This window comes from Ignisphaera sp. (assembly GCA_038831005.1).
Classification (GTDB): domain Archaea; phylum Thermoproteota; class Thermoprotei_A; order Sulfolobales; family Ignisphaeraceae; genus Ignisphaera.
The window spans coordinates 1-57,671 of record JAWBKZ010000002.1 but is presented as its reverse complement, the minus strand read 5'-3'; the positions used below and the strand labels follow the sequence as shown (position 1 = coordinate 57,671).

Sequence of the window (57,671 nt, the reverse complement as noted above, 5' to 3'; positions counted from 1 at the left end):
GGATTCTTTGTACCATCTGTCACTATAACTACTTCTGGGTAAGACACCATTGGATGCTCTATTATATATCCTGCAAATGTTACCCCAGGCTTCCTTAAGGCAAGCTTTGTTAACAGATTTGGTAATGTATATTTATCCTGATCTTGTATAACTATCCTTATCTCTCTTTCTGTATACTTCTTCAATATGAAGTTCACAGCCATAGCGCTACACACTACACTATTGCTTCAATATATTTTGATCTATAAATTCTTATGCTACACATCATTTTTGTTAAAAATATCATCAAGTTCTTCTAATGCTTGAAGCCAGGGTATTGTCAATTCGTTTTTCTCATTTAGGTAACCAAGGCTCTGAAGAGCTTCAATGATTTCTACATGGCTAGTATTATATATAGCTACAGCAGCTATAAGCAACTTCTTTAGACTACTCGAGTATGGCATAGACTCAATTTTCTGCTGAACTTCAGCAACCTTTTTTGCTACAGTTATTACGGTATCTAGATCTGTATCAGCGTATATTAGTGAACCATTTACTTCTGCATCAATATCGAATTCTTTCTTAAGTACGTAGGCAAGAACATCAAGAGGTATCATTCTCTTTGTGTATCTAACTATAATTTCTGAAGAAATACCTCTTTTAGGATCGTGTTTAGGAGATCCATACATCGATAGAAAGTCTCTGATTTTTGTAATAGCTGATATAACATTAGGCTCCAATCCTATCACCTTAATGATTAGTTTATTAGATCTCATCTCGATTTGCAGATCAGCTTCTAGAGATAACTCTTCATCTATTTTCTCAAGAATTTCAAGACATTTTGATACGTTATTACAGCTATAGGAGAAGGATCTCTCTATATAGCTACCACTAGGCTTTGGCATTTCTCTTACCTTTGACCTTCATGTAGTCTAGAGATATTTTTCTAATCTCGGTATTACCACATACACTACATTTAAGTTTATCTCCATCCTTGTAGAGCTCGTTACCACACCTAGAGCAGAAGGCCAGAATGACCCCTAGTCTGGGTTCTTTAGCGGTAACGAGTATAGGTATATAGCTGTTTAGAACCTTGACCCTTATCAAATCTCCTGGTCTTACGTAGTTGTAAAGACTGTCACCTTTAGCATCTGTTACTTGAGATATATGGAGTACTCCCGTGAAACTGTGTTTGAATGGTTTAGCTATATCGTAACCAATTATCTTAATGAAAGCCATATCGTCTCTCATAGCATCTACATACCCTATGACAGTTTCACCAGTCTTAGGTATTTTCAATTCTTTAATTGGCTTTATTTGCACACGTCTGTTCGCATTATCGTAAACAGGTTCGCCTACCATAGATGCTCTAACGATTCCATTTTCATCTACATACACACCCTTATGAGCTAAATACTCCTCTTCTTTACACAGAGGTTCGCCAGGTAAAGCAATCCTTTTGCTCATACATATATTCCTCTATATCTCGATATAGCGTACATAGATACCTTAAACCTGTGGATGCGTTTTCTATGTTTCGGGTATACAGCTCCTATGGACATGAACCTCACTAACATATTCCTAATTGTGTATCCTTCATTTTGCACAGTTCTGTAGATGAGTATATGAGATTCGGGGTTATATTTATGTATAGTGTATACAGCTTTAGGCTTAAACTCTAGAGCTTTTTTGAGAAAAACTATATCTAGTCCTTTTTTATATACACCAAATGGGGGGTTCATAACAACGGTATCTATGTTCTTAATATCGAGGAAATTCACATCAGCATTAACAAAATGAATATTGTTAAAACCCTCACTTACGAGAAAAACCTTAGCTACATTTAACGCCTTAACATCTATATCTACACATATAACATCCTTAGCACCAAGAAGCAGCGCCCCATAACTAAGCCTACCTGTACCACAACCTAAATCAACAACAGATTTACCCACTATACCTTCATACATATGAGCCATCCAGAGAAGTTCTGAAGCTACAGAACTATCACATAGATACTGCTCAAGAGCTATAGATGGCGATATTAAGTATGGTACTTTACTAAGCAGGATCTCTAGCTCTTTCCTGCTTCTCACCATGGATATACATACCTATCCTTCATGTCATCGATAACCATTAAAGCCTCACCTGGAGTTATAACAGGTACATCTACGTCATAAAAATCAAACGCTAGATAAGGACATGAAGCAACGACTATAACATCATAATTGCTCCCTATGTTAGTGATAACATTTCTATCCAATTTTAATACTTTCGCTACATCTACGTATAGACCTTTATTCCTCAACCTCTCCAACAGAGCATCAACAAGATCTTCTCTAGATTGTCCATAGAAGCCTGTAACAATAAGCCACCTCCTACCTTCTGAAGCTTTTGCTGTTTTCCAAAGTCTGATCCTCATAATTCTATCCACTTCTTTAACCGGCGACCACAATCTGTATGTATAGGGATCTACACACATTACATCGATTGTTGGATCTCTGGACCTTACCATTAGGTATTGAGAAATGCAATTAAACATTCCTCCAGCAATAACTACAAGGTTGGCGCAACCGCTAACATTGGTGGACATACATCCTAGAGAAATGCCTTTGAATATAATATCACAATCTTTATGATTTAGTTTTCTCGCTAAGGATGTATGTTGAGCTGTTGTTGTTATACAGATCTTTTTGTTTTTAGAACATATATCCTTAATCATTTTCCCTATTTTCTCGAAATCAGCAGATACATATTCTACAGGAACAAATAATGTATTGATAGAGGGTCTATATAAAGGGTATTCTGTGTGACCGAAATGTAGTATAAGCTCTGCACCTACCTCTCTTGCTGTATATTCATCTACAAGACATGGACCATGACTAGGATTTAACGAAAGTATAATATCTATCTCTCCAGCTAGATCTCTTATACTTTTTGCTATATAGTTATAACATCTATAAAATCCTTCAGGAAGCTGGATAAGTATCCTTTGGACTTTATTTTCTTTTACTACTTTCACTACTCTATCTATATCGAAGTCAAAATCTTTGCAGAAATCCATGATTCCTACTTCTTTAGGTACACTATATCTATGTGGCATTTTACCGGAAGTTTTGTTGAAGCTCTTCTTAAAGCTTCTTTAATGTGTTCTACATGTTGTTTAAGCCCATAGATCTCTATAACTACAGTTTCAGGTTCTACATAAGCCGCAGTACCGATGGGTTTGCCAAATGCTCTCCTCATACCTTCTTGTAAACGGTCTGCTCCTGCAAAAGCCATCATTTTGTGTTCTCTAAGTACCTGGTGTGGATATATTTTTATCACAAGCATATAGTTTGTATCTCCAACGTTTGTGCTTAGGTACTTGTGGGTCATGACTCTAGCTGCCTCTAGAGCGTTATGCCTTATAAAGCCTCTTTCAAGTGATATGAGAACGCCTTTAACTTCTGCATCTATTTTAGTATTACCCATAACGAATTTCGTTATCTTAGGCATAGGGATTCCATGTATATACTCCTTTCTTGTGTATGGAGGTCTATCTTGATGTGTATAACATCGGGCTGGCTTTAAGGGCATATCTTTACACCATTAAGTTCAGTACTGTTGTTGTTTTCTTCTAACTTAAGCTTTCTAGCGATCCTCCTTATAAATGTTATTAAAAGTCCTGCTTCTTGATTTGATGCAATAGATTTTCTCACAAGTCTTTTGAAAGTTAATGCAAATAACTGTCTGTGTCTTTCATCTCTTGCAGTAGCATAAGCTAATTCATCTATGTATCGTTCTAAGATCTCTAACTGTCTTTCATCAACTTTATCGACATAGTTAAGAAGGCTTGTTTTATTTAATGTCTTATATAATCTGTAGAGAACTATTCCAATGGCATGACTAAGGTTTAGAACAGGATACTCAGGGTTTGCAGCTATATGAACAAGGAGATGACATTTCGATATCTCTTCTCTTGTGAGACCAACACTTTCTCTACCAAATACTATGGCTATACTTCTGTAGCTAGGGACTGTGGATATGAAGTCCTCTAATTCTATTGCTTTTCTAAGAATATCACTGGAATCCGTATTGATAACAGCCGATGTACATGCGGCTAACCCAACATCTCTAAGAGCATCATCTAGAGAGCTATAGATCTTCATTTTACCGCTATCGATGAATACAACACCATTTGCAGCATATCTTCGAACCTCTTCTGACCAAGGATTGATTAAGGGGTTCACTAGGGCAAGTTCATCTACATCAAAATTTCTGCATAGTCTAGCAATAAACCCTAGATTTGCTTCACCCTCTATACCAACAACAACAACCTTGACTATTACTGACGACATTCTACCACCATACTGCATAGAGTTTCATAGAAAAAGCTTTGACATTGATGTAACTCAATATATTCACATATTTGTATATGTTCTAGTACTTCTTCTAGATTCTGAAGAGATGAAAATAGGAATACTATTCGACATCTATCTCTACACATTCTTAGAGAATTGTTGAAGAATTCCCTCCATATTTCTGTACCATTCTTACCTCCATTCCATGCAATAGCTTCAGGAATATCATCACATACCGGGAGATAGGGAGGATTGAAATACACTATATCGATAGAGTTGCTACGTATACAGGAAGCACTATCACATTGCACTACATCGATGTACATATCCATTCCATTGATTTTTGTGGAAAGCCATGAACTGTAAATAGCATAGGGATCAATATCTATTGCTATTACGTATTTCGTGGGATTGCTGTATATAGACATACATAAACGTATCGATATATATCCTGTTCCACTTCCAATTTCAAGGAGAACCAGATTTCTACGCAATTCATTGTTGTTTAGAACTTCATAGAGTGTTGAAGCTAGAATATAACTATCATGCGAAGGTTTGTACACTCTCTCTGTAACCATTAACACTACTTCGTCTATTCTTTCTTCTCTAAACATGTTCTCTTCAATAAAGTAGCCAATATATCTATATCCTCTGGCGCAAGTTGAAACACTCTCTTCCTCCATATCTTCTCGCTCAATTCCGTGCTACATATATTGTTCTTCTTCAGACACCTTTTTAAAGATTTCAATAGATTCTTTCTTTTAAAACTAAACAAGCACTTCACTAAAGATTCTGCATAGCTGTACTCCTTGTACGTTCTTTTACGTTTCAGTAGAACTATAGCTGAAAAAACCTCTGGTGGTGGAACAAATAGATTAGGTGGTAGTATCTCTATCAACTCTACATCAAATAGGTATTGGGTAAATAGCGATATTTTGCCATAATTTTTCGTACCTGGTTGAGCTATCAATCTATCAGCAACATCTTTTTGAACGGTTACTAAAGCGTATCGTACATCGATTTTGCCTATTACCGTTAATAGATCTGATGTTATATGGTATGGAAGATTTCCAACAACCATGTCTATAGATCTGATCGACTGGAGAAGGAGTCTCGCATCGCTAATAACTATATCCACATTAATAAAGGACTCCTGCACCTCCCTTAATATAGGAGCAAATCTTTTGTCAAGTTCTATACCGATTATGTAAAGATTTGATGCTCTTGCTAGAGATGCTGTTAATGTCCCGAATCCTGAACCTATTTCTGTAACTACATTGTTTCGTGCATCATTTACACTAGCAACAGTATCAAAGATCTTTCTATATGATTTAGGATCTACAAGCATAACTTGACTAAGTTTCTTCTTAAGTTTGATGCCGTAGTATTTCAAAGTATGTTTAATCCATTTAATTAACTCGTTTTTTGAAAGACTTAGAGGATCCATTACCATGGTTCAACATAGTCTACTCTTTCATATAGTAGTTGCAAATAGTTCAGGAAGACATGATCAGGTAATGGAGGAAAAGGTTCAACAAATAGATAATATTTTTCACTACGTCGAATTTCTAGAATAATTCTCTCTACAATAATTTTCGCTGGATCACTTATCTTTACCCGCTTCTTTAGGTCTTCAAGATTCTCAAAACTTTTCTTTCTTCTTTCCTCAAGAATTGATGTAAGGGTCTTCTTTCCTATACCGGGTAGAAGCTCCAGACTATGTAACCTTATGTTTATGGCCTCCGCAATATTGAAGAATTCGACAAATACCTTCTCTTTCTCCAGGACTATATCTTGAACAACTTTGTTTAAATTCGCACGAGCGACAGAGGTAAGATCTTCATAAGCAAGTCTATCAAAAACTTTGATCTCGTATCCTCTAGGATATAGAGATATGGGAATTCGCTCACCTATTGCTAGGTTTCTACCTCTGGGTGGAACAATCTCAACTAGTGTGAAATACTTTGAGCCTATGCCTTGAGCTACTGGTGTAGATCTATGAAAGGTGTGTTTATCGTAAGGATTGCCCATAGGCATGTAGTCTAATACAATAGCATATTCGTCAGCTATACCAGACCTTCTAAATTTCCCTTTGAATCTCATACTATATTCCCTAAGAAGAGATCCATGTATGTAAAGATTATGAATAGAAAATTAGCTACAATATTCCTTAACTAGATCGAGAATCTTATTTAGTTCTGTTTCCTCAGGAGTTACTGTTTCAAAAGCTAAAAGCATTCTGAGCTCATCTAATGTAGTAGGACGTATGTTGAGTATAAGCGCTATAGTTACATCCTTAAGCTTCATGAGCTGAAGTTTCTCAACCAATTCTTCAGCTTTACCTGGACCACATTTAGACACTATCTGTAGGTACTCTAGTGCTGATCTAGCAGGTTCTGCCACAACATCTACTGTATACAGTTTCGATAAATATTCTTCGAGAATCTTCTTAGCAATAGGGTTCGGGATATCTCGGTAATTTAGTATTCGGTATGACAAAGTACCACCAATCAAAGGTAGGTTGTATGCTACTTAAGTTGAGATAAAAGTGATAACATTTGTTCTCTTTGCAGTTCTCTGATCCTCTCAAGTTCCTTAAGCTTAATCAACGTCTCTTTGATTCTCTCATTTACATCAAAAGCCGGTTTCAAATGTTCAGGTAATAAGAATAACCTTTTAGTTTTTGTACCAATCCTAAGCTCGACTTCAAGAGCTCTACCTCTGAATCCTACAATAGTACCAACCCTACCTATGTATCTCCTATGTGGCATACCACCATGGATAGCTGGATCAACATCTATATAGACTTTGTCACCAACTCTGTATTCTATCAAGATCTTACTGAGTGAAGGTACAGCACCTTTCTCTCTAACGCTTTTCTTCATGATCTTTCTAGTTCTGTGCCTTAATCCCTGTGGAGCTTTTACCAAATTATTCCCCTCTTCACCAGTAGATACCGATCTAATGATGTAGTATAAGATAAAGCTTAAATGTACTCATGAACATAAAGAACATCAAGCATCACACACTCTGTTCTACAACCCAAAACTTCTGAGAAACTTGGAGTAGATCTACCATTGTCTCCAGTTACAAGTTCCTTCACGTAAAGGCCACCATCACACTCGATTAATGCCTCAAAGAGGTGTGGAGCTAGATGTACTGACTTTACACGATAAACTTTTCTTCTTCTAACAACATCTTTCCTACGTCTTAGAACCCTTGTGGGTGTTCTCTGCTCGATAACTCTATCTTTGAAAAACGAGTCAAGAAAGCGCATGTTTTCTTCGGAAGTAGGTATCTCTGTGTACACTATCGCTCTATAGATTTTCCTAGAAGACTTAGCACTACTCTTCATTCTCGATACAAATTCTCTGTTAACCCTCATCATTAATCTGAAGCTAAGCCAAGGTGTATAACTGTTTAGTATTCTCTCCACTTCCTCAATTGATACATCCCTATTGATGGTCTTGAACTCTATCACTATAGGTCTTCCGCTACCGAGGGTTCTCACATCAACATCTTCACGACCTGCGATATGTATGGCGTAGTCATTGGCTCTCAATATGTTTTTTGTGTAGATAACAACATCTTCAATAGATAGGTCGTACTTTCTTCCTTCCCCTCTATCTATCCACCTGTTCTGTGAGATCATTCTACCAAACTTCCAGTAACGACCATATACAAGTAATGACGAATAGCTTATCTCTACACTACCGCTCTCTATATTGACTATAAATGTTGCTCCCGGATCCTCAAAATCTATTCTTGTTCCTACTAACGACCTTACCTTTTTGCCTATTTCTCTCTTCAGTTCTCTTTTGATGTGTTCCCAATATTTTAGGTCGAATTCTTTAGCTATCTCGCTCTCTCTATCCGAAGCTTCGTCAATCGAGGATACACCTACAATAAAGGAAGGAACGTTTAGTGACACAATAGCTGAAGCTATTTTTTCGGAGAAGGTGTTTATCCATTCCTCAATTTTATTACCACATATATAGCAATACCGTAGACCATCTTCATGACTACCTAGGTTCAGATTTTTCAGCACATCAGCTTTTTGAGTATTTAGGATTATATTTCTAGCAGTATCTAGATCTATTTCATTTTCCTGCAGTCTCCTATGTAGATCAAGCACTATGAGTAATTTTAGGGCTTTCCCTCTATCTAGGTTAGAGAGTTCTTTACCTAGGTAACCGAAAAGCCTTCCTAAACACCTATCGCATAGAGGGTATTTCTTAAGAATTTCGATAGCTTTATCCAGGATATTCATATCTTTATTCAACCCGTATCCTCAATACCCTCTATCTGGAGTTTCGATAAATCTATACCCATCTTCTTAAAGATCCCTGTTCTCCTTTTCATGTTCTTAATCATGCTGTTCACCATTTCATAGTACTTCAGCAACTCTTTAACATCTTCAACTGTTGTACCAGATCCTCTAGCTATACGAATAATTCTTGATTTATCTATTATCTTGGGATTCTTGAGCTCTTCGTAAGTCATAGAATCCATTATCGCAAGCCACTTCTCCATCTTTTCTTCACTTATCTTGAGCTGTTTATCATCTATGGGAAGCATCGAGAACCCTGGTATAAGTTGTAAAACTTTGGACAAAGGACCCAACTTTCTTACGGTCTTTATCTGAAGATAAACATCTACTAGCGTGAGTTTCCCTAAAGCTATAGCTTTTGATACTCTCTGCTCAATCTCCTTATGCTCCTCAACAGATTTCAGCTTATCTATAAGTGTAGGTAGATCGCCTAAACCAAGAATCCTACCAACAAATCTCCTAGGCTCAAAAACCTCGAGCTCTGGTGTCTTCTCTCCAGTTCCTACGAACTTTATTACCGCTTTAGTTGCTGCTACTGCAGATAGAGCTCCACCACCTTTTGCTGTACCATCTAGTTTTGTAACAATTATGGATCCTATTGGTGTAGCTTGATGAAAACGCAGAGCAAGATCGTATGCTTTTTGTCCTATTGTTGCATCAATTACTAAAGCTATTTCGTCTGGATTTATGGTTTTTGCTATTTCCTGCATTTCTCTCAAAAGATGCTCTTCTTCACCGTATCCATGTCTACCTGCGGTGTCCACGATTATTATGTTGCTACCGCTCGACATACAGATATCTCTACACTTAACTACAATGTGTATAGGGTTGTTGCTGGTTTGATCTCCACAAAAATGAACATCAATTGTCTTACTTAGTTGTAGAAGCTGATCATAAGCAGCAGGTCTATATACATCAGCACATATTAGGCATGGCTTGTATCCATATCTTTTATAGAAGTAGGCTAGTTTAGCTGCTGTAGTGGTTTTGCCTGAGCCTTGAACTCCAACCATCATCAGTATATAGGGGGTCTTTACCGGGAAAACGCTAGGTTTTGTGTCTCCTCCAAAAAGGGATGAAAGTTCATCATAAACTATCTTGATGAACCATTCTTGCTTAGAGACGTAGGCTGGGGGAGTCTCTCTTAATGCTCTCTCCTTTATCCTGTTGGTGAGCTCTATAACGAGTTTAACATTTACATCGGCTCTCAGTAATGTTTTTTGAAGCTCTTTAACAAAGTTTTCTACAGCTACATGGTAAGGTTCTCTACCCTTTAAAAAATTTATAACAAGATTCTTAATTGATTCTAGAAACGACATAGAGAATGCTACCTAATCCTATATATAAACCTTCTACCGAGTACAGACCAGTATTCTACCTCTACGCCTGGTCCTAACTTAGATCTTACTTCATCATCTGTTGGTAGATCTACTTCGAAGGTCTCATAGTTTTCTAGATCCATTAACTGTACCTTATCGCCTAGTACAGCTATAACCTGACCATACCTTTTATCGATTATGGGTATCTCAACTCTCTGGTCAGCAGGACCTACCAATGTTTTTCTAGAACCGGTGAACAAACCTATGGCCACTAAATGTACTTTAGCACTACCATGTTTACCTGTTTTAGCTCTGGAGACCTCTACAACTCTGCAGGGCTCACCATCTATAACTACGTAACTACCATTCTTAAGATCCCCTAGCTCACCATATTCTATAGACATTCTATCACCTACTATATTCTGTTGAATAAAGGGGAATAAAAATTGTAATTATATCTATTCTGAAAAACTATTGCAATGTAAAACACTTAAAAGTTCTAGACAGCAAGAGTAGACTAAACACATCATGTTTGTTGATGGTGTAGAACAATGATGTTCTGTCCTAAATGTGGATCTATAATGAATCTAGATACAAGGAAACGTATATGGAGATGCAGCAAATGTGGTTACGAACTTGTACAAGGAGGTGCTAGTAAACAACATACATATTCGAGAGTAATAAAGCATGTCGAGAAGGAGAAAACAGTTGTTGTAGAAAATGAAAAATCTTCTGCACCACCAACAGCTGTATTAATAAAGAATGAAGTTAGATGCCCTAAATGTGAATACAACGAAATTTATGCATGGCAGATCCAGACAAGAGCTGCTGATGAACCGCCAACAACTTTCTATAAATGTGCTAAATGTGGATACACTTGGAGAGAATACTGAGTTACCGCTAAACGTATTCTTCATCTCTTAAGAGTATACCTAAGTCAAAGACATTTTTAACCACAAGTGCTAGAACCTTGCCTTCAGATAAGAGTTTACCTAAGTCAGAAGGATCTATCACTAGCTTACCTATACCTATAACACTCATATCTTCGGAATCTAGTACAGCAACATACATATCTTTTTCAACAGGATAAAGAAATCTTTCAACAGATAAAGCTAGAAGATCTCTACCATATAGAAAAGCCTTAACACCATGCTGTTTAGCTACAATGCTACAGCCAATACTAAACCCCTTTTCTCTAACCATATTGAATAGATGTGTTGAAGGTATAAATACCGAATTCTTCTCGATCCAGCCAATTATGATCCCCACAGCTACAACATTAATGTTTATTAGATCTATAGATACAATTGTAGATACACTCTTTGGAATTAAGCAAACACGTTCCCTGTGCCTATTTTTACTAAACAGCTTCACACCATAATCAGACAAAATGGTATTGAGACACTCTTTACCAAAACATTTCTCAATATATCTAGAGACAATAGAGCTCAAAACATTCACCAATAACATTAACCAAACTTTATCCTTAGCCCAGAACAGCTGAGTCACTGCTTACAAGAATTTTTCTTGCTATACCGTAAGATAGAGCTATTCTTCTACCGAGACCTGAATCCAAAGATATTACTACATGTCCTTGAAAAACACCGAGAACCTTTACAATAGCTCCTCTATATATACCCATACTAATTAATCTACTCTTTAAATGCAGATCCACATATACCTCAATAACTTTTACACAGGAACCTGGTGTTACCTTGTCTAGCGATACTATAGCCAAGTTCTACACCCTTTACCCAAGACACAGCCATACCACATTTCCTCTAGCTATGACCATCTAATGCATATTTGATACTTGCTTTATAAGTTTAGATGTGTCTAAAATATAGTAAATTAATTGATTTTAAGCTATACGATCAATAATGGTATTGTGCCGAGATCTAGATATATATTTACTACAATTAGTACATGTGGCTAGAGGTATGGATAATGTAGACGGTTAGCTGACTATCTAGTTGCCTGCACATGGTATTCGATATATTCTTCCAATATCTTTAGAATCTCCTCTATATTCTTAGTATTTGAGATATGTTTTGCTAGTATATGAGCTCCAAGAGCTTCTGAAAGCCATTTAGTTAAATAACCTCTCGCTATATGTTCTACAACGATTTCTGGTGATACAAATCCATATTTTACCGCTATATAGAGCTTCTCGACACTATCAATCATAAGAGGTAATGGCAATCCTTTCTCGTCTGTAAACAGATAAGCCGCATCTCTACTAACGATTTTATGTCCAAGTTTCTCGCCTTCAAGTACAAGTTTAGCTTTTTCTGAAATCACATACCTACCATTCTTTTCAACAATATACCCCATCTCAACTAACTCTTTAATATACTTACGTAATGTTGAGGGAGAAAGTCCACTCATAGTCAATAGATCATTAAACGAGAGTTCGGTACCAACATTACTTAAAAGTTTTAACAGCCTTTTACTGCTCATACCCATCGTTACACACTCTCTAGATATAGTATAATACATGTATAGATACAAAATAAGTTTTGTAGTAGAACATTTTAACCAGTTATAACCCTTAACTAGAAATACCCTATAATGGGTAATTATTTCGGTTAAATCTATCTATCTTGAAATATTCTCATCTATAAATTTATTCATCATATTCATAAGAGAGAAAACAAGGAGTATAGCTAGATACCTTGTTCTAGATATTACTAATAATAACGTCGATGGAGTTGATATCTATGTCTAGGTGTTTTAGACGATGCAATTAAAGATCAATTCTTATTCCATATTAATAGAGAAGATAGTGATCTATCTCTAATTACATGGTTTCCATATTCAAGTCTACTCCATAGTGATCCCAATGATACTCTCTACCACTTCTATAAAGTAAATCTATTAGTTTAATGAGTATCTATGTAATATCTACTATAGAATCTCTAACTTTAATTCTACTTAATCAATTTGTTTATCCACACTATGTTATATGGAGCTTACCACTAATATTAATCACCTTAACGCTGATTGTTCATAGTATAACGAGAGCCCTCTATACTAGGAGTAACACTTATAACGATTTTCTCTATAGTGGGTTTGGGGTACTGGAGGTTCTATAAAGTACATTAAATTGCTATAACATTAAGCTATATATACGATCTATGTTTATTAACAATATTCTTGAGTTTATTAAAACTTTACCCCAGATTAGTAAATCGTTAAAACTTCTTCATAGATCTAATCTACATAAATGTATATAGTCCTTGAGATCCCGCATACAGATAGGTTTAATCCATTCTAGTCTCCATATTTCTTCAACAAATCTTAGATAGTCTTTACCTCCAATCATTCTGACACTATTGGTGTGCCAAAGAATTGTGGCTAGTTTGATTCCTTCATTTGATAATATCTTCAGTATCTCTATAAGTTTTTCATAAGTGTTTAATGGGTTTATTTTCCAGTATGAGAACATGTATGTATCCATAATAGTTATAGGTAACTCAATAACATCTTTAAACAGTACACATCCGCTATTCTTTTTCGAAACTCCATATCTATAGGGCATCAAACTGCTATCAAATTTTATACCTATAGTTTTAAGCATTGGTATCACGTTTGGGTTTATCCTTAGGTAATGGACTCTCATACTGACAACTGGTTCAACATACACTTTCTCAACCATCATCTTCTCGCTAGCTATAGAGCTCAGATCTTCGCCATTGTTTGCATGTAGACCAACCTCCCATCCACCTCTTCTAAGTTCTGAAACTATATCGCTATACTCTTCAACTGTTGAACCATCGTCATATACTGGTCTAAAGAAGAAAGTGGACTTTACCCCTTGTCTCTGTTCATACTCCATTATGAGCGTTACGCCATCGTATATATTGTCTCGTAAAGTGAAGAACCTCAGTCTATCGTTTAAGTCGAATCTGTTTAATCTATCTAGGACATGGTTTACAGAAGGACCTTTTCGTCCCCAATCAACATCATGTGTCAATACTAACAGCATATATAGTACCTCCTAAAGTGGCTTGTTTCTGAGGTAAGTTGAGAGATTGTATAGTTTTAGCCTCTATAGCATCTAGAAAATCTGTAGCTATAGCTAGATCTATAAAGAGTTTACTAAAGCTTGCAATTGTTGGTGTGGCTCATACGTATCATCCACATATCTTCTCTAGATACTTCGATAAGGTGCATATGGTTAGAGTTGATAGAGATAGTAACAAGTGGGTTTACTTAGTAGCAGGTATAGCTAAGATGTATCAATGTAGAGCTGTTTTACCTATAGATTTTATAGATTTCTACATATTCTCGAAAAATAGAAGATATTTTGAGGATCTCGATATAGTCCTTATCTCTCCTCCACATGAGAGTATTGTTTTAGCATCTAACAGAGTTAGATGTAGCGAAATCCTAGGAGATATTGCTCTATATCCACGCCAAGTATTTATAGAGAAAGAAGATGATGTCGAGAAAATCTATAGTCTAAAGCCACCTATAGTGGTTAAGGGTCTCGGTGATGCATCTAACCCATCGTTTCATTTAGGTTATGAAACAGCAGTTAGAGAAGCTTTAACTAGATCTCCTGTTGTTGTTCAAGAGTATGTCGAAGGTATTGCTAGAGGATATTATGCGTTAGCGTTCAATGGAGTCCCGATAATCGAATTCACTCACCAGAGAGTTGTAGAGTATACACCTATTGGTGGAGCTAGTTTAGCAGCCCAGGGTATAGTGAAAGACCCTAGACTTATTGAATTGGGTAGAAAGATTGTGGATAGACTTAGATGGAGTGGAATACTAATGGTTGAGACTAGGTATATTGATGAATTTGGTGACTATTATATAATTGAATTGAACCCTAAATTCTGGGGAAGCATAGATCTCTCTGAAGCGCTGAAGTATAGGTTTTCAGCACTTCTAGTAGCTCTATATCTTTATGGTGATGACCATGCTTTAGAGTTAAAGGAAAGACTATATGTTAGAGATGGCTCGTTTGCATGGCTTCTGGACGGCTTTAGATACCTACCGAAGATACCTAGAACATGGCTGAAGCTCTTTAAGATAGGTTTATCGAATCCTCTACAAAGTGATGTAGATCTAAGTGATGTACCGAGGGTTGTTATTCAGACCACAAAAGCTTTCCAGAAGTTTGGATCCGAGAAAAATAGATGGATACAGTATCTATCTAGTTCAAGAGAACAGCTAAACACTTGGTTCAACAAATTTCAAAAATTTTTACTAAGCTCTAAAAGGGTTGTAGTATCAGATTTCGATGCCACATTAGTTAAGCTACCTATTAATTGGGTCAAGTTAAGAAGATTATTGATTGAAAAAGGTTTTCTATACAAGTGGGAGACCATTAATAGGACTCTCACTAGATATTGGAGTACAGATCTAGATCTATATCAAAAGCTTTCTGATGCAGTTAAACAACATGAGCTTAGAGCTGTAGATAATGTAGAGTTACTTGTAGAACCTAATCTACTAAATGAACTTAGAGAACACACAAGAATCTGTATAGCTACGAAACAGCCAACAGATATAGTAACCATTATATTAGATAAAATAGGATTGAGTAACACTATAGACCATATTGTTGGTAGAGACAGCGGATTTGGACCGATAAAGAAGATCCTCTACAAAAAATGCATAGAACTTTGCAAAGGTGATGAAGCTATCGTTATTGATGATAATCTTGAATATCTTGTTGAAGCCTACAGATTAGGGTATATACCAATGCACGCTACACTAAATCTCTACTCAATAGCTAGAAGCTATCGAATCGGAATACCCGCTGAAAAAACAGACAAACTCATATCCTTTATAATCTCGACAATAAAAAGAGCTATCCATAAGAAGAATTAGAATAGATAAACCAGTACCAAAACTACAACAATCACCACTACCACTAGACTTCATGTACAACTCATCTCGAATTTATCACAATTGTGAAAACTCAAGTAGACAGAAACATTCAGAAACTAGAGAACTTCAAACTAGATGAACAGAAAAACACCATCATGAACACCAATATAGCTATTTTCAAATAACTTATGCAACAAAACTAGATCGTAAATTTTCACCGAAAATCCTTTGTACTCGTTAATACTATTAGCTCATCGACACTAATAGATGATAGACACAGTTATACGATCAATAACCATTGTATACGATATACTTTTGAATGCTATTTAAATGAGTTGAGAACTAATTATTTGGTGCGGCGGCCGGGATTTGAACCCGGGATCTCCGGCTTGGGAGGCCGGCGTCCTGACCAGGCTAGACGACCGCCGCCATAAAAATAACTCATTTTGTGTGGCTTTTTAACGTTTTGTAGATGTGTACATAACCACATTATACCTAGTTTATGTTCATGTTATTCTTGAACTTGATTATAGAAGTTTTCATGAATTTTTTTCTGTATTATATCGAGTATTTTTGTGTCTGGCATGATTGCTCCTTGCCTTTTGTGATGACTAGATCTATATAGTTTCAGTATCTTGTCTACTTCTTCTCTACAGATGTTCGTTATCTCTGATATCTTGTTTTCTGGTATCCCTAGGTCTATGTATGCTGTAAGTACTAGGTCAATGTCTTCGTATTTTATTCCTAGTTCTTCTTCTGCTAAATGGTTTGGCCAGAGTCTTGGTGCACTAGGTTTCTTGATTATTTTGTTTGGTATACCTAGATGTTGAGCAAAGTGTCTCACTTGTGATTTGTAGAGTATTGTTAGTGGTGCTATATCTGCTGCACCATCACCGTATTTCGTGAAGTATCCTATAAGGTATTCGCTTCTATCTCCTGTTCCTAGGACTAGGTGATTGAGTTTATTTGCGTAGTAGTAGAGGATGCACATTCTTAATCTAGCTCTCAGATTTCCTAGAGGAAGTCTATCAGCTATATCGTTACTGTAGAGAGGTATCAATTCTTTGAATATTTGTATGGCTCTTGATATCTCTATTATGTGGTATTCTACACCAAACCTCTCTACAAGTTCTATAGCGTCCTCCACGTCATCTCTAGGAGTGGTATCAATGTCTGGTAGTATTAATGCAAACACTTTCTCTGGCCCTACACTTCTTACAGCAAGAGCTAGTGCTGTAGCAGAATCTATGCCTCCGCTAACCCCAACTACATAACCACTTCCTCTAGATACCTCTAGATAGTTCACCAAGAATCTTGAAATAGAGTGTTCAACAGTTATGTAATCTATATCCACTACATGCTTTAATGTGAGTTGGGGCATAAACCATCTGATTTAGAGTATAGGTTCTAGACGCTTATATAGCTGAATATCTCTATAGGTGTTGGATAAGACATGATTTTTCTAGCCTCCTCACGTTTAAGCTCTATATATGTCTCTATAAGTTCTGTAGAGAATGCAGGTTTAAGCCATTCATTATCACACTCCAGCTCATCTAATGCTTCATCTAATGATCTTGGAAGCTCTTTTATTCCTAACGATCGTCTTCTTTCTCTACTCATTTTATATACATTCTCGTCCGTAGGGCTTCCCGGATCTATCTTCTTTTTAACACCATCAAGTCCTGCAAGAATTATTGCTGCAGAAGCTAGATATGGATTAGAGCTTGAATCTGGTGGCCTGTATTCTATCCTTATCGTACTATTATCAAAGTTATTGTACGCTGGTATTCTTATTGCAGCACTTCTGTTGGCTTTTCCCCATACAAGATACACGGGTGCTTCATAACCTGGTACCAACCTTTTATAGCTGTTTACTGTAGGACTTACTATAGCTGAAAGAGCTCTTCCATGCTCTATTAAGCCACCTATAAAGTATCTAGCGAATTGACTTAAGCCAGCGTATTCATCATTTGGATCATAGAATAGATTGACATTATTTCTCCATATACTTACATGGATATGCATTCCAGAACCATTATCACCATAGATAGGTTTAGGCATAAACGTTGCTATAAAGCCTCTTTTATGTGCTAGAGATTTGATAACAAATTTAGCTGTTTGAATAGCGTCACCCAGATATGTTGCAGATCCTCCCCTAAAGTTTATCTCATGCTGAGATGCTGCAGCAACTTCGTGATGCAGAACCTCTACCTTTAACCCAAAATAGTTGTTTAAGGTATTCCCTATCTCGATCTTTAGATCCTCAAATCTATCCCTAGGATAATGCGAGTAGTAACCATCTTTAGTGTGATTAAATGGTGCTTCAGAACTCCAGTAACCCTCGTTACTCCAGATCTCGTAGTACTGTCTCCATGTGTCTATTTTCACACGAACTTTATCGAATATAAAGAACTCTAGTTCTGCTGATACAAATGCCTTAGTTCCTTGATCAAGTAGTATATTATCAACTTTTTGGGCAACATATCTCGGATCTTTTGAAAGACGTGTTGAAGTAAGATACACATCACATATCAGTCTGGCTGTACCATTATTCCATGGAATTAGAGCATACGTCGAGAAATCAGGTTTAAGACTTAAATCGCTTTCCTCGATATTAGCAAACCCTTTAACACTACTACCATCGAATCTACCAACAAGAGCGTTAACAAATCTAGATACTGTAACCTGCCTTAACGAGCCGAGAAGATCTGTGAACTGTAACAGTATCCAGTTTACGTTATCTTCTTCAATTTGTTTTAACACTTCATCGATGCTTTTCAATAATGTACACCACACTTTAATCGATGCTAAATATTCTGTCCTCACTATATATTGCGAGCTATATAAACATTTGTACAGTAATACTTGTACATTCATCCATAAGTGTATGGATGAATTTGTTGAAAATACTAGACGTTTGTCCAACGAGATTTATTCAAGATGTTATACATGTTCTATTTAGTTACCTTTACTTTAGCAATTGAACTAGATGTATTCGTGGAATTTCTGCAACTGACTAATTTTAGGTACTTACTAATTATACTTAATTGAATTCGTATAATTTAGTCAGATAGCCTATATATATGGGACTCCAGCATGTATTGGTTTTAGAGCTATAAATGTACTAAGTTCTATTTTCTATACTAGTTGTTCCTTAGATCTATGGTTGTAGTACAGAGATTTAGACTGACCAGATTATTGTGATTTATGGAAGATAAAAATCTGTGAAGGACATATCTATTCGTATGAGAAGGATCGATAAACTAGAGAAATAAACAGTGTCATAGATATTATACATACTATGAGTTAAGCCTAATCTTAACTAGATTATGTATGCATTAAACTTTCCTTCTTCCTGATCTGTTGATCGTAGAGTTCTTGAATCATTTTCTCTATCTCTTCAACCTTTTCTGCATAACTGAGTAGCTCACCTACATCAATTTCTGTGCTAATAATTGATGACAGTATTTTTACAGCTATTGCGGCAGCCTTATGGTCTATTGTTTCTGGCTGAGTGTATGGTAGAATAGCTATTGCTGGAATATTGTTTTGTTGAAGAGATATAAGGATTGAGGCTAGAGGACCTACTATGTAGGTGCCTTTTATGAAGTAAGGTGCGCTAAGTTCTCTCTTACTTGATGATGTTTTAAGCCATCTGTACTCTTCTTCACCTTCTCTAAAACGTGCATCAAGTCCACCGAACAACACAACCTCTGTCATCTGAATCTTCTTTAGGAGAGCTAGAAATTCGTTAATGAAGCTGGACATGTATTTTCTTTCTGGGTTTACTCTATTGAGTAACACTACGATGCTATATCCATTGTCTAGATGTCTATAGAATATTTCGTGAGGCATGCTGAATCCATAATCTTCGATTGATGTAAAGTCGGGTATGCTAGGAGGCTCTATATAGCCTATAAAATCCATATTGAGTTTAGACACAATGTATCTAGGGGCTAAGAACCCTACTGCTCCAAATCCTTGGAATCCTGTAACGAGGTACGTTTTATCACCTTTGAATTCATTTTTAAGTAGCTTAAGCTTATAACTCTTTCTCATTTCTGTTCACCGATCTTTTCTCTAATTTGTACAGCTACACCATAAGTAGCTGTTATCATTGTTTCATAATCTAGTAATGCTCTACCTACACTGATAAGCTTATCATCTTCATCAACAACCAGTACCTCATCGTATGGTCTTATAGATTCATCTGCTTTCACGATATGTTTAGCAAATACAGAGTTTCCCTTAACTATATCGTCCACCATTTCCTTAGCTACTACAACTCGACGCTTAGGAAAAGGTAGGACTTTATGAAGCAGTATACCTAGCTCTATATGCGGAACTATATAGAAATCTGATGCTCTGACCATGCTTAAAATCTTGTCTCTATATAGAAAAGCTCTGATCCTCTTGGTTCTACGAGAGAAACATATCTTGATTTTCTCTAAATCTATGAGGTCTAGAGTTCTCGAAGATTCTTCACCAAACTGGTAAATAAGCATATACATCAACATCTCTGTAGTCTCTTCATCTATACTTCTACATCTTAATGTTGCCGGGATCAGTCTTCCACACCTAGACCTATAGATGGAGTATACTCGTAGATACATGTTTAGGTATGTATGGTCTGAATCGCTCTTTCAAAACCTTGGCTATGCTGTACATAAAATCGTTGGATGTAACGATATCTCTTCCTTCTCTAATGACTCTTAAAGCTGCCTCTGTACATATGGCTTTGATTTCAGCACCTGTAGCTCCCTCGGTTAGTCTAGCTATCTCGATTAGATCTACATCGTGAGCTAGAGGCATTTTGCGTGTATGTATCTTCAGTATCTCGTATCTTCCCCTAATATCTGGTAGAGGTATCTCTATGATTTTATCGAATCTTCCGGGTCTAAGAATTGCTGGATCAAGTACATCTATTCTATTTGTTGTTGCAATTACTTTAACGTTATCTAAAGGATCAAAACCATCCATTTCAGCCAGAAGCTGTGTTAATGTTCTATGTATTTCTCTCTCACCTGTCGTACCTACATCGAGTCTCTTAGCCGCTATAGCATCTATCTCGTCTATTAGAACTATAGATGGTGCCTTCTTTCTAGCAAGAGTGAAGAGTTCTTTAACAATTCTAGCTCCTTCACCTATAAACTTCTGAGCTAATTCAGAAGCCACAAGTCTTACGAAGGTTGCGTTAGTTTCATGAGCAAGAGCTTTAGCCAACAATGTTTTTCCGCATCCTGGAGGACCATAGAGTAGTACTCCTTTTGGAGGCTCTATACCCATTGCCTTGAATTTGTGTGGATACTTTAGCGGAAGCTCTATAGCTTCTCTCAATTCATCTATTTGTTTCTTTAGACCGCCGATATCTTCGTACCTGATGCTGGGTCTTTCAACAATCTCGAAAGCTTTGACGTAAGGATCTTCAGCTCTAGGGAGAACCTCCACTATAGCTGATCCACGTTGGTTAAGAGCTACAGAGACGCCAGGTTTAAGTTTAGGTCTATCGACTGTTGGAAGAATATGTACAACAAGTACAGGTCCTGAAGAGCTTTTAACTAATGCTCTATCGCCATCAAGTACATCTAGAAGCGTTGCTTCAACTAATGGAGGTGCCATTAATTTCTCTACCTGAGACTTGTAGTACTCTAGTTCTTCAGCATATTTAGCCAAAGTCTCTCTAAGACTCTCTAGCTCCGTCTCTAGCTCTCTAACCTTCAACTCCAGATATTCTGAATAGTGCTCACTACTGCTATCCTCAGTAGCCATTAAAGTCCACCAGATACCTATTTACCAAGTATAAAGATAAAAACAGTTTACCACCTTAATATCTCTTGGTGGTTCAGCTGAAGAAAAACAGCGAACAAATTTATTGTGAAATGTGTGGAAACCCAATTGATAGGGGAACAGAAAAGAGAGTAGCTATAGATAATGTTTTATTAACAGTATGTAGCTCATGTTACACAAAGTTATCTCCAAGAGCGTCAAAACAAGTTGTTACGAGAACCGATCCAGTAGTGGATAAATCATCAAAACAGGTTATACAGAGACCTTTGGTCAGCAATACAACTACTATTTCTAGTCCAGCTAAAGCTAAGGAAAGTAAGCCCAAGGCTGGTAGGAAACCCGTCCTTAGTGAGCAATGGGAACTTGTTGAAGATTATTCCGAGAAGATAAAGAAAGCACGAGAATCTTTTGGATGGGATACACGGACACTTGCTTTAAAGGTAAAAGTTAGCGAGAATATTATAAAGAGAATTGAGAGTGGTAAACTTAGACCTACACTAGATCTGGCTAGAAAGCTCGAAGAGGTTCTAAACATAAAGCTACTAGTACCAGCTGTAGAAGATGATCTGAGTAACGAAAAGATTGATAAGTATGTGACCTTGGGAGAAATAGTTGATATAAGAAGTGATAAGAGGTAGACGATATACTGGAGGAAAAGGAGACGATACTAGTAGTCAGAGCTGAAGATAGCAACAATATAGATGAGATACTGTCTATATCGAGAGAGGCTGGTTTCAATGTAAAAGAGATCATCTATGTGAAAAAGACGAATAGCAAATGCTACCTAGGCTCTTTTCAGCTCTCTAAAGTTAAATCGATAGTTCAGAACAATGGTATCAAGAAGTTGTGCATATATGATGAACTTAGACCTAGACATGTCACATGTTTAATGAAGGAGCTGGGGATAGAAGTTATAGACAAGCTTCTAATAATTCTAACCGTATTTCAGAATCATGCTGGTTCTAGAGAGGCTCTTCTCCAGATAGAGATGGCGAGATTAAAGCACCAGTTACCACTCATTCGCGACTGGATTAAGAGGGTAAAGGCGGGCGAGCTACCGGGATTCTTAAGCTTAGGCCGATATGCTATAGACGTCTACTACAGACACATAACTAGACGTATAGCGAAGATATCAGAAGAACTTGATAAACTTAGAATCAAGAGATCCCATGAACGTGAGAAGAGAAAGAAACAAGGATTTATACATGTAGCTATAGTTGGGTACACAAATGCCGGTAAAACCACTCTATTCAATGCTTTAACTAATCTTGTTAAACCCACAGGAACCGAGATGTTTACAACACTTTCCCCCAAATCGTATATGATCAGAGTATGCGGTATTAATGTCGTGGTTACAGACACCATAGGCTTCATCAAGAACATACCTATAGGAATTATAGAGGCGTTTAGAGCTGTTCTAGAAGAGATAAGCAACGCTGACGTAGTGCTACTGGTGGTAGATGGAAGTAGAAGTTTAGATCAGATAGAAACTGAATTTAAGACCTCACTCAATATACTAAAGGATATAGGGGCTTTGGGTAAGCCTTTGATAATAGCTCTAAACAAAATAGATGTAGCTAATGGTGTAGACATTAACAATATAATTGAATTGATCAAGCTACGAGCTAATGAATATAAAGCACAGTTTATAGATACCATCACCATATCAGCTTTAAAGAGATACAACATAGACTTGCTCAAGGATGCTTTATGTCGTACTGTACAACAAGTCCAGAAGAACTTGGTATAGATGTTTATGTGCTTAGGCTTGGACATAGACCTAACAGAGACCGTAGAGTAACTACACATGTAGCGCTTGTTGCTAGAGCTTTTGGAGCTAGAGGGATCTATATTGCCGATGCTGTTGACGAGAATGTTAGGATATCTATAGAGAAGGTAGTAGATCGTTGGGGCGGTAGATACTTCAAGATAGAAATGGGGATAAATTCTGTGAACCTTATCAATAGCTTTAAAAATAGTGGTGGATGTGTTGTACATTTAACTATGTATGGTCTACCTCTCGATAATACTATAGATATTGTCAGAGAGAACTGTAGCAAGATATTAGTTGTTATAGGTTCTGAAAAAGTCGAGAGGATATTCTATGAACTTGCCGACTACAATATAGCTGTAGGTAATCAACCTCATTCAGAAGTATCAGCATTAGCTCTATTTCTCGATAGGCTCTGGAAAGGTATAGAACTAGGGTTATGCTTTCACGATGCAAAATACTATATTATACCGAGTGCGAAAAATAAGGTGGTGAAGAGAGTTGAGTGATGATGCACTCCTCAAGGTTGTGGAGGCTATAGCCGGTGAAAATGGTAAAAGAATTGTAGTATCTCTACTAGGATCGGAAACAGGTAAAAGCGATGAGGAGTTAAGCACTGAACTCAACATAAGGGTAAACGATGTTAGGAGATTGCTTTACGAATTAGCAAATCATGGATTTGTAGCCTATAATAGATCCACAAGAAGCGATACCCGGTGGCACGACTATATATGGTTTACCAGTAGACCTATGCTGGAGCAAGCAGTAAAAAAGAGAAAAAGAGAGATAATCAGAGTTCTAGAAGAGAGACTTTCGTATGAAGAGCTTCACACATCATATATATGCCCTATAGACTCAACACAATACTCATTTGATGAAGCTTTCGAAAACAATTTCCGATGTCTAAAGTGTGGATCAGAACTTGTGGAACTTGATAATAGGAAACTCGTATCATACCTTAGACAGCTAATAGATGAGTTGAAGAAAAGTGTATAGCCATGAAATATACCGTTGTAGATCTTTTCAGTGGAAGTGGAGGATTCTCTATAGGTTTTAGAGATACCGGCTTCAAGATAGCTATGGCTATAGATAGCGATCCATCATGTGGAAAGACATACAAGTTCAATTTCCCTAGCACAATAGTTCTGGTTGAAGACATAAAGGATATAGATGGAAAAGATATAGCATACTTTATCAGCAGAAAACCCGATATAGTTATTGGTAGTCCTCCTTGTGAACCTTTCACAGGAGCAAACCCTAAGAGAGAGAAAGATCCCTTGGACCGCCTCTACAAAGATCCTCAAGGAACTCTTGTTCTAGACTTCATAAGGCTTGTGGGCGAGCTTAAGCCACGGATATTCGTAATGGAGAATGTACCAGCGCTAAATACATCTGAAATAAGGGAGTCTATAGTTAAGGAATTTAGCTATATTGGATACAGCCAGATTTTCTTTAATTTGCTTAGGGCAGAAGATTATGGGACTCCAAGTAGAAGAACCCGATTATTTGTGTCTAATGTTGTTTTGAAACCTAAGCCTACTGGTAAGAAGGTACTGGTAAGGGATGTTTTAGATGATATTTCATGTGAAACAGATTTGCCTAACAATTCATGTCTGTATCCTACTGATAGAAAGTTGAAGAGAATGGCTAGGATTGTCTGGGGTAAAGCTCTCTTCTATTACCAGGGAGCTTTAAAAAGAATTCCAAATTATATAAGACTAGATCCAAATGATTTAGCTCCAACTGTTCTAGGTTCCTCAAGGTTTTTACATCCTTATGAAAATCGCCTACTAACTGTACGTGAACAAGCAAGGCTCATGGGATTCCCAGATAATCATGTGTTCTTTGGTGATAGAGATCAGCAATACAATCAGGTAGGAGAAGCTGTTCCTCCACCATTATCTTACTCCATAGCTTTATACGTACGTGAAAACTATACCTAGATTGAGGTGGAGCACTATATCCATACAACAGCTATACTTGATAGCCTATGCTCCTTCAAGTCCTCATAGACTTTATGACCTAGCTAAGCTAGCGTTCTCAATGAGTATTGTTTCAGCATTTATCGTTGTAAGACCCGTAGGTGTAGCAGCTCAAACAGGCGTGCCCGAGGTCTTTAAGCTTGCTTACAGGCTCGATAGAAGGTTCTTGGTGTTTCCCAGACTTCAGGACTTAAAGGAGATGGTTAAGATGAATGATGCTCTATTCATAGTTCATAATGTTGATGATGCTCCTGATATATGCGAGATAAACTTTAAAGATAGAGAGAATATTGGTGTAGTTGTTCAGGCAGGTGAAACCCCGTTTACCAAAGAGGATCTAGTTATGGGAAGAATCGTAAAGATATCCGAAATGGATGTATACAGAGCACCTAATGCTGTAGCTGATGCAGCTATAGCTTTGGTAAAGCTCCACAGATTGTTTAAGAATATACCATGCTAATCACAAAGGCTTGGTCGATTTGGAGAAAGTACTTGTTATTGATGCAAATGCGCGTTGTAGTGGAAAGAGGTTTGCTACACTTGATGTTATAGGTGTGGGTCCAAGACTTGTTACCGCTCTACTCGAGAGTTATGGGTTTGAAGCTGTTCTTCACCCCTACGAAAACATTATGAGCAATCCGAAACTTGTTAGAAACTATGATGTTGTTGCCATATCGTTTATGGTTAGTGATGCTACTGCGGTTCAAAAACTTTTAAAATTGTTGAAAAGATTTCGAAAAAATAGAGGTCTCGTTGTTTTAGGTGGTCCGGGAACTTTAGATGAAGCTGTTCTTAAGGCTTTAGATTTTGATGTAGCATTTATTGGTGAAGCTGAATATACTCTTCATTATCTATTCCGTAGATGTGGTTATTGTTCGTTTTACGAAATAGTTCACGAAATAGGTAGCAGTAAGGAAGTTCCAAAGGGTTTAGCTATAAAGCGTGGAAATAGGATTGTAAGTGGTGGTCTAGGTTATTGGGTACCTAAGGATCTGCTTTTCAAGGTCATACCCGAGGTTAATGATTTAGAGAATTATCCATATTATTGGGCATGTAGGATCTATGTAGAAGTTGTTAGAGGCTGTAGTAATTTCTGTAGACCTTCTGTCGCTAGTTCGTGTAGTGAGTGCAGAGTGTGTAGTTCTGAAGATTTAAGTAAAAGAGTTATATGTCCAGCAGGTATACCGCCTGGTTGCGGTTACTGTAATGTTCCATTAATACATGGATATGCAAGGTCGAGAGATACATACTCTATAGTCGAAGAAGTACGTAGACTACTTGATCTTGGAGCTACACGTATTGTTCTAAGTGCACCAGATTTCCTGGATTTTGGAAGAGATGCTAAAGTCCGAGACATTCTCACAGATCCCTGCAATCCTTCACCAAACATAGATATGATAGAGAAACTACTTGAAGAACTCGCAAACATTGAGCAGGTAAGCGAAGGTAAGGCATCTATATCTATTGAAAACATTAAAGCTTGTCTTATGAATAGAGAGGTTGCCGAGGTATTAGGTAGATACCTCAAGAATACCGCAGTATACATAGGGCTTGAGAGCTGTAGCAATAAACTCCTAAATATTGTTGGCAGACCATCAAAATGCGAAGATGTTTTAAACGCTATAAAGCTCCTTGCAGATAAAGGGTTGAGACCATATGTTTATCTGATTCATGGGCTTCCCCACGAAGATGTAGAAGATATAAAGAAAACGATAGAAGTGATACCCCTTCTGAAAGATCTGGGTGTGGAAAGAATTGTGCTCTACAAGTTTAGGCCTCTACCTAAAACAGCTTTCGAAAAAATAGATAAAGTTGTTGGAGCTTTTGATCCAGAAATCCCGAAATATCAAGAAGTATTGAAAGAAGAGATTAGGAACTTCAACACCTACCGTAAGATGGAGTTTATCGGTAGACATATCGATGTAGTTATCGCTTCAAAACACCATAGATATCCTCACTACCTAGTTGGATATCCATTAACCCACGGTCCTGTAACCTTAGTGAAGATCTCCAAAAGGTATATAGGTTATTTGGCTAGAGTTAAGATAGTTAAAGCTTTAAGTGATAGAATTGTATTAGGAGAACTAGTGCATATAAAGCAGAAGATAGTCAGAAACCCATAATCGTATATCTATGTGGTAAGAATTACTTAATTCTATACATAAAACCGGGATAAGATATTCTACTTAAGATCTGGTTATACCTCTCATTAAGATATATAGGTTGAAAAGATAAATGATTCACATAAGGGTGGACTACAAGGTGAAGGTATCGGTTATAGAGCTTACATCATTTGAAGATATGATACTGTTTCTATATTCAAGACTTACAACTATGAACATAAACTCGGCACTACTATGTAACACCAGAAATTGTTTCACAATAATAACGGCTAGCGATCAACAGATATTCGTAATATCGTCTCCTCCACCACAAGAACAGAAATGCAGATACTCATACATCGATGATTATGGGAAAGTCAAATGTAGCGATACACCTCTGCCAGGCAGACCTACGATATTCATACTACAGGTCAAAGAAATTAAAGAAAAGGAAAGCCTTGTAGAAGCTTTGACTAGCTCAAAATAATTTATCTCCACTATCATAATATCGAAGCGGAAACTAGAATAAATATTTTTAGGTTTCTGCAGAAAATCACAAAATAGGCACAAGTCTATAAAATAATGCGGGGGTGCCCGAGCCAGGTCAAAGGGGTCGGGCTGAGGACCCGATGGCGTAGGCCTGCGTGGGTTCAAATCCCACCCCCCGCATCAACACTTCATAATCTATCTATCGATATTAATTAGGGTACACCCACAGATAACAGATAGTTAATATCATCAAGATAAAGTAGGTGATGTGAACTGTTTGTAAAGTTCTAGAGGCTCTATTCTCTAATTTAGTGCAGTGGCTTACGATCTATCCATATAAAAGTTGTATATGTCTTGAACGTAATTAGGAAATTTGTTTAAAAGATTATCGACAGGTTTACAGCATAAAATGATTTTGATTAATAAACTTGCTATATAGTTACACCTGGTGTGTGGTGTATAGTGGTAGATGTTGAGATAAGGTGAGATGTTTATGTCCTATGGATGGGAGGCTAGATGGATTCGCAAGAGATACAAAATGGGTGAGGGATTGGAAGTCGAGACTTGTCAGGATTTGACTTCAGGTCTTATAGTATGTCCTCTTTGTGTAGATATATCGCATCTGTGTCCCAGTTTTGCGGAACCTTCAACAGCTTCTGTATCTATAGATGCTATATTCTTCTTCTCTTCTGAAGATCTCTTCCATCATATGAAGGCTCATGTAAAAGCTGGAGAATGGAGTAAACACATATCTAGTGAAGTAGAAGAAGAAGGGGAAGAATATGTTGAAGGCGAGGGCGAGGAAGATTTAGCTACAGATGATGTTTAAAAACTCATCTCTAGGTTTTAGTATAGACACGAATACGTATCTATACATATTGTTGCTTAACTCGATTGGTTGTGAAATTGCTGTGTAAGCTATATCGTAAATATCTTGGTTGAGTTTTGTTGGGCTTAGAGAATATCCAAAGACTAGTGGATCAGAGAATATAGCTAGTCTTCCTTCATGACTTACAACAAGTAGTGTAGGCACAATAGTTTGTTCAAATGATGGATATAGATCTTCTAAAGCTTTTGATACTGACCACATAAATAGCCTTGGAAGAGTTGCACTTAAGACTCTTTCTGAATCTATGTTTAGAGATACAAATGACGTGATTTTCTGTCCTAGCGAACCCGAGGTTAGCACATGATTGATCCATTCATTGCTATATATATCAAACTGATAGAGTGAAGTACTATAAGTAAGATTCTCTTGAGCCCATCTACCTGTCGCTAGATAAACTATTGCGCTTATGAATTTAGGTATATCGCCAAAGCCTTGGGGATATACAGGAAAAGCAATAAACAGTTTCTTGGTTTCTGGAACTATATAGACATCGACCGGACTAAATATAACTATATACACCTCTCTCTTACTGCATACACCAAAATCTTTCAGCTGCCTATAGGTTTCATTATAGCTATTGGTAAAGAATCTCGCTAACTTTTGTATTTTCTCAGAATTTATTGTAGCTCCATCCGCTACTGTAGATCTGTTCCCTATTACCGAAAGCCAGTAGCCGTAATCCCACCAACTTATGACTAGAGAATCTTGAGAGGTATTTCTCTGCAGAAACCTTAAAGCAGATATCCATACATCTGTAGGTGTGTAAAAACCTTCAGCTAGCACTATCATTGGGTACTTGTTGTAAGTTATTGAAGATGCATAAGCTAGATATATAGATGGAATGGTAATAGATAGGACTATAAGTAGCGCAATAAATTTTGTAAAATCTATCTTAATTTTAGCTGCTTTACCTATGTACGTTATCTGCGGTTTGGCAAAAAGTAGTAATCTACCTATACTATAACCTATTACTGAGGCAAAAACCACCTTAGTATAATCGCTAAAGTACACAGTATTGTAGGTTGCGTACCATGATAAGAAAGCCCATATAGAGAATATCAGCGGTATATACGCTCTATTCTTAAAGGCATCATATAGAGCTGTAGGAATCAATATGAATATCAGCAATAGTAGATGTATAACCATATACCACTCAAGATATTCACCACCGGATCTGTACTCGGCAACAGTAGCCGCGACACCACCAGGATTAATACCAAGACCCAGCAGAATCTTACCAGCGACAGGTATAATCCTAGTGAGTTGGTGCAGAAATCCTGGAACAGATACCGCTAAACCTAGTATCGTTGCACCCGCTATTACCAGTATAAGCAGTACAGTTATGTATATTTTCGTTGGAGATACTATAAATATTCTCTTAACACCCTTAGACTTCCTAGCATGTAGCATAGCTCTAGAGCCTAGGAATAGACTAAGTATGGCCCCGAAGATATAGAAGGCGAAAGTTATAAGGAATATTAGGTATATGATCATTCTTCCACCATGATAGGCCTTCATAGAGATCATTGCTATAGTAGGTATCGCTATCTCTATTGCAAAAACTAGTGTATACTTCTTAAAGTTATTTATTTGTGTTAAATCTATGAAAATTGGTGCAAGAACTAGCGTTACATAGATAGGTACTGCTGTAAGTCCTACACCCGTCCATACGCTTGCTGCATATGCTATAGCTAGTCCCGCCAACACGCTATTAACTATGTTGGGTTTTTTGAGTAGACGTATGTGACGCCACAGAACTAGTGGAGCCGTAAACAATCCAAAACTATACTTAACTGTGAATCCAGCTACTTCTCTACTTAGAAAAACTAGTGCATAGGCAAGTGCTGAAATAATTGATGCTATATCACTATCTGTCAATTCTTTTACTGCTAACGCTGTGAAAATCACACCTAAGGTACCAAGTATAGGCGGTATAAGTGCCATTAAATCTAGTAACTCTACACCAAACAATTTAACAAACTGGTACAGGAAATATATCGTGAGTAGATGCCCTGGTAACTCTGTTGAATAGAGATTCCGACACTCAGGATACCAGAATAGACACGTAGCTGGGTTTTTTTCCGTTAAGTCTAGTAGAGATGCGATACCATGACGATCCATGTAGTTTACTATCCAATAATTCACAAATGGATCTAATTCATCCAGCTTAGCCTCAGGATACACAACCCCCATACCAATATTGATGACATTGAGATACTGCTGAATCCTCAACCAGAAAGCAACAATAGATGCAATCAGGACGAATATCGCCACTACAAGTCTAGAATGAGTGTCCCAGAACCTATACATTTTCATATATATCTTTGAGAGCACCATAAGTAAGCCACCTTTAAGTACACCAAATCCATTGAAGAGCTTTTAAGTTTATGTTCTTCTCAAACCTTATTGAAATACTGTGTAAAGCATAATAAAAAACCCTTTGTTTAGGAATATACCATCCATGTAATCAATGAAGTAGACACCGGTGATGATATGTATCATCAATCTATATCTCTACTGTCAAAACAGACAATACTGTGCCCTAAATGCAGAAATGAAGCCGAGATAACGATATCTGAATATTCGACACAGTATGAGGATATAGTAATAGTTTCCTTGAAATGTAGTTATTGTGGTCACAGAAAAAGCGATATAATACCAATAATTAGCGAAAGCATAGAAAAATGTATAGAAGTCGAAGTTAAGCGGCCCGAGGACCTTAATACATTGCTTTACATACCTCAAGATACAACCATAAGTATTCCTGAAATAGGTATAGAGGTAGACTTCAGGGAACTTACGCTAGGTAGCTACGTAACTATTGATGGGATTCTACTTGAAATAGCTGAAAAAACGAGAATCATATGTTCAGACCAGAAACTAGCCGACAGCTGTACAAGTATTCTACAGATTTTCAACGATATATTTAGTGGGAATATAAAGCCACTAACTATTAGGTTAACGAATCCTTATGGAGGCGTAAGAGTTGTGAATACATATAGAGAGAATTATAGAAAAAAATGTTGAAACAAAGTATATCTAGCTAAGCTTTTTTGATTTGTATAGATCTTCCTTTCTTTTCTTTCTGTTTCTTCTTTATCGTTATCTCTAGTACACCATTTCTATAGGTAGCTTCAGCCGTATCTATATCCACTTCGACCGGTAGCTCCAGCTCCTTCCTGTATTTTTTATCATGGTTTGATGCCTCGATTAATATTCTGTTACCCTCTAGAGCTTCAACCTTTATCTTGTTCTCATCAACACCGGGTAGCTCTGCCACGATCCTTACCCTATCCTCTTCCTCATAGATATCTACAAGAGGTTCACGTTCATCTGTAACAACTATACGTGCTCTACCACCCTTCCTAACATTACCGAACTCGTGTATCCTTGGAACACCATCTGGACCAATCTCGATCCTAAAGCCATACACTATGGGTTTTCTATGGATATCCGAAAACTCGTCGGGATCCACCGGATGTATCTTGGAGAGCTCTCTCTCGAAATCCTCTAGCTCTTCTTGTAGCTCTCTAAACAGCTCGTCAAATATATCGAATATACTTCTCCTTCTTCTACGCTCACTCATATCGAGACACCTAGAGCATCAAGGTTAGCACTCTTTTAGTTCTAAGCTATGCGAGCTTTAAAGTTTATAGATCATAAACCTATAGAACATCTTCCAGATGTTGTTCCAGAAAGCTGTGGCGAGAATGCTATAACTATATAAATAGGCTAAATCCATTTCTGTATGCGGGTGATATATATATGGCTAAACGTAGAAGTAAGTGGCGAAGAACCTGGCAAGTAGTTAAAAAGATGATGCAAGAAGCTAGGAAGGTCAAGGCTTATGAAAGCCTTAAGCAGTGTCCTGTTTGTGGTAATCCTCATAGTCTAACTATATCGATAAAAACCGATAAAACTGGTGAGAAAAGGAGTGCAGAGGTTATATGTAATGTTTGTGGCTTCGAACATAGATTCAATGAGATTCCATCTATAGCCGATGAATTTTGGATATACTCAAAGGTGCTCGATATAGTTCATAGCGAAACAGTAGAAGAAAAGAAAGAAGAGACAACTGCCGAGACTGTAAGTAGTGAAGCATCTGTTCAAGATGTGGAAAACATAGAGGTAGAGCCCCATGGCGAAGAATCAGAGATACCTATAGATATAGATATAGAAGAAGAACCACAATAATTCCTATAAATAGTTATTGAACAGCTATCTGATGAGGTATACAGCGTAATTAGTCTTATAGATGCTATCGTATTTCTTTAGAGCTTCTAAGATAAGTAGATCTAAGTTGTATCCATTTAAGGCACTTATCGTTACCTTAACTTCGTGGCCAGCAGTATTCTCAACAAGTTCTGCATAATAGGCAATCCTATCGTTACTAACTCTATCAACTTTATTGAACACAACAATAATTCTATCTCTACCTATAAGTGATTCAACTGATTTAAGCACATTTATTTGCGATCTGAAGTCGTAGTAGGCATCACCAGAAGGATCCATCAAGTATATAACTACAGCATTTATGTGTTTAAGTGCTGATATTGCTTTTCTCTCTATAGCATTCATATCTTCTAGCGGTCTATCCAAAAGCCCTGGTGTATCAACTATTTGTATAACTACATCACCTATAGCTATATGACCCATAACTATAGTTTTAGTGGTAAAGGGATATGGCGATACCTTGGGTTTAGCCGTAGAGATTTTGGATACAAGTGTCGATTTTCCTACCTGAGGCATTCCCGATACTATGAACGTTGGATTAGATGAGACAATACAAGGCATGGTACGTGCAGTCTTAACGATATCTGGTAGATAGTTGAAGTACCTGGTATCTCTCTTAACGACAGAAAGAGCTCGACCAACGAATTCTCTTGCTCTTTGTTTAGCTTCTTCAGGAGATGTGCTACTAAGGATGTGTTTACGGTATTCCCTCCATAGATTGCTTACTATCGTTACAGCTTTTTTAGCATTGGTAACTATATCGATGTACTTATTATCGCTAGCTATATTGAGCATGTCTAGATAGAATGAATTGAGATCTGTAGGGAGTCTAGCAATAGAACCTAGACTTGTTACTATTACCTGAAAAACTTTTTCACATTTTAGAAGATACCTAAGTATCCAGATCCTAGTTTGATTCCCTTTAGCTCTATAAGGCACAGAAACTCTTTCCTTAAATGTTTCTAACACCTTGCTCCTTATATCATTAAATGTTATTGGAGCTATTCTAAAGCTCTTCTCTAAACATGCATTTTCATTGTTTCCCAATTTAGAGCACCGGGACATGGTGTTAGTGTCAGTGGTCGTGGTTACATCATTACCTGATCTGTTCCGCGGGACTCATACATCATCCAAAACCACTATACACATTTATAGAGTTAAAAACTGAACTTAAGTTTATGAATATCATCTAGTGTTCTCTACATAACGTGAATATAATGTTCAATGGTTTGAGTGGTGTATAGCCCGGCTCTCCTTCAACATCCTTCAAAACCTTATGGATACACCAACCACTTCTTCTAGCTATATCTACAAGTTCGCTTAAACTATAGATCCTCATTCTAAACATAGCTTCATCCAGAAACATGTGATGGGGTCCCTCTTTTTTGTAGAATCGCTGCTTTATTAGTATCTCGCCTGCAACTGGATTAAATATTGTATGCTCAAGTACCATAACATCGTCATAATCATATGCCACAGGCTTGGACCCTATGAGTCCTAACTCCATAACTAGGTAATCTTTGTTCACGAAATCTACCAACATTAATACTCCACTATCTTTAACTATATTCTTAACGGTATTCAGTATATGTACATCTGTTTCCCCATCATAATACCCTATGACAGAAGACCATACAAATATCACTGCATCAAATCTTGTAGAACCAAAGTCACACTGATCTATAGATCTTGCATCACAGAGAATGAACGTAACTCTATTGCTTAAACCTCTGGATTTAGCTCTTTCAGAAGCAATATCTATGTATATGGGAGAAATATCTATACCTACCACATTGTAGCCCATTTCAGCGAGCTCTAGAGATATCCTCCCAGTACCACATCCCACATCTAGTACATATCCTTTCTCTATGCTTAGCATAATCAATTGTTTGGCTATACCTTTAGCTATCTTCTTAGCTCTTGTAGTCATGATCCTGGAGTCCATAATTCTTCTGAACAGTTCTCCTTTTTCTATAAAATAGTTTACCACAATATCGCTCATCTTGCTTTCCTTCATTAGATTACCCAGCCAATATCTCGTTTATCGACAACACACGTATTCCAGAACAATACGGTGGGTTTTTCAGCTATTTAAACGTAGATACAAGTTAGCTTAGAGTAGTTATGCAAGTGAAACATGTATGCCCAAGAAGATCTATTGGCCAAAGGTTAAGAGGATCTGGTGGTGTCTTAACTGCAACATACCTATACTACAGGAAATATGCCCTAGATGCAGAAGTAAAGCGATAAGAATTCCATTATCTGATCCAGGAGATGCTAGACTTGCTTTTGAAAGAGACTACAAGTCTCTTTATGCAGCATATATCTATGAGTTTGGTACATCTAAAGGATTCAACGATATTGTGGGTAGATCTATAGCGCTTGTGAATAAAGCTCCATATTACGATGAAATGAAGGAAATTGTGATCGATGGAACTCAGATGGGGCGTCTATATTTTGATCCCCTGCTTAGAAAATGGAGATTTAGGTTGTCAAGAACTTCGGCAATAAAGCTGTACACCTGTTATCCTGATGTAGTTGAAACCATTACTGTGCATAAGAAGTACTATAAACATTCTGATATAATTCGTATAGATAAAGTTATAGAACCTGAAAAACAGGTAATCCTACTTGACCCCAGAAACAATGTTGTTGGTCTGGGTTACTCTAAGGGGAAAGGTAAGGTAATGGTTCATAGTTGGTGGGGTTCTTCGGCAACAGATAGTGTTGCCCTGAGTAGCGATCTATATAGAAAGACTACCATAGATGATGTGGTTAAAGCTCATGGGGAATATATGAACATACTGGTTTCGAGAGCTAAGAAATTCATAGCTATTATGAATGAGAAGATAGATAAACCTGTGATAGTGTCTTTTAGTGGTGGTAAAGATAGTCTCGTAAGTCTTCATCTGGTACTGGATTTAGGGCTAAACCCAATCATACTATTCAATAATACAGGTGTAGAGCTTCCCGAGACAGTATCAACTGTCTACAGTATTGTTAAAAGTTATGGTTTAGAACTTATCGAGGCTTCAGCTCAAGATAAGTTCTGGAAAACAGTAAACGAGTTAGGGATACCTGGTAGAGACTATAGGTGGTGTTGCAAGGTTTGTAAACTAGCTCCTTTAGCCTATACCGTAAAAAGTTTATGGAGCTCTGGTGGATTAAATGTTGTTGGTCAGAGAGCATACGAGTCTATAGATAGAGCAAGAAGTCCAAGTGTATGGAGACTGCGATGGGCTCCAATGTTGCTGAATATCTCGCCTATAAATGAATGGTCCCAGTTTGAGGTATGGCTCTACATATTCATGAATAAAGTGTCTGTGAACCCCCTCTACTTCATGGGTTATGAAAGAATCGGTTGCTTTATGTGTCCTGCCTCAACTTTAGCGGAGCTTGAGCTTGTTTCACAAACACATAGAGATTTATGGAGTAAATGGCTCGAGGTTCTAGAGTATTGGGCTAAGAGAATGAATATGCCTAGAGAATGGATAGACTACGGATTATGGAGATGGGCTGGACCAGCAAGATATAAGTCTATGCTAGCTAGAAGACTTAAAGTATCTAACAGCATTGATAATTGGTTCCAAAGCTTTAAATCCATGTCAGATCCCAGTATAGAGATAGTTAGACGAGATAATGGTGGTTTTGAAGTAAAGATGATGATACCTATAGATATGGAGTTTCTAGAGAACCAAATCTCTATACTTAAACCAGATCAATACGAAGTTGACGTAGATAGAAATCGTGTGTTCATCAAATGGTTTAACACCTATATATCGCTTGACGTTAAAGGAAAAATAAGCTTAACATTAACAGAGAGCAACAGTATCGAAAGACTCATAGATGTCCTGAAACTATTCTACAGATGGTGCTTCTGCACCGGATGTAGGTCTTGTGAAACGATATGTCCTTCAGAAGCTGCAAAAGTTTCGTACTTTAATGGAAGGACTAGGCCTTTTGTTAATAGAGATCGATGCACAGGATGTAGATTCTGTGTATATAACTGTCCTGTAGCTGAAGTTTATGTAGAACATGTTGTTGCCTCCATACTTCTAAATGATCCAGAGGCATGGCGTAGAGAGAGTAGAGAACATCATGAAGAGGTTATGGAGAAGATAAAAGAGTATGTAAGGAAGATGGCATATGGTTTAGGACCTCGAAAGAATACGGAGAATAGAGAGTATGCAGAAGCTTCATACTTCTTTAATACTCTTCAGAATACCTAACGAGTTGATGTTCTATGGCTTCTCAAAAATTTCTAGAAGAAGCGGGTAAACATGTAGAACCTATCTATGCGCAAGGGTTTTTCTATGTCTCTTTGGGATGCATATCTTATTATCTAGTGTTCGATTATAATGATCCATATGAATATTATAGAACTATAATGAAGGATGAGAAAGCATTCAATGGAGAGGTATCTAAGCTTTGGACGAATATGCAGGAATTTCTCGATGAAGAGATTGTGGTTGTTAACGGTATCAAGGTCAGTCCTAGGGTTGTTATGATCGATATTGGTTTTAGGGGAAGCAAGAGAAGACCTTACATTGTTTTCGGTATAAGATTTAGAGCTCCCATAAGAATTGGATTGAATATGTATGAGAATAGGTATAGTCCCGAGGTAGTTGAATATGATTATGTAGCATATTGGATATTTCCACCCTCATCGAGAATAATCAAGGTAGATATGGGTCAAGGTAATGAAAAATGGGATATTGTTGGAAATAATATTCTAGCTATATATGGTTTTAGAGGTAAGAAGAGTGGTGGATATGAGTATATAGAGTTCGAGATACGTGATTACATAAGAACCAATGTAGGTGAAACTAATTAATGAATATAATTTCGAGAAGCTTCAAAACAATATACACATCGAATATCTTGAGAAAAACCATACATCTAACACTATCTCTTATACTAATAATTCCTTTCTCACAACCCTATAGAGAGTTCATGAATACTCTACTCTCTTATTCTCTAGACCCTACGCTACTAACTATGGTTATTCTCCTCTTTACAGCAGCATTCATAAACAGTCTACAGATACGTGTACCGAACCTAAGAGACAGATTCATACATGTTCTTGGAGATATTAGAAAGAAATTCTTGAGTAGTCTGGAAACTGTCGTGAAGGGTAATACCGATATTCTTGAAAACATAGATAAGATGTTCTCGCGATATGAGGAAAGGCTTATAGATATTATTTCAAGTGTTGAAAGAAGCTATGAGTTGAGGTACGGCTACATATGTGTAACATTTGCTCTGCTATCTATAACGATAAGTTACGTGCTTTTCAGCCATGTAGCTGTGTACGGGATTTTGGCATTGGGTATAGTCGACGCTCTTTCTTCTATTATCTCAATGTCTACGCAAACCAGAAGGAAGTTCCTAAAACATACTGATTTATCTATTCTAACAACTTTCACCATATTCACAGTACTGATCTATACCCTAAATTGGAACATTATTAATTCTATTACTCTGAGTTTCGTAGCAATAACTGTTGAGCTCTTAAGTCCTGAAGACAATTTAACGTTACCTATAGCCGTAAGTCTCGTAGCATACGTTATGGATGTTCCCCTACCAAACATCTGATCTGGTGTTAAGGTTCGGTAGCACTCCATACAGCTACCAGTAGGTATCTTCCTCTGGTCTGAACATGTACATCGGCGATATCTGGATCGAGAAGACACATCTTTTCGTAGTTTTCGTTAAAAGCTATATCCACTATTTTTAGATTTGCTGAAAGAATTTCTCTGAGTTGTTCCATATCTTTCTCAGCCTCTTCTCTAGATGTGTATACGCCTACTATAGCCGTCATGGTCTCTCTAACAGCTGTACCTAGAGGTGTCTTTCTGTAGTTGAACCACATAGTTTCAGCCATGTGTCTGCCTGCTAATATATGTATCGATATGTTTAAGTTTTTATCTGTGGGATATGTAACATGTTGATCGAGGTACTAGCAATTATAGGATTAGATCCTGTAAGTACAGGCGCTCTAGACAATCTTCAACACGCTGCAGAAGTTCTTAAGAAAGAGTACGGTATCAAGATCGTGATTGTGCCTTACAACACGTGGAGCGATACCATAAGCTCTTCCATTAAGTCTCTTCCAATAATAATCATAGGTGGTACAAAAGCTTTTGCAGGTTACGCGCCATCAGTTAAAGAAATCATCGAATATGTTCTCGATTACGTGAAACAGAACAAAAGAAGGAAGAGATATGAAGCACTTGTACCTGCAGGTATTATAGAGAAAGATCATTTACTTCTTTCAGCTGCAATAACTTGATCATTAAATACTAACTAGTTCAACTCTTATATTAGATATAATCATTCATTAATCACGAAACTATATGAACAAATACAATCTTTGTATACAATTGTATAGCCTATTATATGCAGCTATGATTCTCATATGTCTAGAGTGCGATGACTTAATTCTATTATTTCTCTAGCTAAAGTTGTGGTGGTAATGAATTCTTCATATTTTTAATTCTGTATACAGTATATCGCTTTTTGGAACATCTATGATGGATGTAGATGTTGTTGTAATAGGTTCAGGGATTTCAGCTTTAAAAGCACTTTATGTAGCGAAACTATACAACAGGAATGCTCTAGCTGTTGATGTTCATGGAGGTGATGGAGGGTATATCCAATTATTAGATGGAGGAGATACTGTTGCTAAAGCTCCATTATTCATAGACCCTGATGAAGCAAATTTTTTTCATAGTCTCGGAATAGATGTTAAATGTTATGAGGTTACGCATAGCGTTTTGAAATCAGGTGACTACGTTCTAAAGACCGTAGGTTTCATTGATATCGATGTCCAGATGAATTGGTTTACAAGATGGCTAAATAGCAATAGGCTTTGTTTTGATGTAGAGCTCTTCACTAAATTGAAGAAATCATACAGATTTCCAACATATAGACCGATACATTCGGTAGCTAATATAAGGAAGATCGATGTAGAGAAAAAGATTTTAGCATTATCAACAGGAACAATCGTAAAGTACAGCAAGATAGTGTACACATGGCCTCTAGAGCTCTTATCTCAAAACCTGTATCCAAACAGCATTAAGAACATTATTGAGCAATTCCTAAACCAACTTGAACTAGAATACGTATCGCTATACATTTATACAACTCTAGCTAAAAGTATAGAACCCAAAAAGAACTTGATAACAATATATACTCACGCAACTAAGGCATCAAAAATACATACGACTATAACATTACACCTACACAACAAAAAGATAATGTATACAACAACAAGTTACACAAAACAGTACCCACTCATACCCGGGATAAGAGAGAAGATATCATCCGAATTAAAAAAACATAGAATAACAAACCCGATAGATACGCTGAAGAGACACTATACAAACATCACCTACGGTCTATTAAATAAAGTAAATGAAAACATCCTTAAGGAACTTGAGCAACTACTAGAAAACCACGACATTATACTCTTCGGAAGAATAGCACAATGGAGAGAAAAAACCATAAAAGAAATACTAACAGACAAAACAATAGAACAGAAGATAGCCTAATTAAGTCATGATAGCTTATTTAGTTAGACAAAATGAGTTATTTTTATGGCGGCGGTCGTCTAGCCTGGTCTAGGACGCCGGCCTTCCAAGCCGGAGATCCCGGGTTCAAATCCCGGCCGCCGCACCAAATAATTAGTTCTCAACTCATTTAAATAGCGTCTGAAGATACATCGAATACAATGTCTATAGACCATATACTTGTTTTATAACATATCGAAGCCAATGACTTCAAATAATTCTAGGAATAGAAAGAAGTTGACATAAACAACTACTAGAGTGTAGATCATGTAACAGAAGCCCTAGAAGTGTAGTGAAACCTCTACTAGCTCTCTACCTAGAAAGATACCCAGCTAAGCGTTAATCATGTACAATGAAGACGCACAAACAGGATCTCTGTGTCTTCATAATATACAATGACTTCTTGACAACACCAGACCTACACCAACTTTGCATAATTACATTCAATATCATTAGTTATACTGTTAACCAATCTTGTTGTCAACATAACTAATAGTTAAATAAAAGAGAGCTCTACTAATAAGTAGATATCTACATAAGATCATATCAGGCTATTGAGAGGAACACACAACTTCACCTAGATGGTTGATATCGCCCCAGAAATGTTTACCATCGATAATGACTATGGGTATTCCTAGAATACCGATGGAGAAGAAGAAATCGAGAAGATCATCATCTATATTAACGGGAAGTAAAACTATCTCGAAACCCTCTAGACAACGAGAATAACGCTTTAAAAAGACATGACAATCAGCACAATTCTCGCCAATAACTACTATTCTCCTAAACCTATTCAATACTGAAAGATAATCTTGAAGAGATTTAACGATATGCATAACCCACCTAGAAAATAATGATGCAAAAGAACCTTATATATCTATAGGTATCAACTCAAAAACATTCACTAAACACTGAGACAGATAGTTGATGAATTATGGCAATAAATCATATCCACACATTTTTTACCCACAAATTTGATCCACAACCAAAAAGTAGAGGTTTCATATAGCTACACAAACAAGATAATGTGTCAGGATATATATCTTCAGAGCAGTATCTGTACAGAATGTGTCTATCTATTGAGTATCGTTAGAACATCTTCTTTAGATAGTACACCATCGTCTGTGTCCGAAACGATAGCACTCTCGTTAGTAATCACTATATGAGTTCGGATGAATCTTCTTGGAATAATGCTAACAGGAGCTATAATAGAATCATCGTAACAATGAACGACAAAAAATTCTATTAACTCTAACGTCGATCAGTTCACGAATTCTGGAAACAAGAAGGAATACATAAAGTTTACAACTGGTATACATGCTATCCACCAATCTACTTGACGTTATGCTACTACTCTCAACACCTCTTAATGCATCTGATATATTTGTCAATATGTTCATAGAGATTAGAGCTGATGTAGTTATCGAGAGAGCAATAATCAATAACAACAATACAATCAGCTTGATGTAGAACTAGACCATTTTCATCTTCAACCACACTACTCCATGCAATCACTTATGCACTGCAATAAACAGACCTTATATTTTTGGAACAGTTTTAAATAGCAACAAAATACCTACACATCTACAGTCAAGCAGACTCTAGGCACATAGAGAGTCTATATTGTTTGTAGCAAGGTTTATTCGAGGTGGATTCACTAAGCTAATGTTGCATACATAGACTGTATACGTTGATGTAAATTTGGTCGAGGTTTTTCCAAGCCTATGGTTGAAAAGCCAGAATTATGTGCTTGGTGTTTGGTGTCTTGGTTTAGTATATTCATGGTCTTGTTTATTGTTTGATGTGGTATGTTGTGACTAGACTATTGGTATTTTTACTAGATCTGGATAGTATTCCTTTAGTACTCTATACATACTTGCTCTAGGTACGAAGGATCTTAGAGCTGAAAGTGCTATTCCATAGTATCTCTCGGGTTCTTCTTTAAATATTTTGTATATCTTTATCAGTTTTTCTCTAAGTTCTGAATATTCTCTCTCGTTAATCTCCATAGCTTTCTGACTACCGATCTCTATGGGTTCTCTTATGTCTTCGCCGAATAGCCATCCATTAACGTTATCTACAATAAATTCAAGTACACCACCATCTCTAGAGGCTATAGATGGTACAGCATTTAGTGCGGCCTTCATGTAGCTTGTTCCACATGATTCTAGCCCTGAGAATGGTGTAAAGAGAAGTACGTGGCATGCTGATAGAAGGATTTTTGCTTTAGCGACATCGTAATCGTGGATAAAGACAACATTGGGCATCTCGTTATGCATCTTCCTAAAGATCTTCATATATTCTAGTCCTGATTGATCCTTGAGATGGGCTTTACCTCCAAATATGAAGAGTATTGGCATATCTTTCAACTCTTTAGCTAGCCTTATAGCCATCCACGGCCTTTTGTATTCCGTAATTCTTCTAGCCCATATAACTATGAACTTTCCATCTGTAGATACATCCTTTTTATATCTCTGTAGAAAAGTCTCGAGTTCACAGCATATTTTTTCCTTGAGTTTTACTAATCTATCTATTGAGAGATTTAGGGATTGATATGCTTCTCTTATCTCTTTCCTCATCCACCGCTCAATGTTAACACCATTAGTTACATAGCTTATTTTTTCACTAAAGTGTGGAAATATCTTCAAAAGAACATCGTAGTGTTTAGCTGAAACAGCAAATGCTTGTTGAGAAGCAGCTAATCCTATTTCCGTTAACAGTATATCTGGCTCTATGAATTTGTACCCATATTCTCTCTCAAGAATGTATCTTGGGAAAGATGGGTGACCCCATATACCTGCTGTATGAATTACTAATCTATATTTTCCTGGAATCTTTAGTTGGAGGGGTAGTAATGCTGTATACGCTTCTTGAAGATCTATGTACGCTATATCTTCTAATTCTATATTCCTCTTAATGTATTCAGCAACAGCTTTAGAAAGCAGAATATATTTATATACTCTTTCTTCATTGCCATTCTCGATATATATTCTATCCGTAGCTTTTGCTATCTCCTCAGGCGATAGAACGTTGAAGAATATCGCTTTAGCAGAACCATACCTGTAAACAAGAGCTTCAATACTTACATCTAGTCCCACTACCTTGACACTAAATCTATCTTCAGTAGATAGATTCTTCAAGAATTCCTCCGGTTGTTCTTGAGCTTTTGGCTTGGGTGTACAATCAGAATCGAATTCGTAGTCTACATAACCATGTCTATAGAAGAAGGACATCACGATATAGTTTACGTTTAATCTTGCGGCAGCATAGAACTTATCTCCTTCTAAAACACCTAAACCACCAGCATATGTGTATCCTACATCTAGAGCTAGATCTGGTGTTACACTTATAGCATATCTATCTGAAGCCATATAGTCTACCTACCATACCGAATCACTATTAAGCTTAATATACATCTATGCAGAAACGACTTCCAACCACTAACAACAGGACGACTGCTCTAAGATTTCCCTAATAATTCAAGTACTTTCACAGGTCTCAGTGTTTATAACACCTATAAACATCATGTTTGCTGGACAGTACTGTATAGTGCGTGTAATTATGTATATACATGGTGTTGCAGAACTACCTCTCCACAACGGGCATGTCCCTCCACATCTACTAGAACTCATGAAGAGATTGGGAAGAGCTATAGCTATGTATATAGTCGATGTTTTTGGATCTATAGAACTCGTTAAGAGACTTTCCGACCCATTATGGTTTCAAGCATTTAATAACGTTATAGGTATGGATTGGGATAGTAGTGGATCTACAACAGTTGTTTTATATGTTCTGAAGAGTTTTGCAAATATAGATACGTTTGGTGATATAGGTCTAGCTGTAGTTGGAGGTAAAGGTGTAGATGCCAGAAATTGTGTTAAAGAAATTGAGTATCTAGATAGATTTGATCTAGATGTAGATTACCTAAGGTATGTTAGTAGACTTAGCGCTAAGATAGATAGTGTCGCTCTACAGGATGGATACACACTGTATATACACAGTCTTGTCCTGTCTAGAGAAGGTGCTTGGACAGTTATACAACAAGGTATGGATGTTTCTAAAAGAATGGCTAGAAGATACCATATACATGCAAATAATATATCGTCCGACATCAATCCCCATAGTGGTATCGCATGCAACATGAAATCAAATGTCATTAATCTTATGGATAGAGAATCGTATTCAACAAAAAAGCTTATTCTAGATCTCCTTGATGAGAATCCTAAAAAGATATTGAACTATATAGCGACTGTTAATCGATTACTTAGAAAGGATGCATCTCTTGAACAATGGACCAGCAATAGATCTACAGATATAGAGTTTAGCGGAGAATCGAAGAAGGTGGATTACTTAAAAAATGTTAATCCAATACTATACAGACCTATTACTAATATAAAAAGAATTGAAGATGTTCTAAACCATGTTGTTAAAACATTTACAGAAAACTTTGATTCTCTTCTTCTCCATGTAGGTCCTGAGTTCATACGAGCTCTAGTTCTTGTAGCTGATCTAATATATGGCGAGGTCCCCTCTTTCAGAGATCCTGTGACTCATGCGATAGATCCTTTTGCTTACTCTTTTGCACACGGTGGTAAAGATGGTATACCTTTTCCAGTAAAGTTCGATATAATGAGGAACACTATACAATTTCTAGAAGATGCTATAAATAGTTCTAAACTTGATGGTAAACTCAAAAGAAAGGCACTTGAGAATTTGTATCACTATTGGAGGAAAATAGAAAGAGCTACTCTAAATAAAGACTAAGTAGCTAGAACATTGATGTAATTTACTAGTTATCAATGAACAGTACTCCCTCTCCTTGGTCTAGATAATTATGTGTAGAGTTTATCAACTTAAAAATTTGGTCGTTATCACGTTTCTATAGATACATTAGTGGGGATCTGTGGTAAACTCTAGACATTTGAAGCGTAACGAAAAGATAAAGCTAATGAAGATGCTTAAAGCTCTAAACTACCTCTATAGTTTACGACATCTAGAGACGTTACTTGATATACCTTATCAGAATATCTGGAAATATGTTAATATGATAGCGATACCTAGTGACGAAATAGCTATGGATATCATCACTAAACTCAATAATATGAAGATTATTGATAGAACTATATCAGATATAGTTGATAAGTATAAAGACAATATCTACGGTATAGCCTCTGATATAGGTTTCCTCTCTATATACTCATTAAAGCTAGAGGATATGCTAGAAAACATAGACATAGGCTTAATAATTCCTCTCTCAGAATACGCCATACCTTTTGCATCGATTTTGGCTTGGGAATTAGGTGCAAAACTCTGTATACCGCCATTCAGTAGAAAAATTATAGATACTAAAATTAAAGTTGCATGGTACTACTCGTCACGAAATAATGAACTTGAATTCTTTCTACTTCCAAAAATGTGTATCGATGAAGATGTGGAGATTTTTCTAGTGGATATACTTATAGATGATTTAGAGAAGCTTAAAACAATATCGCTACTGCTAAAGTCTAGCAACATGAAGGTACAAGGAATAGCTACAGTATACATCAGTACTGATTGTCTAGATTTTGCGATAACAAGTATAACGTCCTTGGTATTCTATGTAACCACAATATAGAGCCATATAGATCTGTACATTTATATTACTCTACAACAAGATGTGTAACAAATATCTTGCTGTAGTTATAGCTTATTGAACAAGAGGGCTTAAGACGGAGTAACTTGTTAGAAATCGATGTATAACTCATGTCGAAGAAGCCTGAAAAGAAAGAAGAAAAGAAAGAGGAACAAAAGAAGAAGTAATGTTTTTAGCCCTATTTATTCGAACCTTGTATCACACAATCAATCAATTTTTTGATTATTCTAATCTCTATCATTTATCACCCTTTTATCACAGCTAGTGGTATCAATCTAGCAATAGGTCTAACAATTCCCGCTCTTGTCGCTACATCGATAACCTTATCTACATTCTTATACGCATCTGGAGTTTCTTCAGCAAGTTCTCGCATTGTTGCTGCTCTCACCATAACTCCCTTCCTTTCTAGCATATCCATAACCTCTCTCGGCGATATGGCTCTTGTTGCTGCTGCTCTACTCATCCATCTACCAGCTCCATGAGGTGCAGACCACCAAGTCTCTTTAGCTCTCGATCCCGCTATAGTTATGTAGCTTGCTGTACCCATACTCCCCGGTATAAGAACTATTTGACCAAATTCTCTATGGTCTAGTGGAATCTCTGGATGTCCTGGTGGAAAAGCTCGTGTTGCTCCTTTTCTATGTACAACCAGCTTCACCTTTTTTCCCTCTACTTCGTGTTCTTCTACTTTAGCTATGTTGTGTGCAACATCATATATCAATTCTATGTCTAGCTTCTCAGCCTCGATACCTACAGCACGTGCAAATGATTCTCTAACCCAATGCATTATTATCTGTCTATTAGCCCAAGCATAATTTGCTGCTGCTGCCATAGCCGCAAAATAGTCTTGACCTTCAGGACTATTGAAGGGTACTGCTGCAAGTTCTCTATCTGGAGGATTTATTCCGTATTTCCTCATTGCTCTCTCCATAACCATTAAGTAGTCGCTTGCAACCTGATGTCCAAGTCCTCTAGAACCTGTGTGGACCATTAGTGTTACCTGCCCTTCTTCGAATATCCCTATCTTCTTAGCTATCTCGGGTAGATAGATCTTATCAACAATCTGCACCTCCAAGAAGTGATTACCGCTACCCAAGGTCCCTAGCTGTGGAGCACCCCTCTCTTTAGCCTTCCTACTAACCTTATCTGCATCAGCCCAGTCAAGCCTACCCCTAGACTCTGTATGCTCTATATCTCTCTCCGTACCATACCCCTGTCTATAGGCCCATTGAGCACCCTCTTCTAGAACCTCATCTAGTTGCAACATGGTTAGTCTAAGCTTACCTGTTGCACCAACACCACTTGGAATATTTCTGAATAGATACTCAACAATATCCTTAATTTTGGGCTTGATATCCTTCATGGATAGATTAGTCCTAAGTACACGAACACCACAATTAATATCGTAGCCAACACCTCCAGGACTAACAACACCTTCATCTAACGTGAAGCCCGCCACACCACCTATAGGGAAACCATAGCCTTGGTGTCCATCTGGAAGAGTATAGCTCGCTGCTACTATGCCAGGCAGACAAGAAACATTCGCGGCCTGGTCTAGTGTTGCATCTTCCTTCATTTTATTAAGTAGAAATTCATCAGCATATATTATAGCAGGTACATGCATACACTTCTTGTACTCTTTCGGTATCATCCAAATAACATCGTCTATCTTCTTTAGGGGTGGAACCATATAAATCCCTCTATATCACCACACTATCATCGAAAATTAATAAGTTTATAGCACATCAAACCGAAGTAGCTTCCAGAAGGTTTTCTTTATTAAGCTAGATAAAAGATTTTATCCTTTACACAAGAACTTATATCAGTACTTCACCAGATCCTAAAACTCAGAACATTTGGGACCTGATATATAATTGGTAACCACCTTAATAGTGGTGTATATAAGTATGGAGAACAGTTATCTGCAAAGAAGTTTTGTTCCCAAGATATTGGAAACTAGGTGGAACAAAGATTATGAGCTTCAATTATCTACATTATGGGAAAAAGAAGATCTTTATAAATTTGTCTACGATCCTAGTAAACCTACTCTTGTGATAGATACTCCTCCACCATATATTTCAGGTAAACCACATATAGGTCAAATTGCAAGCTACGTACAGATAGATATGGTTGCTCGCGCATACAGGATGCTGAACTACAATGTCTTAGTACCATTCTATGGAGATAGAAACGGTCTACCTATAGAAGTTTTTGTTGAAAGGACATATAAGATCAATCCTCATGAAGCCTCAAAAACAGTTGAAGGTAGAGAGAAATTCCTTGATCTCTGTAGAAAACATCTAGATGAAGTAGAGAAAGAGTTTATAAACATATGGAGACGATTAGGATGTATTTTCGAATACTGGAGAGAAGGTACTGATAGCGAAGAATACCGAAAAATAACGCAAGAAACATTCATAAAAATGTGGAGAGAGAAACTGATATACGAAGCTGAAAGAGCTGTTATATGGTGCCCCAGATGTAGGACTGCTTTAGCTGAAGCAGAAGTCGAATATAAAGAAGAGATCTCAGAACTATACTACATAGCATTCCCAATAGAAGGTGGAGACACAATAACTATAGCTACAACAAGACCAGAACTACTTGGTGCATGTCTCGTTCTAGCCTATAATCCACATGATGAGAGATACCGGAATTTGAGAAACAGAAAGGCTGTAGTACCGATATATAATCGTACTATTGATATAGTTGAGCACCACTATGTAGATCCCAGATTCGGTACAGGTATCATGATGATCTGTAGCTACGGTGATCAAGCAGATGTAAGGATTGTGCGTGAATTAAACTTGGAACCTAGGATAATAATTGATGAAAATGGCTATATGAACCGTGAAGCCGGGCCTATAGCTGGCCTAAGTGTTCATGAAGCAAGAAAGAGAATTGTAGAACTACTTAATGAGAATGGATACTTGGTCAAGATAGAGACGATTACCAGAGATGTTCCTACTTGTTGGCGGTGTAGTACACCAATAGAATTTATACACACAAGAGAATACTTCTTAAAACAACTTGAATACAGAGATGAGCTGAAAAGTATTGTAGAGAGAATAGAATTCATTCCAGAAGAGTTTAAACAGAGGCTAATTAACTGGATCGATTCGTTGGCTATGGACTGGCCTATATCTAAAACAAGATACTACGCTACAGAGGTACCGGTATGGAAGTGTAGAGCTTGTGAATCTATACTTGTTCCTGAGCCAGGTAGATACTATAGACCTTGGAGAGATCCTCCGCCATGGGATAGCTGTCCAGTATGTAAAGCACCTAAAGAAGAACTTGTTGGTGAAACTAAGGTATTTGATACATGGTTTGATTCCTCTATATCGGTTCTTTATGCCACAGGTAGAACGAAATATCCATATATATTTGATCTCTATATAAAGAATCGGGTTAAGACTCTGAGGCCTCAGGGTTACGAAATCATTAGGACTTGGCTATACTACACGATACTCAGATTATACCTTCTATACAAGAAGCCTGCTTTTGATATCGTTAGAATAAATGGTATGGGGCTCGATGAAAAAGGAGAAGCTATGCACAAAAGTAAAGGTAACGTGCTATACACAGAACCATTTATAGAAAAATACGGTGCTGATGCTATAAGGTATTGGGCAGCTGCTACAGCTAAACTTGGAAGCGACTATAGAGTTTCTGAACAACTTATGAGAACCGGTATACTCTTCGTAGTAAAACTCCTCAATATTGCACGCTTTATATCAATGTTTCCAATAATAGAGCATATCGATGAGCTTTACCCACTTGATCTAGCAATATTAAGCAAACTCAATGAAGTTATAAAAGAGGTGAGAAAAAGTTATGAAAGAACCGATTTCTATACAGCTATCCACACCCTATACCATTTCGTATGGAATATACTAGCTGATCACTATCTAGAGATGGTTAAAGCAAGAGCCTACAATTTTAGCGGATATACAGAAAAAGAACAGAAAAGCGCTTGGTATACGCTACATACATTACTTAAACAAATACTTCTAATGCTTGCTCCCATAATGCCGTTTGTAACCGACTATATATGGAGAAAACTATATGGAACGAAATCAATACACATAGAACTGATTCCACAGCCAGTAGAAACTTATGGTACTAGATATGTTGAGGTTCTGAACAAGATTATAGAGCTAAATAGCGCTATATGGAGATACAAAAAACAGAAGGGTATGAAACTTTCTGAACCTCTAGACAGTATAGTTTATGTACCAGAAGAGTTACTAATATTCGCAAAAGACATAAAAACCCTACATAAGGTTCGCAACGTTAAATCAGGAAAACCGTCTCTAGAAGCATACATAGAGCTTACACCCAGTATATACTTAGTCCATGATTAAGGTTAGCTACAGCTATGATCCAAGCCATAGTTGATATAACTATTGATCCGGATTTCGGCTACACAAAAGCACTTAAAATAGCTAACCAATGTTTTGTCAAGAAACTGTATGGGAATAGCGAAAAAAGAATTCTACATATTTTGCTTCTTGGCGATATAGAAGAAGGTATAAAATGTTTATCCAGTATAAAGGGGTTCTTCAATATCTATTTAAGGCTTGTGGTAAAGATTGCTAAATCGGACGACAGTGTATGGAGGAAGATAGGAATAAAATCTGCCCCCAAGGGTTTGTCTAAAAGATTTGTAGGATATATGGAGATAGAAAACCATGTATGTCTGGTAGAGAAAACAGCTAAAAACGATACATTCTTAGTTAAAGTATTGAAAACAAAAAATCTTCCAGCTATTATTGAACCCTCCGTGTATCTCATTTACGGCGACAGTACCTCTATCTTGAACAGTATATCGACTTATTTGAGGATTCTACAAACCTTTACAGAGAGAGTTAATGAGGTCTTGAAAACGTGATGCTGTACAACTGTATCTCTAACAATGTAAATAACGCTCTACATATGTACATTTTTAGTACATACCTTAAATTTCTATATGTAATATACTATTCGTAATGTTCCATAGATAGAGGTGCTCATTATGGTTACCGTGTCCTCTCAACTCATCTACAAACATGTTGAAACTTCATCTCTTCTAAGATCAGCATTTCGTATGCTTGAAGAAGATGATGAGGTTTTAGAGCTATTGAAGATGAGCAATATTATGGCTGTTACAAGGCTCAGATACAATGATCATGGAATAGTCCATGCAAGGATAGTTGCAGGCGTAGCTTTAGAACTTGTAGATATTCTCATTCGTAACAATATAGAGTTAACTACGATGAGAGATGGAACAACCAGGAATGTAGATGAAGCTAAACTTGTTGTACTATTTGCAGCATATTTTCATGATATAGGTAATGCTATTCATAGAGCTAACCACGAGTTTCTAGGAGCTCTTTTAGCTAAAGACATACTCAATAGGTTATTACCAAAGCTAGGCTTTGTAGATAGAAGGCTTATCGCCATTAGGCAAGAAATTATGCATGCAATATACGCTACAGAATACAGTGTTCGGTGTCTAACAACAGAATGTGGTGTTGTGAAAATTGGTGATGGACTCGATATGGCTGAAGGTAGAGCAAGAGTTCCCTATAAATTAGGTAAACTAGATATGCATGCTGTTTCAGCTATAACTATAAAGAGAGTTGAAGTAGAGCAAGGTACTGAAAAACCAATTAAAATAGTTATGCATATGGATGAATATGCAGGTCTATTTCAGCTTGAAGAAGTTCTGTTACCTAAGGTTAAAACAAGTGGATTGGATAAGTATGTAGAGATCTATATAGCTATTCCCACAAGGTTTACCAAGATATATCCCAGAGAATAATCAGATTATACTGTATATACTCTCTAGGGATGAGAAGCCAATTCTATGAAACAGCACATGATCTAGGTATTCGTATTCTTTGGCTATTCTAAATAACTTGTAGTAGTCTTCTATGACGAATGGTCTGTATCTGTATATGGTAAGTTGTGTAGAAGGTGTTATAACGCAGGATCCAAAGCCTTGGTTAGATAGAATATCAAGTAAAGAGAGTATATCGTTTTTAGAGAAAATCGCTGAATATGTTTTTGGATGAGTGTGGCAAATAAATATTGTGCCGGGAATATATGGTATTACTATGTTCTTTTCTTCACCTTCGAGAACAAGTGTACCGCTAGTCTTACTACCTAGAATTGTTATAAGCATGTATTCTTTGTTTCTATTTATATATGGTTTAAGAAATTTTATTGCTAGCCTCATTAACTCTACGATTAGCGATATATAAACTTCATTGGAGTTAGGATACACATTTTTGCACTCTATCTCTATCGATATGTTGTCCACTTTCTTCTCTAAGCTACATCTCTTATCTAAGTTTGTATACACCTTTACCACATTATCTATTCTATCGGTATATATCCCTTCAATCTTTAGACTTAGACCTGTAGCATCTGCATTAATATCCTCTATCAATTCCTCTATGATATTCTCTACTTCAATCAGTACTTTAGCATACATTAGAATTCTATCTAGATACTCATCTCTAACTATTTCGTGAAATTTTGGAGTCATTCTCTACAAACTCTATAGAAACCCTATAGAGGCATCAATCCATGCTTCTTAGGTGGAATCCTCAACCTAATTTCCCTCTTTGACAACAAGAATTCTAGTGTTTTTGCTATCATCGATCTAGTTATACTAGGCTCTATGACCATATCGATATAACCTCTAGAAGCAGTGTAATAAGGTTTCGCGAGTTTCTCTCTATATTCTTCTGCAAGTTTCTGCAACATCTTCTCTCTTTCACTAGGATCAGTTATAGCGTCAAGCTTCTTGCGCCAAATAACTTCAGCAGCAGCCTCAGGACCCATAACAGCTATTTCTGCTGTAGGCCATGCAAAAACCATGTCTGCTCCAAGATGTTTTGAGCCTAACGCTATGTAGGCACCTCCATAGGCTTTCCTCACGATTACCGTTATCTTAGGTACTGTGGCTTCACTATAGGCATATATTATCTTAGCTCCATGTCTTATGATTCCTCTATGCTCTTGATATGTACCAGGTACAAATCCTGGTACGTCTACGAATGTGATTATCGGTATATTGAATGCATCACAAAATCTTACGAATCTGGCTATCTTATCTGAAGAATCTATATCGAGTGCGCCCATGTAGTACATTGTGTTATTTGCGACTACTCCAACAACATAGCCGTTTACTCGTGCGAAACCAATTATAGCGTTTTTAGCAAACTCTTTTTGAATCTCAAAAAATGATCCTCTGTCTACAACATTTTCTATTATTTCATACATGTTGTAGGGTTTTCTAGTATCTTCAGGCACTATGGTGTCTAGAGATGATGTAACCCTCTCTGGATCATCACCTGTCTCTACTCTTGGCGGCATCTCCATATTATTTGATGGTAGATAGCTCAAGAGCTTTTTAACAAGATATATAGCTTCCTTATCATCTCTAGCAACAAAATGTGCTACACCACTCTTAGACATATGTATCTGAGGTCCTCCAAGCTCTTCTTCTGTTACTTCTTCACCTAAAGCTGCTTTAACAACACGAGGACCTGTAATGAACATGTATGATGTTTTTTCGACCATTATGATGAAATCCATTAAAGCAGGTGAATATACAGCACCTCCAGCACAAGGACCCATGATCACGGCTATTTGTGGAATAACACCAGAAGCAGCTACATTCATATAGAATATGTCTCCATAACCTTTAAGAGAATCTACTCCTTCCTGTATCCTAGCACCACCAGAATCGTTTAGGAAAACTACTGGAACACCTACACTTAAAGCATATTGAAGAGCTTTAACGATTTTTGAAGCATGCATTTCTCCTACAGATCCACCTATTACTGTAAAGTCTTGTGCAATACCTACAACATATCTACCATCAACTTTACCAAATGCTGTAACAACACCATCACCAGGAACCTTCTTTTTATCCATATCGAATTCTGTAGCTCTAGACATAACAAACATGTCTATCTCTATATAGCTTCCACTATCAAACAGTAGATCAAGTCTTTCTCTTGCTGTAAGCTTTCCCTGGGAATGCTGTTTCTCTATAGCTTCATGTCCACCACCAATTCTAGCTCTGCTGACCATTTCTCTAAGCTCTTGAATTTCTCTACGTATACCTTCCTGAGTTAAGCTCATTACTAATACCTTCCAGATAATGGTGGAGAGCAACTATTTAAGACTTTTGAAGAGTATCCATATTACGTTATGCATCTCTTAATGATTGACATATGGAGTAGGGAGCTGCATGTAGGTATCCAAGGATACGGGTTCCTAAGGATCCATAGAAGATGTAACACTATGTGCATAGGTTTTTGAACAGCTATATTAAATCTTATATATCTCTCCGGAATTCATCACTAAGTAGGTACTGGTAATGGGGACAAAGCTCACCGTTATTATCAATAATAAAAAGTATGAGGTAGAGGTATATGAGAAAGAGAAGGATACCTATGTAGCTAGAATTGGGAATAGAGAATACGTGATTCATGTAACTAAAGAGCTACTTAGTGGTACAGCAAGAGATAGTGGTATAGCAAGAGAAATTGCAGAAAAATCGGATATTATAGCTACTGAATCTATACCTCAGCAAACTTTAAACAATTTAGAGGCAGATGGTATGGTTATTCGTAGCGATATACCTGGGAGACTCGTGAAGCTTCTTGTTAATGAAGGTGATACTGTTGGCCAAGGTCAGTCTATAGCGATTATAGAGTCTATGAAGATGGTAATAGAGCTGAAAAGTCCCTTTAACGGTAAGATAAAGAAGATATTAACGAAAGAGAAAAGCTTCATTGATATTGGTCAACCTATTGCCATAATAGGTTAGTGGATAAAGAGCATTGGTATATTTTCTCTATACCATGGGATTCCTGTACCCCCTGCGGAGATCTCGTGATCATTATCACCTTATGGATCATATTCACACGAGTCTGGCCACAGGGGGCATTAACTGTATTTTGTATAACTCTTTATTAACGTTGTTAGTATTTATGCTATGTAGATAATGTTGAAATTCTCAGGTATCCCAGCACACATCATTTCGTTACATATTCAGTGCATGAAGGGATCATCATCTAGACCTACATCACTAATAGATATCTATAAGCGGTAGCAAGTTTATAGATTTTCAGGTTGTAGATAGATGAAGATAGATGAAGTAGATGTGTATAGAAGGTACATGAGGCCTCTTAGAACAAAACCATTCATATCTATAGCTATACCAGCATCAGTGGTATCAGATGCAAAGACTCTACGTGAACAGACACTAAAGGTAGGATCTATAGGTAGAGCTGCTGCAATATTTCGTGTCGAAAATATATTCATATACAGAGATCCAGATACAGATGCTGATCACGTGAAATTTATTCAAAGCATACTCAACTATATGGAGGTTCCACCATATATGAAGAAAATCGTTGTACCAATTACTCAAGAACTAAGGTATGTAGGACTTTTACCTCCACTTAAAACACCACACCATGTTCCTCCAGAGATATTTGATACACAATATCGTGAGGGTATCGTTATTAGTAGATCAGAGAGTAAATGCTTAATTGAGCTTGGTCTAGATAAGAAAGGTGTAATGAGAGGTAGATGCCCTAGTGTAAATACCCGGGTTACTGTAGAGATAGTTCATGAAGATGGTAGATATTATTATGTAGAGATTGTTGATAGAGAGTCTCTAGATATTTACTGGGGATATAGGGTGCAGAGCATAAGTTCTTTGAAAGAAATGCTTGATCTTGTGTATAAGAATGGTTATCTAATTATTGTAGCATCAAAGAAGGGTAAACCGTTATACTATTTAGAGAACTATATTGTAGATGATTTTAGAAATAAACATAATGTGTTAGTAGTCTTTGGAGGACCTTACCTAGATGTAGACGAGATAGCAATAAATGAGGGTATAGATATCGATAAGTATGCTAACTATATCGTTAACTTTGTACCTAGACAAGGAGTCGAAAATATAAGAACAGAAGAAGCCATAGTAGCTACCCTCTCAATACTTAATTACATTAAAGAGAAATATATCAATAAGTAGAGATCTAACTTGTTTAACCACATCACTACAAGTAATCAAGATATTATAAACAATAGAGATTGTCTACATACCTTATGATTATTAAGGCCAGAACAAACCCCAACTAATACGCTATTACAAAATAGCTAGTAACAAACTACATAACACATATAAGAAGTCAAAATATTTAAGCCACACAACAAAAAACATAGATGATGATGTAAGGCCTGCTGCTTCTGAACAAATGATGTAAGAACCCGAGACTGAAACAAATAATCAAAATTCAGATCAATTACCAGAATACACAAGATACCGTAATCGAGAAATGAACCATAATAACAATCTTCATCTATTGCATCTCCAATCTATGAAATACCTAAAGCTATATAGCCAGCTCTAATCAATTATAAATTCAAGTAACATCCTTAATCTATAAACAAAGTTATAATATTAATCAAGATCTAAAAACCTCAGATACAGACATCTAAAGGGCCCGTAGCTCAGCCAGGAATAGAGCGCCGGCCTTCGGAGCCGGTGGTCAGGGGTTCAAATCCCCTCGGGCCCGCCACATATTTAAATATTTTTGTTTGTTATGGTAAGTTACGGTTATTAATTGATATATTGTATATTACTTACAGTTTTTCTATTTCTTTTCCATATATAAGCTTAATGCCGTGACGTCTACATTCTTCTTCAAGAAATTCTGCAACATCTTTAGGTATATTCTCTACAGCTAGTATAGCCATAAAGACTTTTCTGTTGAATATAGGTTCTGCAAACTTTATGTCTTCTAGAAGTTTGTTGAGTTCTTTTCTAGCGTTTTCGATGCTATCTATATATGTTGTTACTTCTCCTACGACTAGAGGATCTTTGTTGAATATATCTACTTCTCTTTCTATGTCTTTAAACGATAGAACTACCTCAACTCTAACGTCGATCTTATCCTCTGGTATACCACTAGATCTAAGGATTTCTTCAACAAATGTAGCTGTATAGTGATCAAGAGTAACACCAACAGCTTTAGCAAGAGAACTCATACCTTTCTCTAATCTATCAATACGTTTCTCTAGACTAGTTAAACGTTTATCAAACATTATGAAATCTTTTCTCAAGTCTCTAACTTCTTCCCAAAGCCTATTCTGATTCTCCCAAAGCTTAGAAACCTCCTCCCTCAAAGCCTTAACTTCTTCCCAAAGCCTATTCTGATTCTCCCAAAGCTTAGAAACCTCCTCCCTCAAAGCCTTAACTTCTTCCCAAAGCCTATTCTGATTCTCCCAAAGCTTAGAAACCTCCTCCCTCAAAGCCTTAACTTCTTCCCAAAGCCTATTCTGATTCTCCCAAAGCTTAGAAACCTCCTCCCTCAAAGCCTT

At 37.0% G+C, this 57,671-nt stretch carries 60 protein-coding genes, 4 tRNA genes and 1 pseudogene (1 of these 65 running past the window's edge); 29 read left to right on the top strand and 36 right to left on the bottom strand.

Annotated features, from left to right (window positions below; genetic code table 11):
• The 15 genes and pseudogenes from QXK50_01980 to QXK50_01910 all read right to left on the bottom strand — a co-directional run.
• A protein-coding gene (locus QXK50_01980; GenBank protein MEM2007931.1) for an RpoL/Rpb11 RNA polymerase subunit family protein crosses the window boundary here: on the bottom strand, positions 1–203 show its 5' portion. It extends 124 nt beyond the left edge of the window; 203 of the gene's 327 nt are visible here — the first part of the coding sequence; it begins with the start codon at positions 201–203; the stop codon falls past the left edge of the window.
• A 54-nt stretch (positions 204–257) separates the two neighbouring features.
• The gene (locus QXK50_01975; protein ID MEM2007930.1) at positions 258–884 is read right to left on the bottom strand and encodes a DUF2067 family protein; all 627 of its coding nucleotides are present in this window, start codon (positions 882–884) and stop codon (positions 258–260) included.
• Positions 871–1,446, bottom strand: coding sequence for an exosome complex RNA-binding protein Csl4 (locus tag QXK50_01970; GenBank protein MEM2007929.1), 576 nt, complete (start codon positions 1,444–1,446; stop codon positions 871–873). The genes QXK50_01975 and QXK50_01970 overlap by 14 nt, the downstream gene beginning before the upstream one ends.
• Positions 1,443–2,078 (bottom strand): METTL5 family protein, encoded by a 636-nt coding sequence (locus tag QXK50_01965; protein MEM2007928.1) that lies wholly within the window; start codon positions 2,076–2,078, stop codon positions 1,443–1,445. The genes QXK50_01970 and QXK50_01965 overlap by 4 nt, the downstream gene beginning before the upstream one ends.
• Positions 2,072–3,043, bottom strand: coding sequence for a diphthamide synthesis protein (locus QXK50_01960; GenBank protein MEM2007927.1), 972 nt, complete (start codon positions 3,041–3,043; stop codon positions 2,072–2,074). Before QXK50_01960 ends, QXK50_01965 begins: the two co-directional genes overlap by 7 nt.
• Before the next feature lie 5 nt (positions 3,044–3,048).
• Complete coding sequence (locus tag QXK50_01955) at positions 3,049–3,558, bottom strand: 50S ribosomal protein L16 (GenBank protein MEM2007926.1); 510 nt, start codon at positions 3,556–3,558, stop codon at positions 3,049–3,051.
• Positions 3,549–4,319, bottom strand: a complete 771-nt coding sequence (locus tag QXK50_01950; GenBank protein MEM2007925.1) for a TrmH family RNA methyltransferase — start codon at positions 4,317–4,319, stop codon at positions 3,549–3,551. Before QXK50_01950 ends, QXK50_01955 begins: the two co-directional genes overlap by 10 nt.
• Positions 4,307–5,005 carry a methyltransferase gene (locus tag QXK50_01945; GenBank protein ID MEM2007924.1) on the bottom strand — a complete coding sequence of 233 codons (699 nt, stop codon included), beginning with the start codon at positions 5,003–5,005 and terminating at the stop codon, positions 4,307–4,309. Before QXK50_01945 ends, QXK50_01950 begins: the two co-directional genes overlap by 13 nt.
• The gene (gene rsmA, locus QXK50_01940; protein MEM2007923.1) at positions 4,915–5,769 is read right to left on the bottom strand and encodes a 16S rRNA (adenine(1518)-N(6)/adenine(1519)-N(6))-dimethyltransferase RsmA; all 855 of its coding nucleotides are present in this window, start codon (positions 5,767–5,769) and stop codon (positions 4,915–4,917) included. The genes QXK50_01945 and rsmA overlap by 91 nt, the downstream gene beginning before the upstream one ends.
• Positions 5,769–6,425 carry a DUF655 domain-containing protein gene (locus QXK50_01935; GenBank protein MEM2007922.1) on the bottom strand — a complete coding sequence of 219 codons (657 nt, stop codon included), beginning with the start codon at positions 6,423–6,425 and terminating at the stop codon, positions 5,769–5,771. Before QXK50_01935 ends, rsmA begins: the two co-directional genes overlap by 1 nt.
• Positions 6,426–6,476: 51 nt before the next feature.
• Positions 6,477–6,821 carry a hypothetical protein gene (locus tag QXK50_01930; protein MEM2007921.1) on the bottom strand — a complete coding sequence of 115 codons (345 nt, stop codon included), beginning with the start codon at positions 6,819–6,821 and terminating at the stop codon, positions 6,477–6,479.
• 140 nt (positions 6,822–6,961) lie between these two features.
• A pseudogene (locus QXK50_01925) lies at positions 6,962–7,252 on the bottom strand (50S ribosomal protein L21e).
• A 56-nt stretch (positions 7,253–7,308) separates the two neighbouring features.
• Positions 7,309–8,604 (bottom strand): tRNA pseudouridine(54/55) synthase Pus10, encoded by a 1,296-nt coding sequence (locus QXK50_01920; GenBank protein ID MEM2007920.1) that lies wholly within the window; start codon positions 8,602–8,604, stop codon positions 7,309–7,311.
• A complete protein-coding gene (locus QXK50_01915) occupies positions 8,601–9,971 on the bottom strand; it encodes a signal recognition particle protein Srp54 (GenBank protein MEM2007919.1) in 1,371 nt (456 codons plus the stop codon). Before QXK50_01915 ends, QXK50_01920 begins: the two co-directional genes overlap by 4 nt.
• Before the next feature lie 8 nt (positions 9,972–9,979).
• On the bottom strand, positions 9,980–10,375 hold the full coding sequence (locus tag QXK50_01910) for a translation initiation factor IF-5A (GenBank protein ID MEM2007918.1): 396 nt from the start codon (positions 10,373–10,375) through the stop codon (positions 9,980–9,982).
• A gap of 147 nt (positions 10,376–10,522) precedes the next feature.
• On the opposite strand from QXK50_01910, the gene QXK50_01905 reads away from it, so the two are divergent.
• Positions 10,523–10,864: a transcription factor S gene (locus tag QXK50_01905; protein ID MEM2007917.1), complete on the top strand. Its 342-nt coding sequence runs from the start codon at positions 10,523–10,525 to the stop codon at positions 10,862–10,864.
• 7 nt (positions 10,865–10,871) lie between these two features.
• Here QXK50_01905 and QXK50_01900 read toward each other — a convergent pair whose 3' ends face one another.
• The 4 genes from QXK50_01900 to QXK50_01885 form a co-directional block, all read right to left on the bottom strand.
• The gene (locus QXK50_01900) at positions 10,872–11,423 is read right to left on the bottom strand and encodes a hypothetical protein (protein ID MEM2007916.1); all 552 of its coding nucleotides are present in this window, start codon (positions 11,421–11,423) and stop codon (positions 10,872–10,874) included.
• A 34-nt stretch (positions 11,424–11,457) separates the two neighbouring features.
• Positions 11,458–11,709, bottom strand: a complete 252-nt coding sequence (locus tag QXK50_01895; GenBank protein ID MEM2007915.1) for a FeoA family protein — start codon at positions 11,707–11,709, stop codon at positions 11,458–11,460.
• 227 nt (positions 11,710–11,936) lie between these two features.
• A complete protein-coding gene (locus tag QXK50_01890; GenBank protein ID MEM2007914.1) occupies positions 11,937–12,437 on the bottom strand; it encodes a winged helix-turn-helix transcriptional regulator in 501 nt (166 codons plus the stop codon).
• Between the two features lie 739 nt (positions 12,438–13,176).
• A complete protein-coding gene (locus QXK50_01885) occupies positions 13,177–13,959 on the bottom strand; it encodes a hypothetical protein (GenBank protein ID MEM2007913.1) in 783 nt (260 codons plus the stop codon).
• Positions 13,960–13,997: 38 nt separating this feature from the next.
• Here QXK50_01885 and QXK50_01880 point away from each other — a divergent pair, with 38 nt between their 5' ends.
• A complete protein-coding gene (locus QXK50_01880) occupies positions 13,998–15,815 on the top strand; it encodes a hypothetical protein (protein MEM2007912.1) in 1,818 nt (605 codons plus the stop codon).
• Between the two features lie 351 nt (positions 15,816–16,166).
• Here the strand turns inward: QXK50_01880 and QXK50_01875 are convergent.
• The 6 genes from QXK50_01875 to QXK50_01850 form a co-directional block, all read right to left on the bottom strand.
• Positions 16,167–16,244: transfer RNA gene (locus tag QXK50_01875), tRNA-Gly, on the bottom strand.
• 82 nt (positions 16,245–16,326) lie between these two features.
• Positions 16,327–17,196 (bottom strand): NAD+ synthase, encoded by an 870-nt coding sequence (locus QXK50_01870; protein MEM2007911.1) that lies wholly within the window; start codon positions 17,194–17,196, stop codon positions 16,327–16,329.
• A gap of 26 nt (positions 17,197–17,222) precedes the next feature.
• Positions 17,223–18,596: a type I glutamate--ammonia ligase gene (gene glnA, locus QXK50_01865; protein ID MEM2007910.1), complete on the bottom strand. Its 1,374-nt coding sequence runs from the start codon at positions 18,594–18,596 to the stop codon at positions 17,223–17,225.
• A 546-nt stretch (positions 18,597–19,142) separates the two neighbouring features.
• Positions 19,143–19,874, bottom strand: coding sequence for a PAC2 family protein (locus tag QXK50_01860; protein MEM2007909.1), 732 nt, complete (start codon positions 19,872–19,874; stop codon positions 19,143–19,145).
• A complete protein-coding gene (locus QXK50_01855; protein MEM2007908.1) occupies positions 19,871–20,428 on the bottom strand; it encodes a PUA domain-containing protein in 558 nt (185 codons plus the stop codon). Before QXK50_01855 ends, QXK50_01860 begins: the two co-directional genes overlap by 4 nt.
• Complete coding sequence (locus QXK50_01850; GenBank protein MEM2007907.1) at positions 20,400–21,584, bottom strand: proteasome-activating nucleotidase; 1,185 nt, start codon at positions 21,582–21,584, stop codon at positions 20,400–20,402. Before QXK50_01850 ends, QXK50_01855 begins: the two co-directional genes overlap by 29 nt.
• 110 nt (positions 21,585–21,694) lie before the next feature.
• Between QXK50_01850 and QXK50_01845 the strand changes: the two genes are divergently transcribed.
• The 10 genes from QXK50_01845 (at position 21,695) to QXK50_01800 (ending at position 28,775) form a co-directional block, all read left to right on the top strand.
• Complete coding sequence (locus tag QXK50_01845) at positions 21,695–22,240, top strand: multiprotein bridging factor aMBF1 (GenBank protein MEM2007906.1); 546 nt, start codon at positions 21,695–21,697, stop codon at positions 22,238–22,240.
• Positions 22,241–22,245: 5 nt separating this feature from the next.
• Positions 22,246–23,352, top strand: coding sequence for a GTPase HflX (gene hflX, locus QXK50_01840; protein ID MEM2007905.1), 1,107 nt, complete (start codon positions 22,246–22,248; stop codon positions 23,350–23,352).
• Positions 23,313–23,882, top strand: a complete 570-nt coding sequence (locus QXK50_01835; GenBank protein ID MEM2007904.1) for a tRNA (cytidine(56)-2'-O)-methyltransferase — start codon at positions 23,313–23,315, stop codon at positions 23,880–23,882. The genes hflX and QXK50_01835 overlap by 40 nt, the downstream gene beginning before the upstream one ends.
• Complete coding sequence (locus QXK50_01830) at positions 23,875–24,369, top strand: hypothetical protein (protein ID MEM2007903.1); 495 nt, start codon at positions 23,875–23,877, stop codon at positions 24,367–24,369. Before QXK50_01835 ends, QXK50_01830 begins: the two co-directional genes overlap by 8 nt.
• 2 nt (positions 24,370–24,371) lie before the next feature.
• Positions 24,372–25,316 (top strand): DNA cytosine methyltransferase, encoded by a 945-nt coding sequence (locus QXK50_01825; protein ID MEM2007902.1) that lies wholly within the window; start codon positions 24,372–24,374, stop codon positions 25,314–25,316.
• Positions 25,300–25,815 carry a RecB-family nuclease gene (locus QXK50_01820; GenBank protein ID MEM2007901.1) on the top strand — a complete coding sequence of 172 codons (516 nt, stop codon included), beginning with the start codon at positions 25,300–25,302 and terminating at the stop codon, positions 25,813–25,815. Before QXK50_01825 ends, QXK50_01820 begins: the two co-directional genes overlap by 17 nt.
• 19 nt (positions 25,816–25,834) lie before the next feature.
• Positions 25,835–27,478 carry a radical SAM protein gene (locus tag QXK50_01815; GenBank protein MEM2007900.1) on the top strand — a complete coding sequence of 548 codons (1,644 nt, stop codon included), beginning with the start codon at positions 25,835–25,837 and terminating at the stop codon, positions 27,476–27,478.
• A 139-nt stretch (positions 27,479–27,617) separates the two neighbouring features.
• Positions 27,618–27,944, top strand: coding sequence for a hypothetical protein (locus tag QXK50_01810; GenBank protein ID MEM2007899.1), 327 nt, complete (start codon positions 27,618–27,620; stop codon positions 27,942–27,944).
• A 97-nt stretch (positions 27,945–28,041) separates the two neighbouring features.
• Positions 28,042–28,126, top strand: a tRNA-Leu gene (locus tag QXK50_01805).
• Between the two features lie 313 nt (positions 28,127–28,439).
• A complete protein-coding gene (locus tag QXK50_01800) occupies positions 28,440–28,775 on the top strand; it encodes a hypothetical protein (protein MEM2007898.1) in 336 nt (111 codons plus the stop codon).
• Here the strand turns inward: QXK50_01800 and QXK50_01795 are convergent.
• Positions 28,755–31,172 (bottom strand): STT3 domain-containing protein, encoded by a 2,418-nt coding sequence (locus tag QXK50_01795; GenBank protein ID MEM2007897.1) that lies wholly within the window; start codon positions 31,170–31,172, stop codon positions 28,755–28,757. The two genes, QXK50_01800 and QXK50_01795, sit on opposite strands and share 21 nt — an antisense overlap.
• Before the next feature lie 156 nt (positions 31,173–31,328).
• Between QXK50_01795 and QXK50_01790 the strand changes: the two genes are divergently transcribed.
• The gene (locus QXK50_01790) at positions 31,329–31,862 is read left to right on the top strand and encodes a hypothetical protein (protein ID MEM2007896.1); all 534 of its coding nucleotides are present in this window, start codon (positions 31,329–31,331) and stop codon (positions 31,860–31,862) included.
• A gap of 16 nt (positions 31,863–31,878) precedes the next feature.
• On the opposite strand, the gene hsp20 is transcribed toward QXK50_01790, so the two are convergent.
• Positions 31,879–32,421, bottom strand: coding sequence for an archaeal heat shock protein Hsp20 (gene hsp20 / locus QXK50_01785; protein ID MEM2007895.1), 543 nt, complete (start codon positions 32,419–32,421; stop codon positions 31,879–31,881).
• 179 nt (positions 32,422–32,600) lie between these two features.
• On the opposite strand from hsp20, the gene QXK50_01780 reads away from it, so the two are divergent.
• A complete protein-coding gene (locus QXK50_01780) occupies positions 32,601–33,029 on the top strand; it encodes a hypothetical protein (protein MEM2007894.1) in 429 nt (142 codons plus the stop codon).
• Between the two features lie 24 nt (positions 33,030–33,053).
• Here the strand turns inward: QXK50_01780 and QXK50_01775 are convergent, their stop codons facing one another.
• Positions 33,054–34,115 carry a GTPase gene (locus tag QXK50_01775; protein MEM2007893.1) on the bottom strand — a complete coding sequence of 354 codons (1,062 nt, stop codon included), beginning with the start codon at positions 34,113–34,115 and terminating at the stop codon, positions 33,054–33,056.
• Between the two features lie 142 nt (positions 34,116–34,257).
• Positions 34,258–35,085, bottom strand: a complete 828-nt coding sequence (locus QXK50_01770) for a class I SAM-dependent methyltransferase (protein MEM2007892.1) — start codon at positions 35,083–35,085, stop codon at positions 34,258–34,260.
• A gap of 124 nt (positions 35,086–35,209) precedes the next feature.
• On the opposite strand from QXK50_01770, the gene QXK50_01765 reads away from it, so the two are divergent.
• From QXK50_01765 to QXK50_01755, 3 genes are read left to right on the top strand one after another with little or no spacing between them, the layout of a single operon-like run.
• Positions 35,210–37,297, top strand: coding sequence for a phosphoadenosine phosphosulfate reductase family protein (locus tag QXK50_01765; protein MEM2007891.1), 2,088 nt, complete (start codon positions 35,210–35,212; stop codon positions 37,295–37,297).
• A 14-nt stretch (positions 37,298–37,311) separates the two neighbouring features.
• Positions 37,312–37,902 (top strand): hypothetical protein, encoded by a 591-nt coding sequence (locus QXK50_01760; protein ID MEM2007890.1) that lies wholly within the window; start codon positions 37,312–37,314, stop codon positions 37,900–37,902.
• Positions 37,902–38,663, top strand: coding sequence for a hypothetical protein (locus QXK50_01755; protein ID MEM2007889.1), 762 nt, complete (start codon positions 37,902–37,904; stop codon positions 38,661–38,663). The genes QXK50_01760 and QXK50_01755 overlap by 1 nt, the downstream gene beginning before the upstream one ends.
• 7 nt (positions 38,664–38,670) lie before the next feature.
• Here QXK50_01755 and QXK50_01750 read toward each other — a convergent pair whose 3' ends face one another.
• On the bottom strand, positions 38,671–38,952 hold the full coding sequence (locus tag QXK50_01750) for a hypothetical protein (GenBank protein MEM2007888.1): 282 nt from the start codon (positions 38,950–38,952) through the stop codon (positions 38,671–38,673).
• 60 nt (positions 38,953–39,012) lie between these two features.
• Here QXK50_01750 and QXK50_01745 point away from each other — a divergent pair, with 60 nt between their 5' ends.
• From QXK50_01745 to QXK50_01735, 3 genes are all read left to right on the top strand, one after another.
• Complete coding sequence (locus QXK50_01745) at positions 39,013–39,360, top strand: hypothetical protein (protein MEM2007887.1); 348 nt, start codon at positions 39,013–39,015, stop codon at positions 39,358–39,360.
• A 241-nt stretch (positions 39,361–39,601) separates the two neighbouring features.
• Positions 39,602–40,621, top strand: coding sequence for a hypothetical protein (locus QXK50_01740; GenBank protein ID MEM2007886.1), 1,020 nt, complete (start codon positions 39,602–39,604; stop codon positions 40,619–40,621).
• A 48-nt stretch (positions 40,622–40,669) separates the two neighbouring features.
• Positions 40,670–40,748 (top strand) — tRNA-Gly (locus QXK50_01735).
• Positions 40,749–41,190: 442 nt separating this feature from the next.
• On the opposite strand, the gene QXK50_01730 is transcribed toward QXK50_01735, so the two are convergent.
• Positions 41,191–41,475: a hypothetical protein gene (locus tag QXK50_01730; GenBank protein ID MEM2007885.1), complete on the bottom strand. Its 285-nt coding sequence runs from the start codon at positions 41,473–41,475 to the stop codon at positions 41,191–41,193.
• 481 nt (positions 41,476–41,956) lie between these two features.
• Between QXK50_01730 and QXK50_01725 the strand changes: the two genes are divergently transcribed.
• Entirely contained in the window at positions 41,957–42,109 is a 153-nt protein-coding gene (locus QXK50_01725) for a hypothetical protein (GenBank protein MEM2007884.1), read from the top strand.
• A gap of 347 nt (positions 42,110–42,456) precedes the next feature.
• Here QXK50_01725 and QXK50_01720 read toward each other — a convergent pair whose 3' ends face one another.
• Positions 42,457–44,010 (bottom strand): glycogen/starch/alpha-glucan phosphorylase, encoded by a 1,554-nt coding sequence (locus tag QXK50_01720; GenBank protein ID MEM2007883.1) that lies wholly within the window; start codon positions 44,008–44,010, stop codon positions 42,457–42,459.
• Positions 44,011–44,200: 190 nt separating this feature from the next.
• Here QXK50_01720 and QXK50_01715 point away from each other — a divergent pair, with 190 nt between their 5' ends.
• Both QXK50_01715 and QXK50_01710 read left to right on the top strand, forming a co-directional pair.
• Positions 44,201–45,403, top strand: coding sequence for a DUF763 domain-containing protein (locus QXK50_01715; protein MEM2007882.1), 1,203 nt, complete (start codon positions 44,201–44,203; stop codon positions 45,401–45,403).
• A 139-nt stretch (positions 45,404–45,542) separates the two neighbouring features.
• Entirely contained in the window at positions 45,543–46,253 is a 711-nt protein-coding gene (locus tag QXK50_01710) for a hypothetical protein (protein MEM2007881.1), read from the top strand.
• Positions 46,254–46,515: 262 nt separating this feature from the next.
• Here the strand turns inward: QXK50_01710 and QXK50_01705 are convergent, their stop codons facing one another.
• Positions 46,516–47,961 (bottom strand): RtcB family protein, encoded by a 1,446-nt coding sequence (locus QXK50_01705; protein MEM2007880.1) that lies wholly within the window; start codon positions 47,959–47,961, stop codon positions 46,516–46,518.
• A gap of 217 nt (positions 47,962–48,178) precedes the next feature.
• Here QXK50_01705 and QXK50_01700 point away from each other — a divergent pair, with 217 nt between their 5' ends.
• The 3 genes from QXK50_01700 (at position 48,179) to QXK50_01690 (ending at position 52,077) form a co-directional block, all read left to right on the top strand.
• Positions 48,179–50,638, top strand: coding sequence for a valine--tRNA ligase (locus tag QXK50_01700; GenBank protein ID MEM2007879.1), 2,460 nt, complete (start codon positions 48,179–48,181; stop codon positions 50,636–50,638).
• A gap of 14 nt (positions 50,639–50,652) precedes the next feature.
• A complete protein-coding gene (locus tag QXK50_01695; GenBank protein ID MEM2007878.1) occupies positions 50,653–51,165 on the top strand; it encodes a hypothetical protein in 513 nt (170 codons plus the stop codon).
• Between the two features lie 123 nt (positions 51,166–51,288).
• Positions 51,289–52,077, top strand: a complete 789-nt coding sequence (locus QXK50_01690) for an HD domain-containing protein (GenBank protein ID MEM2007877.1) — start codon at positions 51,289–51,291, stop codon at positions 52,075–52,077.
• Here QXK50_01690 and QXK50_01685 read toward each other — a convergent pair whose 3' ends face one another.
• Entirely contained in the window at positions 52,078–52,806 is a 729-nt protein-coding gene (locus QXK50_01685; protein ID MEM2007876.1) for a hypothetical protein, read from the bottom strand.
• A gap of 23 nt (positions 52,807–52,829) precedes the next feature.
• Positions 52,830–54,413 carry an acyl-CoA carboxylase subunit beta gene (locus QXK50_01680; protein MEM2007875.1) on the bottom strand — a complete coding sequence of 528 codons (1,584 nt, stop codon included), beginning with the start codon at positions 54,411–54,413 and terminating at the stop codon, positions 52,830–52,832.
• A 238-nt stretch (positions 54,414–54,651) separates the two neighbouring features.
• On the opposite strand from QXK50_01680, the gene QXK50_01675 reads away from it, so the two are divergent.
• The 3 genes from QXK50_01675 to QXK50_01665 all read left to right on the top strand — a co-directional run bounded on the left by QXK50_01675 (position 54,652) and on the right by QXK50_01665 (position 56,869).
• Positions 54,652–55,104 (top strand): biotin/lipoyl-containing protein, encoded by a 453-nt coding sequence (locus QXK50_01675; GenBank protein ID MEM2007874.1) that lies wholly within the window; start codon positions 54,652–54,654, stop codon positions 55,102–55,104.
• Positions 55,105–55,419: 315 nt separating this feature from the next.
• A complete protein-coding gene (locus tag QXK50_01670) occupies positions 55,420–56,322 on the top strand; it encodes an RNA methyltransferase (protein MEM2007873.1) in 903 nt (300 codons plus the stop codon).
• A 468-nt stretch (positions 56,323–56,790) separates the two neighbouring features.
• Positions 56,791–56,869: transfer RNA gene (locus tag QXK50_01665), tRNA-Arg, on the top strand.
• Positions 56,870–56,933: 64 nt separating this feature from the next.
• Here the strand turns inward: QXK50_01665 and QXK50_01660 are convergent.
• Positions 56,934–57,671 (bottom strand): hypothetical protein (locus QXK50_01660; protein ID MEM2007872.1); only part of this gene is annotated, 738 nt, incomplete at its 5' end.

Bases quoted from the DNA above. Each gene is read 5' to 3' on its own strand.
- QXK50_01695 (MEM2007878.1), top strand. From the start codon at position 50,653: ATGATCCAAGCCATAGTTGATATAACTATTGATCCGGATTTCGGCTAC.
- hsp20 (MEM2007895.1), bottom strand. From the start codon at position 32,421: ATGAGTGAGCGTAGAAGAAGGAGAAGTATATTCGATATATTTGACGAG.
- QXK50_01870 (MEM2007911.1), bottom strand. From the start codon at position 17,196: ATGCCCCAACTCACATTAAAGCATGTAGTGGATATAGATTACATAACT.
- QXK50_01780 (MEM2007894.1), top strand. From the start codon at position 32,601: ATGGCTAAACGTAGAAGTAAGTGGCGAAGAACCTGGCAAGTAGTTAAA.
- QXK50_01705 (MEM2007880.1), bottom strand. From the start codon at position 47,961: ATGGTTCCACCCCTAAAGAAGATAGACGATGTTATTTGGATGATACCG.
- QXK50_01700 (MEM2007879.1), top strand. From the start codon at position 48,179: ATGGAGAACAGTTATCTGCAAAGAAGTTTTGTTCCCAAGATATTGGAA.
- QXK50_01860 (MEM2007909.1), bottom strand. From the start codon at position 19,874: ATGAGAAAGAGTTATAAGCTTAAGCTACTTAAAAATGAATTCAAAGGT.
- QXK50_01855 (MEM2007908.1), bottom strand. From the start codon at position 20,428: ATGTATCTACGAGTATACTCCATCTATAGGTCTAGGTGTGGAAGACTG.
- QXK50_01960 (MEM2007927.1), bottom strand. From the start codon at position 3,043: ATGGATTTCTGCAAAGATTTTGACTTCGATATAGATAGAGTAGTGAAA.
- QXK50_01750 (MEM2007888.1), bottom strand. From the start codon at position 38,952: ATGGCTGAAACTATGTGGTTCAACTACAGAAAGACACCTCTAGGTACA.
- QXK50_01800 (MEM2007898.1), top strand. From the start codon at position 28,440: ATGTCCTATGGATGGGAGGCTAGATGGATTCGCAAGAGATACAAAATG.
- QXK50_01945 (MEM2007924.1), bottom strand. From the start codon at position 5,005: ATGGAGGAAGAGAGTGTTTCAACTTGCGCCAGAGGATATAGATATATT.
- QXK50_01890 (MEM2007914.1), bottom strand. From the start codon at position 12,437: ATGGGTATGAGCAGTAAAAGGCTGTTAAAACTTTTAAGTAATGTTGGT.
- rsmA (MEM2007923.1), bottom strand. From the start codon at position 5,769: ATGGATCCTCTAAGTCTTTCAAAAAACGAGTTAATTAAATGGATTAAA.
- QXK50_01755 (MEM2007889.1), top strand. From the start codon at position 37,902: ATGAATATAATTTCGAGAAGCTTCAAAACAATATACACATCGAATATC.
- QXK50_01975 (MEM2007930.1), bottom strand. From the start codon at position 884: ATGCCAAAGCCTAGTGGTAGCTATATAGAGAGATCCTTCTCCTATAGC.
- QXK50_01675 (MEM2007874.1), top strand. From the start codon at position 54,652: ATGGGGACAAAGCTCACCGTTATTATCAATAATAAAAAGTATGAGGTA.
- QXK50_01835 (MEM2007904.1), top strand. From the start codon at position 23,313: ATGTCGTACTGTACAACAAGTCCAGAAGAACTTGGTATAGATGTTTAT.
- QXK50_01740 (MEM2007886.1), top strand. From the start codon at position 39,602: ATGGATGTAGATGTTGTTGTAATAGGTTCAGGGATTTCAGCTTTAAAA.
- QXK50_01765 (MEM2007891.1), top strand. From the start codon at position 35,210: ATGCCCAAGAAGATCTATTGGCCAAAGGTTAAGAGGATCTGGTGGTGT.
- QXK50_01935 (MEM2007922.1), bottom strand. From the start codon at position 6,425: ATGAGATTCAAAGGGAAATTTAGAAGGTCTGGTATAGCTGACGAATAT.
- QXK50_01825 (MEM2007902.1), top strand. From the start codon at position 24,372: ATGAAATATACCGTTGTAGATCTTTTCAGTGGAAGTGGAGGATTCTCT.
- QXK50_01910 (MEM2007918.1), bottom strand. From the start codon at position 10,375: ATGTCTATAGAATATGGTGAGCTAGGGGATCTTAAGAATGGTAGTTAC.
- QXK50_01720 (MEM2007883.1), bottom strand. From the start codon at position 44,010: ATGGCTTCAGATAGATATGCTATAAGTGTAACACCAGATCTAGCTCTA.
- QXK50_01970 (MEM2007929.1), bottom strand. From the start codon at position 1,446: ATGAGCAAAAGGATTGCTTTACCTGGCGAACCTCTGTGTAAAGAAGAG.
- QXK50_01725 (MEM2007884.1), top strand. From the start codon at position 41,957: ATGCTATCCACCAATCTACTTGACGTTATGCTACTACTCTCAACACCT.
- QXK50_01690 (MEM2007877.1), top strand. From the start codon at position 51,289: ATGGTTACCGTGTCCTCTCAACTCATCTACAAACATGTTGAAACTTCA.
- QXK50_01770 (MEM2007892.1), bottom strand. From the start codon at position 35,085: ATGAAGGAAAGCAAGATGAGCGATATTGTGGTAAACTATTTTATAGAA.
- QXK50_01885 (MEM2007913.1), bottom strand. From the start codon at position 13,959: ATGCTGTTAGTATTGACACATGATGTTGATTGGGGACGAAAAGGTCCT.
- QXK50_01915 (MEM2007919.1), bottom strand. From the start codon at position 9,971: ATGTCGTTTCTAGAATCAATTAAGAATCTTGTTATAAATTTTTTAAAG.
- QXK50_01760 (MEM2007890.1), top strand. From the start codon at position 37,312: ATGGCTTCTCAAAAATTTCTAGAAGAAGCGGGTAAACATGTAGAACCT.
- QXK50_01790 (MEM2007896.1), top strand. From the start codon at position 31,329: ATGTATCATCAATCTATATCTCTACTGTCAAAACAGACAATACTGTGC.
- QXK50_01850 (MEM2007907.1), bottom strand. From the start codon at position 21,584: ATGGCTACTGAGGATAGCAGTAGTGAGCACTATTCAGAATATCTGGAG.
- QXK50_01955 (MEM2007926.1), bottom strand. From the start codon at position 3,558: ATGCCCTTAAAGCCAGCCCGATGTTATACACATCAAGATAGACCTCCA.
- QXK50_01680 (MEM2007875.1), bottom strand. From the start codon at position 54,413: ATGAGCTTAACTCAGGAAGGTATACGTAGAGAAATTCAAGAGCTTAGA.
- QXK50_01670 (MEM2007873.1), top strand. From the start codon at position 55,420: ATGAAGATAGATGAAGTAGATGTGTATAGAAGGTACATGAGGCCTCTT.
- QXK50_01905 (MEM2007917.1), top strand. From the start codon at position 10,523: ATGATGTTCTGTCCTAAATGTGGATCTATAATGAATCTAGATACAAGG.
- QXK50_01845 (MEM2007906.1), top strand. From the start codon at position 21,695: ATGTGTGGAAACCCAATTGATAGGGGAACAGAAAAGAGAGTAGCTATA.
- QXK50_01730 (MEM2007885.1), bottom strand. From the start codon at position 41,475: ATGCATATCGTTAAATCTCTTCAAGATTATCTTTCAGTATTGAATAGG.
- QXK50_01715 (MEM2007882.1), top strand. From the start codon at position 44,201: ATGTATATACATGGTGTTGCAGAACTACCTCTCCACAACGGGCATGTC.
- QXK50_01795 (MEM2007897.1), bottom strand. From the start codon at position 31,172: ATGGTGCTCTCAAAGATATATATGAAAATGTATAGGTTCTGGGACACT.
- QXK50_01685 (MEM2007876.1), bottom strand. From the start codon at position 52,806: ATGACTCCAAAATTTCACGAAATAGTTAGAGATGAGTATCTAGATAGA.
- QXK50_01745 (MEM2007887.1), top strand. From the start codon at position 39,013: ATGTTGATCGAGGTACTAGCAATTATAGGATTAGATCCTGTAAGTACA.
- QXK50_01965 (MEM2007928.1), bottom strand. From the start codon at position 2,078: ATGGTGAGAAGCAGGAAAGAGCTAGAGATCCTGCTTAGTAAAGTACCA.
- QXK50_01950 (MEM2007925.1), bottom strand. From the start codon at position 4,319: ATGTCGTCAGTAATAGTCAAGGTTGTTGTTGTTGGTATAGAGGGTGAA.